Origin of the sequence: Pseudemcibacter aquimaris (genome assembly GCF_028869115.1) — a bacterium.
In the GTDB taxonomy this organism is placed as follows: Bacteria; Pseudomonadota; Alphaproteobacteria; order Sphingomonadales; family Emcibacteraceae; genus Pseudemcibacter; species Pseudemcibacter aquimaris.
This window is the reverse complement of record NZ_CP079800.1, coordinates 3,302,672-3,360,342: the sequence shown is the minus strand read 5'-3', so window position 1 is coordinate 3,360,342 and position 57,671 is coordinate 3,302,672. Positions and strand designations below refer to the sequence as shown.

Sequence of the window (57,671 nt, the reverse complement as noted above, 5' to 3'; positions counted from 1 at the left end):
ACCGGCTGGATTTTAAGATCGCTGCTTTCGTTAAAACGATATGGCGTTATTCAAAACGGCACACAAAATTTATATAAATCCGCCGATAACAGACGACAAATTGTCGTTGCCGCAGAACAAGACGTTCTTGGCACCATAAACCAATGCGCAGAAAACTGGTGCGAAATGGAAGTTGGCGGCTTTACCGGATGGATCAATACTGAAAATATCTGGGGCGCATTAAGTCAGGAAAATTTTGATTAATACTGTGTTATCAGTATTACTGATCTTCCACATGTACGACGACATTAACGGCTGATATTTTCTTGCCCGATGGAATATTCGGCAATTTCGAAATAATCAATTCATCAGACGATAAATCATGCAAATGTTCATCTTGCGCGAAATAAAGATGGTGATGATCTGACGTATTTGTATCAAAATAAGTACAATTACTATCAACAATCACCTCTTTCAAAAGGCCTGCTTCTGTGAATTGATGTAATGTGTTGTAAATCGTCGCCAGTGAAACTTTGGCCCCGGTACCATTTACCTCGTTATGCAGTACTTCCGCCGTAACATGGCGATTGTCCCCATCGAAAAGTAACTTCGCAAGTGCCAGACGTTGACGCGTTGGTCTTAAGCCTGCCCCCTGTAAACACTTTAACGCTTTTGAATAAGGTCTATCCATTTTTTACCCATATATTTTATAATTTTGACCTTATGCTACACCGATGTTTTTTCATATTCAAGTATATGAAAAATATTAATCCCCCGTAGCAATTCTTTCCATTAATTCCTTTACTGTTGGAATATATCCATTGCTATAGAACGGATCAGTAGCAAAATTAAATGCTGCATGTCCCGCAAACATTAGATTGTCTTCAAGCGAACCACCATGAGCAATATTCATCAGTGATTTCTGAATACAGAAACTTCTTGGATCTGCACCGCGGCCTGTCGAATAATTTGTATCCGGATTTTGTGACCAATTGGAAAACTTACATTGGCTTAAGCAACCCATGCAGTCTTTTTGATCCTTACGGATTTCTGCGGCTTCCGGTTCTGTCACAAGAATTAATGTATCATCCGGCGTACGCATGGATGTATCAAATCCTTTTTCCACCCACTCAAGAACGCTCGCTTTATCATCTTCTTTAACGAAATATTTCTTTTTGCCGATGGCAACTTCAGTATTGAACGCTTCATCAACGCCCGCTTTGCGGCGGAACTCTACCTGACGTTCACTTCTAGCTTCAAGATCACGAAGAAGCTTGTTACGCACAGCAGAGGAATAAAAACCTGTCGGGCTAAAGCGGTGAAGAAGCACATCGCCTTCACCCAATGATAGTAATCTATCTTTCCATCCTTGTGGAATTGGGCTTTCTTTCGTTAAGAGCGGACGCGTACCATATTGGAAAGCTACCAAGCCAACTTCCGGATTATCAAACCAATGTTCCCAGTCACGCAGATACCAAACACCACCCGCCATAAGAATAGGAACATGTTCCAAACCAAATTTATTCATCATTTTACGAAGGGCGACGACACGTGGATATGGGTCTTGTGGCTCAAACGGATCTTCCGCGTTTGAAAGTCCATTATGACCACCCGCAAGCCACGGATCTTCATACACAACGCCACCAAGCCATTCGCCATAATTCTTATATGCACGCTTCCAAAGAATGCCAAAGGCACGCGCTGATGAAATAATCGGATGGAAATAGACTTTATGATTTGCCGCAATTTCAGCAAGTTTATAAGGCATACCCGCGCCACAGGTAATCCCATGAACGAGGCCTTTTGCACCATCAAGAACCCCTTCAAGGACAGGCTCAGCGCCGCCCATTTCCCAAAGTACGTTAATATGGATACGGCCTTTGCCGCCCGCGATATCATGGGCGTCTTTTACCTGACGAACACCGCCATCAATACCATATTGAATAAGCTCTGCATGGCGTTCAATTCGGGTTTTACCGTGGTAAATTTGTGGGATTACTTCGCCATTTTCATCAAAGTTATCAGCATTCACACAAGATACTGTACCGACACCACCCGCAGCGGCCCATGCCCCTGCACTTGCACCATTGGTCGCTGAGATGCCCTTGCCCCCCTCCACTAGTGGAAGTACCTCGCTACCTGAAATATTCAATGAATTTAAAGCTTTCATATTATCCCTTTACCGTAAACCCCTGTTTACGGGTGCCGGACGAACTTTCGCCCGGCGAACCTCTATATTTTTTACTCGTCAGCGCCTTCTTCGGCTGCTTCCTTTTCCTTGGCTTCGTCATTGATGACGGCCTTCATGCTTAGACGCACTTTACCGCGATCATCAATACCAAGTACTTTCACTTTTACAACGTCGCCTTCATTAACAACGTCAGTGACTTGTTTAACACGCTCATTGGCCATTTCACTGATGTGAACAAGACCGTCACGGCTACCAAGGAAGTTCACGAATGCACCGAAGTCAACAGTTTTGACCACTTTACCTTCGTAAGTAACGCCAACTTCTGGCTCTGCAACGATACCATTGATCCAATCCATGGCCGCTTTAATCGCTGCTGCATCCGGTGATGAAACATTAACAACACCGTCATCATCAATATCAACTTTGGCGCCTGTTACTTCGCAAATCTCACGAATAACTTTACCGCCAGTACCGATGATTTCACGGATCTTGTCTTTCTTCACCTGAATGGTTTCAATGCGTGGTGCATAGTCGCTCATTTCTTCGCGAGCACCATCAAGTGCTTCATTCATCGCTTCAAGAATTGTTGCACGGCCACCTTTGGCTTGCTCAAGAGCATCGCTCATAATGTCTTTGGTAATACCGGTAATTTTGATATCCATCTGTAGTGATGTGATACCTTCTGTTGTACCGGCTACTTTAAAGTCCATATCACCAAGGTGATCCTCATCACCAAGAATATCTGAAAGAACGGCATAATCATCGCCTTCTTTAATCAGGCCCATGGCAATACCGGAAACCGGACGTTTGATCGGAACACCTGCATCCATTAAAGATAGTGATGTACCACAAACAGTTGCCATTGATGATGAACCGTTTGATTCAGTAATTTCAGAAACAACACGGATAGTATACGGGAAATCTTCCTTACTTGGAAGAACCGCATTCACCGCACGCCATGCAAGCTTACCGTGACCAATTTCGCGGCGACCAGTAAAGCCCATACGACCAACTTCACCAACAGAATAAGGCGGGAAGTTGTAATGAAGCATAAAGCTGCGTTTTGTTGTGCCTGTAAGCGCGTCAATAAATTGTTCATCATCCGCTGTACCAAGTGTCGCCACACAAATTGATTGTGTTTCACCGCGCGTGAATAGCGCAGAACCGTGTGTACGAGGTAGGATGTTTACTTCACCAATTACCTGACGAACCGTATCAAGGTCACGACCATCAATACGCTTCTTGGTTTTGATGATGTCGCCACGAACGATATCTTTTTCAAGATCTTTTAGGATGCCACCAACAAGAATTTCTTGTGCTTCATCACCCTCTTCAACAAACTTTTCTTTAACGGCGTCTTTTACTTCGGAAATTTTTCCAACGCGTGCTTGCTTGTCTGTTTCAGCGTATGCATCACGAAGACCAGCTTCTGCCATTGCTTTAATGTCAGCGATCAATGCACTGTGGTCTTCTTCTTCAGGAAGCTCCCATGGATCATTTGCTGCAACTTCAGCAAGCTCGATAATGGCTTCGATAACCACTTGCATTTGCTCGTGACCGAACATCACAGCACCAAGCATAATTTCTTCAGAAAGCTCGTTTGCTTCTGATTCAACCATAAGAACCGCATCGCGTGTACCCGCGACAACAAGATCAAGATCTGAATTTTCAAGCTCTTCTTCGGTTGGATTAAGAACATATTCGCCGTCGATATAACCAACGCGGGCACCAGCAATTGGCCCCATGAACGGCAGACCGGATAATGTTAGGGCAGCGGATGTACCAACAATTGCTGCGATATCCGGGTTATTTTCCATATCGTGGCTCATTACAGTAGCAGCCACCTGTGTTTCATTTTTAAATGAAGGCACAAAAAGCGGACGGATCGGACGATCGATTAAGCGACAGATCAGTGTTTCGTCTTCGCTTGGGCGTCCTTCACGTTTAAAAAAACCGCCTGGTATTTTACCGGCGGAGTACGCTTTTTCTTGATAATTAACTGTTAGTGGGAAGAAATCGATACCCGCTTTTGCTTTTTTCGCGGCTGTAACAGCTGTAAATACTGATGTCTCTCCGTATGTGACCATAACGGCACCAGCAGCCTGGCGAGCAATTTGTCCTGTTTCGATTTTAAGCGGGCGACCGCCCCATGTGATTTCTACTTTGTTTTTATTAAACATATATCTCTCTACTTTCTTACGGCTTTAATTTTTGATATGCGGGTTCGGGCCCATCCCAAACCCACAAAATCAAAAAGCCTTACATAACCCCTATGGTCATGCTTATTTTTATTTGCGAAGACCCAGTCTCTTAATAAGATCTTGGTAACGTGCTTCGTCTTTGCCTTTTAGATAATCAAGCAGCTTGCGGCGCTTGTTAACAAGCATAAGAAGACCGCGGCGTGAGTGGTTATCTTTTTTGTGTGTTTTAAAATGTTCTGTAAGGTGTACAATTCTGTGTGTAAGAATAGCAACTTGAACTTCTGGGGAACCTGTATCGCCTTCTTTTGTGGCGTACTCTTTGATTAGTTCCTGTTTTTTTTCTGCAGTAATCGACATCGGTAACTCCTTTAAAAAATCATAAATTAAAAACCCGAACCGGTTTCAAAAAATCATCCTTAAATTCACATAAGGCTATTATTTTTTCACCTAACATGGCTTTATAAAGCCCTGCTGTTCGGTTTGAAGCTGCAACCTCCCCTGATGGAATAAATCCACCGTTTTTTAGGTAAGCTGCTTGATCCTCGGTTACGGCCAGTGCCAAGATGTCGTCTAGCACGGTCACAACATTAAGAATCCACCCTTCAAGCGGCGCACTATGTACTAATTCTTCAAGCTTTTCCAGTGAAATCGTATCACTTTCCCCAAATGGGCCAACTTTGGTACGTCTCAACATGGAAATATAGCCAAATGCCCCCATTTTCCTTGCCATATCACGCCCAAGTGACCGTACATACGTCCCTTTTGAGCATTCAACCTCGAATGTGGCATCAGTTTCATTTGATTCTATTAGTTTCAAATCAAAAATTTCTACTTCACGTTCTTTAATTTCTACTTCTATTCCCTCTCGGGCAAGGTCATAAGCCCGCTTACCATCAATTTTAATGGCACTGAATGCAGGCGGCCTTTGACGGATTATACCCGTGAAAGATGGCAGTATTATTTCAATATCTTTTTCAGTGGGTCTGACATCATTTTTTTCTGTGATGTCGCCTTCAAGATCATCTGTTGTGCGTTCCTCACCCCATGTCACAGTAAAACGATACTGTTTCCGTGCATCCATTAAAAAAGGGATTGTCTTTGTGGCTTCACCAAAAGCAATGGGAAGTACCCCAGTTGCCAGCGGGTCAAGGGTTCCGGCATGCCCGGCTTTTTGAGCTTTGGTTAGATAACGGCATTTCCCCACAACCTTGGTTGAACCCATTTCATAGGGCTTATCAATGACGACCCAACCATCAATTTTTTCGCCTTTGCGTTTTCTAGCCATTAATCATCTTTTGCCAGATCGCGGGCCACATGATCACTATTCAAGAGAGCTTCGATATGATCCGCTTCACCAAAACTATGGTCAGATGTGAATTTCAAGTTTGGCAGATATTTCATACGTACCATTTTGGAAAGCTGGCCGCGGATATATTTGCTATTGCTATTCAGTGCCGCAACCACTTCCGTTTCATTGATGCCACCAAGTGGCATAACAAATATGGTCGCGTTCCTAAGATCAGGGCTACAGCGTACTTCAGTCACCGTAACAGAAACATCGCTTAATGCTTCATCACGAATTTCACCGCGTGATAAAATATCGGATAGCGCATGGCGAATATTTTCACCAACACGTAACACACGTGTGCTTGGCCCTTCGCTGTTGTTAAATCGTGATCTGGACATTTTCTGGAATCCTTAAATAAAAAACGGCTTCCCCACAATTTTTAAAGGGAAGCCGAATTAACCTTAAAAGAACGACTTAAAGGCTACGCTCGATTTCCTCGACTGTGTAACATTCAATAACGTCGCCGACCTTCATATCATTGTAACTGGCGAAGTTCATTCCGCACTCTACGCCACTTTCAACTTCCTTAACGGCATCTTTAAAGCGGCGAAGTGAACCAAGGTCACCTTCGTATACAACCACATCATCACGCAACAAGCGCGCCTTTGCACCTTGTCTAACAACACCACTGGTGACAAGACAACCGGCCGCTTTACCCTTACCAGCGTTAAAGATATCAAGCACTTCAGCCGTACCGATGATTGTTTCCTTAACATCCGGCGCAAGCATGCCAGACATCACAGCCTTAATGTCATCAATCAGGTCATAAATGATTGAATAATAACGAATTTCGACGCCTTCGTGATGGGCTTGATCGGCAGCATTACGGCTCGCACGAACGTTAAAGCCGATAACCGGTGCACCCGTTGCAATCGCAAGACCAATATCAGTTTCACTGATGCCGCCTACGCCGCTATGAACGATTTTACAGCGCACTTCGTCAGTATTTAATTGCTCAAGTGAACTTTCAATAGCACCAAGTGAACCTTGTACATCAGCTTTAAGTAGCACTGGAACTGTTGAGATTTCAGCTTCTTTAAGCTTATCAAACATGTTTTCAAGGCTTGCTTGTGGTGTTTTATTCTTGTCGTCTTTGATTTTCTTCAGACGGAAATCAACAACACTACGTGCTTTTGCTTCGTCATCAACAACAACAAAATCATCACCCGCACCCGGCGCGCTATCAAGACCCAGCAGCTCAACCGGTGTTGATGGGCCAGCTTCTTTTAATTGTGAACCACGGTCATCAACAAGAGCACGTACACGGCCCCATGCTGTTCCGGCGACAAGCACATCACCCACTTTAAGCGTACCGCGCTGAATAATCACTGTTGCAACCGCACCACGGCCCTTATCAAGCTTGGCTTCAACCACTGCACCATTTGCTGTACGGTTCGGGTTAGCTTTAAGATCATTAAGTTCTGCTTGCAGAAGAATTGCTTCTTCAAGTTTATCAAGACCGGTACCTTGCTTGGCGGAAACCTCGATATCAAGAATTTCACCGCCCATGCTTTCCACGAAAACTTCGTGTTGCAATAGGTCCTGACGCACTTTCATCGGGTTCGCACCCGGCGCATCCATTTTATTGATCGCAACAACAATTGGAACTTCCGCTGCTTTTGCATGTGAAATTGCCTCGATCGTCTGTGGCATAATGCCGTCATCCGCGGCAACCACAAGCACCACAATATCAGTGACTTGTGCACCGCGTGCACGCATCGCCGTAAAGGCGGCATGGCCAGGTGTATCAAGGAATGTAATCTTATCGCCTGATGCAAGTTTAATCTGATAGGCGCCGATATGCTGCGTGATACCGCCTGCTTCGCCCTCGGTTACACTTGTTTTACGAAGCGCATCAAGGATCGATGTTTTACCATGATCAACGTGCCCCATTACGGTCACAACTGGTGCGCGTGGCTCTAGATCTGTATCTGCATCTTCAGGGCCGCCAAGATCGGTTTCAACGTCAGAGGCACTAATGCGTTTTAATTTATGGCCAAATTCTTCAACGATCAGCTCTGCCACATCATGATCAACCTGATCATTTGGACCTAACATTTCACCCATTTTCATCAATGCACGTGTCACATCAACGGTTTTTTCCGTCATACGGTTTGCAAGTTCCGCCACAGTAATATGATCAGGCACAACCACTTCACGGTAAACTTTTTTCGCAGGCTCCACGAGGCCGCTTTGGCGTCTTTCTTTCGCGCGTTTACGCTTTAATGACGCAAGACTGCGTTGACGTTCCATATTACCAGAAAGCGCCTGTGTCACCGTTAGTTTACCACCGCGACGGCGATTATCATCCATGCGGCTTTTCTTAACTTCTGGACGTTTTGGCACTTCTTTTGCAACTGGCTTCGGTGCAGGCGCAGGCTTAGCGGGCGCCTTTGCTGCAACTTTTGCCGCTTGTGCTTTCGCTTCTGCCTCTGCAATTTTCTTAGCTTCAGCTTCGGCTTTTTTCTTCATTTCAAGGTCAGCTTTACGCTTTGCTTCGTCCACTTCAGGCTTTGGCTTGGCTGGCGGTTCTGCCTTGGCTTTTTTCTTATTTTCTTCAGCCTCTTTCGCAAGACGTTCTGCTTTTGCGGCGTCCTCTACGGCTTTACGCTTTGCTTCCTCGGCTGCCTTTTTCGCTTTCGCGTCAGCATCTTTTTGTGCTTGTTCTAAAACTTTCGCGCGTTTTTCACGCTCACTATCAGAAAGACCGCCTGTGTTCTTTTCTTCAACCGGTGCCGGTGCTGGTTTCTTTTCCGCATCAAATGGTGTTTTGATAATGGATTTTGGCTTTGCAGATTGTGTTTCAGGCGCAGCTTTTTGGCCAGGCATAATCAATTTCTTTTTGCGCTGAACCACAACACCACTTGCACCGCCACCAGCACTTAAGGTGCCAGAAGGCTTCATCTGAAGCGTTTTACGCCCAGATGTTGATAGTGGTGTTTTTTTCTTTTTATCGTCACTCATTCTTTTTTCGCCTTAAAAACCGTTCTAACCTTTTAACATAAAAAAACTTTTTACATAATAAGAAAAGAACAGCGTCTTAAATAACCTAGTTCCTGCAACGTCCATACCGGGAAACCTCCCGTAACAAACTATCACTTATGCCACCGGGCAAGAGCGCAATATGCACTGCATTTTCAAGTCCGGTTGCCTGACTTAAATCATCGCGGGCAAAGATATCAATTACCTGCAAATTATCAAGCCCCTGACACATTTTACTGCGTCCGTTCTCGGCAGCGTCGCTGGCTGTTATCAAAACTTTCGTTTTGCCGCCTTTAAGCGCTGCCCTTACTTTTTCAAAACCGGTAATAATATTCCCGGCTCTGTTCGCAAGCCCTACATAATCGAGAACCCTTTTATGTAGTAGCACTTCAACCTGATCCGCCAGAGTTTCACTTACCTTGACGGTTTCTTTTTTAAGAGCCTTTTCACCTTCTACATTTTCAACATCACCCTTGATGTTTTTCAGAAGATCTCTTCCAACCCTTAAAAAGGTTTTTTTCTTTATTGCCTCTTCAATAATCTTTCTGTCAGCGGTTAACCAACACCCCCTGCCAGGGAGTTTTGCTGCAACATCAGGAACAATTGTTCCATCTGGTCCTGCAACAAAACGGATCATTTCAGACGCGTGAAGAACATCGCCAGTGACCAAACATTTTCGTTCTCTCGTCTTGCCGGTCACTTTACGTCCTGTTCTTATTCTTCTGCCGCTTCTGATGTCTCTTCTTCGTCATCAAACCAATGGGCGCGTGCCGCCATAATCATTTCATTGGCCTGATCAAGAGAAAGATCATATCCACGAAGAATACCATCTTCCTGACTTGTAAGCTCATCACCAGCCAGATCACCAAGATCATCAAGCGTTTTAATATCCGCTTCACCAAGGGTAACAAGCATCGGTGCTGTTAAGCCCTCAATCGCGGCAAGTTCATCTGTTACACCAAGCTCAACACGTTTGCTTTCAGCAACTTCAACAATATTTGCGATGGCTTCGCGGGCGCGATTTTGCAGCTCTTCCACAAGGGCCATGTCAAAACCTTCGATGCCGGCAAATTCATCCGGTGCCACATAAGCAACCTCTTCAAGGTTACGGAAACCTTCACCAACAAGTAGAAGCGCCAATGTTTCATCAACATCAAGCTGGTTCATGAATAGTTCACTGCGCTCTTTATATTCTGCCTGACGACGTTCACTTTCATCCGCTTCAGTCATAATGTCCACTTGCCATTCAGTCAGCTGTGATGCAAGACGCACGTTTTGACCACGACGACCGATCGCAAGGCTTAACTGATCTTCACCAACAACCACATCCATACGACCGGCATCTTCGTCAATAACCACTTTGGTCACATTCGCTGGCGCAAGCGCACGGATGATATATGTGGCAGGATCCGGCGACCATTGAATGATGTCAATTTTCTCGCCCTGAAGCTCTTCCACAACCGCTTGAACGCGGCTACCGCGCATACCGACACAAGCACCAACAGGATCAATGCTTGGATCGTTGCTTGTCACCGCGATTTTCGCACGGCTACCCGGGTCACGGCTTACACCAACAACGCCAATTACACCGTCATAAATTTCCGGTACTTCACCAGCAAATAATTTCGCCATGAAATCAGGGTGCGAACGAGATAAGAAAATCTGTGGGCCGCGTGGCTCTTCACGCACGTCCTGAATAATTGCACGAACACGTTCACCGTTACGGATATGTTCACGTGGGATAAGCTGGTCACGACGGATAATCGCTTCAGCAGCACCAAGGTCAACAATCACATTGCCGTATTCAACACGCTTTACAACGCCGTTGATCATTTCACCGATCTTGTCTTTATATTCGTTATACTGACGGGCACGTTCGGCTTCGCGTACTTTTTGCACGATAACTTGTTTTGCCGTTTGTGCAGCAACACGACCAAAATCAATCGCAGGAAGTTCATCCGCAAGAATATCACCAATTTGCGGATCGTCTTTAAATTGAACCGCATCCGCAACAGTGATCTCAGTAGAATGGTTTTCTACATTTTCCACCACTTCAAGCACACGGTAAAGCTTGATATCGCCAGTCTTGCGATCAATATGAGCTTTAATTTCGTTTTCCATACCATAGCGAGAGCGGGCCGCTTTCTGGATCGCCTCTTCCATGGCACCAAGGACGATTTCCTTGTCGATATTTTTCTCACGCGCTACCGCATCAGAAATCTGTAAAAGCTCCAATCTATTTGCACTTACTGCAGTCATAATTTTTGGCTCCGTTTTATCTGGTACCCTATACCAGTTTTAATCAAATTTCATTTTAGACGATATTTATGACGGTTTTGCTGTCGCCAGCTTAATCAAATCGTCTGTCATTACCAGTTTTGCTTTTAAAATGTCATCAAAATCGAGAGCATACCTCTCGCCATCAACATTTATTAAAATCTTTTCTTCTTCCACACCAAGAAGCTTACCTCTATAGCGTTTTCTATTATCTACTGCTTTGATCAGCTCAACCTTGGCTTCGTAACCCGCGTAATTGACAAAATCTTTCATTCTTGTCAGCGGACGGTCTAGACCAGGTGAGCTTACTTCCAGTACATATTCACTATCAATTGGATCTTCCACATCAAGCAGAGTTGAAATTTCACGGCTGATCTTGGCACAAGCTTCAACATTCATGGTACCATCTTCTGCTTCGGCCATAACCTGAAGCGTTGAGGCTTCACCCTTAGGTGAGCTAAACATTTGCACTCGTACAAGCTCGTACCCCATTTCTTCAATGGTCGGTTCGATAAGCTCTGCGATCTTTTTCGTCAATGATGACGACATAATTAATTCCAGTACTTTGCTGCCAAAACAAAAAAGCAGGCCAGTGAAACACTTGCCCGCACTAAAAAATTTCAATTTTCAAGTGATTCGGTTCCCTCTATATATAGAGGAATTTACCGGAACTTCAAGTTCTTTATTGATAGGCACGTTTAGCGCGCAATGTTATTTCCTGATATAGGACATATAGGCGCTCAATCTGCCGACCTCAAGTGCCTTTAATTCGTATCTTGTTGCCGGCCAATCATCCGGTCTTATATGCCAATCTTCAGGGCCATTTGATTGCCAGTTAAAATCCGGATTTTCAAGCATTCTTGCTAGTATCCAGCGGCAGTAATCATGATGGTCTGTACCGATACGAAGCTCGGCCCCTGATTTTAAAAGACGCGATAAAACAGCCACATTACCAGGGCTGACCACCCGGCGTTTATAATGACGCTTTTTACGCCATGGATCAGGAAATAATATAAAGGCGCGCGAAATAAAATTATCTGGCATCTTGTCCATCAAAAGACGGGCATCATCCATGAAAAAACGGATATTGGTAACCCCTTCGCGGTCCATATGATCAATCAACCCGGATACGCCATTGATAAAGGGTTCACAGCCAATAAAACCCACATCCGGATTTGCTTTTGCTTGCGCAACCAGATGCTCGCCTTTACCAAAACCTATCTCAAGCCAATATTCTTTTGGGTTATGGTCAAAAAGCGCAGCGAAATCCACATCCGCATTATCAAGCGAAATGGAATATTTCGGGAAATATTCTTCAAGGCGGGCAGCGCTGGCTTTTTTTAATGGCTTGCCATGACGGCGTCCATAAATCCGGCTGCCCTGAATATTTTCAAGATCTTTCATTTATCAGCATCTCTTTATCAGTGATAAATGAAGGGTATATTAGAATTCTGCTTTCAGTGCATCAACTAAATCAAGTTTTTCCCATGAAAAGCCGCCATCAGCATCAGGCGTACGTCCAAAATGACCATAAGCCGCCGTACGTTCATAAATCGGCTTATTTAGACCAAGATGTTCACGAATGCCGCGCGGGCTTAAATCCATGACATCAGACAGAACCTGTTCAAGCTTCGCCGGATCAACATTACCCGTTTGATGGAAATCTACATAAAGCGATAATGGCTTTGATACACCAATCGCGTAAGCAAGCTGGATCGTACAGCGATCTGATAATCCTGCCGCTACAACATTTTTCGCCAAATAACGTGTTACATATGCCGCTGAACGGTCTACTTTTGTTGGATCCTTACCGGAAAATGCGCCGCCCCCATGCTGTGCAGCACCGCCATATGTATCCACAATAATTTTACGGCCCGTAAGACCAGCATCACCATCAGGACCACCAATGATAAACTGCCCCGTTGGATTAATGTAAATCTCATCGTCTGTCGGAAGCCAGCCTTCTGGTAATATTTTTTCAATATGAGGCATAACAATTTCACGAACGCGTTCTTGTGACGTTTCCGCTGAATGCTGCGTTGATACCACAATCGATGTCGCACGCGCTGGTCTGCCGTTTTCGTACCGGAGTGTGACCTGACTTTTTGAATCAGGGCCAAGCTCTTTAACATCGCTTGCATGACGTTCTTCAGCCATTGATTTCAAAATTTTATGTGAAAAATCAAGAGTTGCTGGCATATAGTCTTCTGTTTCATTGGTAGCGTAACCAAACATAATGCCTTGGTCACCAGCGCCCTCGTCCTTATTACCGGATGCATCAACACCCATGGCAATATCAGATGATTGTTCATGCACATGAACAGAAACATCCATATTTTTCCAGTGAAAACCGTCTTGCTCATAACCGATTTTTCTAACAGATTCACGGGCGCACTCTTCCATCACTTCTTTCGTGATGCTGGCTGGTCCGCGCACTTCACCGGCAAGAACAACACGGTTCGTTGTTGTTAGCGTTTCCACCGCTACGCGCGCCTCTGGTTCCTGGCTAAGGAATTTGTCTACAATGCTATCGGAAATACGGTCAGCAACTTTGTCCGGATGACCTTCTGATACGGATTCACTTGTGAATAAATAATTTTGTCTGCTCAATTTTCTGCTCCTGGCCAGAACCTGTTTAGTGGAATCAAAACAACATATGCACCAAACTTTATATAAAGAAACCTTTATATATAATTAACAGAACTGTGAATACAGTGAAAAATGACCAATTTCAATCTTTTTCGTGATTATTTACCGATAAAATCGATAATGGCTTTTGAGGCAGTATTTAAATTCTCTTCTTCTGTAAATCCGGATTTTTTGCGTGGCTTCAATCCATGATCACCATCGGATAACCAATTGATCTGAATTTTATCGGATAAGGTATAATCACTGACCACCTCTTTTGACCCCATGGAATCTCGTTCGCCTTGCAAAATTATTGTAGTTGTTCCAAGGCCGGCCAAATGCTCAATACGCGGTTTATCGGATTTGCCGGGCGCATAAAAAGGATACCCAAGACAAATTAATCCATCTACTGCGCATTCATCTGCGATCATGGATGCCATGCGTCCACCCATTGATTTACCGCCAATATAAACATTTCCTTGGAATGGTTTGCGCACCTCTTCAATGATCTTTTTCCACGATTCCAGAAGAACCTTCTGCGTGTTTGGTGGCCTTTTACTGCCGCCGTCACGTCTTAACGCCATATAGGGAAACTCGAACCTTAAAACCCTTATTCCCGCATCCGAAAGCGCCCTCGCAAAATGATCCATAAAATATGTATCCATCGGCGCGCCCGCGCCATGGGCAAGAATAAATAAATTTTCGGCGTTTTCTGGTCCATCCCAAATGACCGGCATGTCCGCTATCTTAGCAAGCAATGATATTATTCCCTTCGCATTTAATATCCACCGGACGCAGCGATGCACCATTACACGGCCCTGCAACACAAAAGCCGTCTTCCAATTGAAAGAGCGCCCCGTGGGTGTGACACATCAAATATTTACCGGTTTTTTCCATAAATTTGCCGTCATCCATATTCAGCGGTGTTCCGGCATGTGGACAAATATTAACATATGCATAAATATCATTCCCCACACGCTGAATAAATATGTCATGAATATCGCTGCCGCTTCTGTAAGAAAGCTCTTTGGCCCCGCCATCATCAATATCAGTGAGTGAGCAAAGAATTTCGCCTTCGCTCACACCGATATCAAGATCGCTTAATTTTAATGGATTACTCACCGCTTGGAAGCCATGGGCCTAATGCACCCATCCAACGACGGATGGTTACTTTATCAAAAAGACCCGCTTTATTATAAGGGTCGTTCGCTGCGAAATCTTCTGCTTCTGCGCGTGAATTCACATCAACAATTAACATACTACCGCGTGGTTTTGGATCATCCCCTTCTGTTAACAGTGGCCCCGCCAAAACTACAATGCCTTTTTCCTGTGCATAGGCAAGATGATCCGCACGATTTGCCATGCGTACTTCCAGACTGTTTTCCTTATCAAACGCGGTAATAATGTAATGCATTTTATTTCCTTTTAATTTTTATTTTCAATTTCATCAACGAATGGGCGGTTCAGAAGATCCATGATCGCTGTATCAATATCTTTTCCTTCGTGTAAGATGGCATTCACCGCCATAATAATCGGAAGATCGAGTTCCTCATCTTTACAAATTTTGGCTAAAATTGATGAAGTATGGAACCCTTCCGCAACGGTCCTGCGGCCAGACATTATTTCTTCACCGGTTTTTCCTTCGCCGATCGCGATCCCTAATGACATATTACGGGATTGCGGCGATGAACACGTAAGGATCAAATCTCCAAGTCCGCAAAGCCCCATCATTGTCGCCCGTTCAGCACCATACCGTTCACCAAAACGCACCATTTCAGATAGACTTCTTGTTATAAGCGCCGCCCTCGCATTTTCACCCATTTTGCGGCCAGTGGTAATACCACAAGCAATGGCAAAAACATTCTTTAATGCGCCGCCAATTTCCGCACCAACCACATCCCGTGATGCATAAGGTCTAAAAGTCGGAAGCCCAATGGCATCAGAAAGCCTTCTGGCAACGCGTTGATATTTTGATGCAACCGTTACGGCCGATGGTAATCCTTTCGCCACTTCATGGGCAAAGGTCGGGCCGGATAAAACCACAAGGGGCGATTTAGGAAGAATTTCAGCGACCACCTCTGTCATTAACTTGCCTGTTGATTGTTCAATCCCTTTGGCACACAGAACAATCACAGCATTTTCAGAAATATACTGTTTTAAATCAGATAATACATTGCGCACAAACTGCGCTGGCACCACCATAAAGATGAAATCCATACTGCCCATCGCCGCAAGATCATTTGTTGCTTTAATTTGCTTTGCAAGCGGCACGCCCTGCAAGAAAAGTTCATTTTCATGACGCTCATTAATTGACGTCACGACTTCATCTTCACGGGCCCAAAGGGTTACATCACAGCCGGCATTCGCCGATTGTTGCGCCAGTGCTGTTCCCCACGCCCCTGCGCCGACAACACCAATTTTTGTAATTTCAGCTTTTTCTTCTTCAGACAAAATAACTTCCTTTTTTATCCTTTTATCGCTTTTTAAGCTTTAACACCAGCACCAACTGCGGGTGGCGCATCAGGATCAAGCGGCCAACGTGCCACCGCACCAATATCAAAATCGGCAAATTCATTTCTTTTAAATTTTTCGACGCCCGCCCAGGCAATCATCGCCCCGTTGTCCGTGCATAATTTCATCGGCGGCGCTTTTACTGTAAGGTTATATTCCTTACAAAGTTCCGCCAATTTTTCCTTAATCGCACTATTGGCCGCAACCCCACCAGCCACCACAAACACCGGTTCCGCATCAGGATATGTATCCAGATATTCCTTTATGCCGTTTTGAACACGGTTAAGTATGGTTTCTGTTAACGCCTGCTGAAAACTGGCCGCAAGATCGCTCACGTCTTGTTTGGTTAAATGCCCACCGTTTTCTTCAACGACCTCGTCACGTGCCCTTAGTACCGCCGTTTTTAAACCGGAAAATGAAAAATTACTGCCGGGCTTTCCTTTTAGGGGACGTGGGAATTTAAATCTTTTCGGATCTCCATTAAGCGCCGCTTTTTCAACCGCTGGCCCACCCGGGTATCCAAGCCCTAGAATCTTCGCCGTTTTATCAAATGCTTCACCCGCCGCATCGTCAATTGTTGTACCAAGACGTTGATAATCCCCAACACCCTTTACGACCAAAAGCTGACAATGCCCGCCAGACACCAATAATAATAGATAAGGAAATTTTACATCCTCTGTTAATCGAATGGATAAGGCATGTCCCTCAAGATGGTTCACACTGATTAGCGGTATTTTTCTTGCAAATGCGATTGATTTCGCTGTCATCAAACCCACCATAACACCACCGATCAGGCCTGGGCCTGATGTTACGGCGATAGCCGATAAATCATCAAAGCCAACCTTTGCTTCATTCATGGCTTCACGGATCAGTCCGTTTAAATGATCAATATGGGATCTGGCGGCAATTTCAGGAACAACGCCACCATATGGTTTATGTTCATCTAGCTGGGTCAAGATCACATTGGATAAGATATCACCCGCATCAGACACAATAGCAACAGCCGTTTCATCGCAGCTGCTTTCAATACCCATAATCAGATTTTTTTCAATTTTTGTCATCTTTGCTGGCTTCACCACAAGAATTCTATTAAACCTTATACCATAAATCATAGTGATTACTTTAAGGCTCTAACATCTGGACATAACGAGTGCAAGAAACAGTTAAAAATAATATTGTCATTGGTACCCGCGGCAGCAAGCTCGCGCTCGCACAAGCATATGAGGTTAAAGGACTGCTGATAGAGGCACACGACCACCTTAATGAAGATAATATCGACATCAAGGTTATGTCCACCCGCGGTGACCGAGTGCAAGACCGCAATTTAAGTGAAATTGGCGGCAAGGGCCTTTTCACAGAGGAAATCGAAGACGCCCTTTATAAAGGTGATGTTGATATTGCCGTCCATTCCTTAAAAGACATGCCAACCAGATTACCAACGGGACTAGAGCTCGTTTGTTATTTGGAGCGCGAGGACGTAAGAGACGCTTTTCTAAGCTCAAAAGCCAAATCCTTGAAAGATTTGCCTGAGGGCGCCGTTCTTGGCACGTCATCCCTAAGAAGGAAAGCACAGGCCTTAGCACTGCGCCCAGACCTTGAAGTTGTGAATTTCCGCGGAAATGTACAAACACGCCTTAAAAAACTGGATGATAATGTTGCTGATGCAACTTTTCTGGCAATGGCAGGGTTAAACAGACTGGATATCGATGATCCACGAGTGAACGCTGTTGAAACAGAAGACCTGTTACCCGCAGTGGCCCAAGGCGCGATTACTATTGAAATTGCATCAAGTAACGATGCCATGCGCGAAATCCTCGCGCCATTAAACCATAAAGAAACTGAACTACGTGTACGAGCCGAACGCCGTATGTTGGATATTCTGGACGGGTCATGCCGCACACCAATTGCGGGACTTGCGGTTATAGAGGGTGAGACCATGACCTTAACTGGCCGCGTTTTAGATGAAGATGGCACAAATCTGCGTCATGATGTAGTCAGTGGTGATAAAAATGATCCAGAAGCCCTTGGGGACCGATTAGGACAGCTGTTAAAATGCGCTTCCTCCTGACACGTACAGAACGAGACAGCAATGCTTTAAAAAACAAGCTCGCAAAATATGGTCATGACGCTGTCATCAGCCCGCTTATGGAAATTAAACCTTTAGACCACCCAAAAATTCATCTGGATGGATATCAAGCGCTTATCTTTACAAGCCGAAATGCTGTTAAAATATTTACGGAACAATATGGCGCACCCAATATTCTGGTTTTAACAGTTGGTGATAAAACTGCTGAATGTGCAAAACAGGCTGGATTTAATGCCGTAAAAAGTGCAAATGGTGACGTTGAAAAGTTGGCTTCAGATATTATAATGCTCCTCAATCCTAAAAATGGACCGTTATTGTATCTTTCTGCACAGCATGTTTCAAAAGACCTTGGACAATTGCTTGAAAAAGACAACTTTTATGTCAACGAGATCAAAGTTTATGAAGCCGTCTCTAAAAACACCCTATCGGATAAGGCCTTAAATGACATAAAAAGTGGTGCGATTGATTATATCCCCTTTTATTCATCAAGAAGCGCGCTTATATTTATAGAAACAATAAAAAAAGCTGGTTTGACGGATAATTTAAACGGCATTTCTGCATTATGTATGAGCAGTGATATTGCCAAATCCATTTCAAGTGTAAGCTGGAATGATATTTTAATCGCAGATCAACCTGATGAAGAAGCCTTACTAAGACTGATTTAGGTATGATATTAAGGGGCGACCATGACAGACAATAAAGAAAAACAAGAAAAAACATCTGCCATAAAGAAAGTAGATATCAAGCAGGATAATTCCCCGTTAAATAAAAAAGAGGAAAAGAAAAATCCTAATATTGCATTGCGCATATTAATGCTGCTGATCCTGTTTTTAGCCGGAAGCGCAACAGCAATATATTTTCTGCCCACTATTGCTGAACGCGTGCCATATGTTGCAGGTTGGCTTGGTCAAAATAACAGTGTTGATGTTGCCACAATTCAGCAACAACTTGATGAACAGCAACAAACCATCAATGATTTAACAAGAAAATCAAATGAACAGCAAAGTCGTCTTGACGGACTTTCCGCTATTGATGTTTCCATACTTGAAAACAGAATGGATGCCCTTGAAGCACAAATCAGCCCTGCTGCATCAGAAACAATCGAAACAAATACAGCAGCACCAGTTGATACATCACAGGCCGCCCGCATTGATATGCTGCTGAGCCGCATGAGCCAGCTTGAAGCATCATTTGTTCCGTTAAGCAAAAACATGCTTGATGCCGCAGAAGCAGAAAAAGAAAGAGCAACATTACAAAGTGAAACAGCTGCACTTTCTGAAAAAATTACCATACTTGAAAGTCGTCTTGTATCACTTGAAACTGAAAGCGCACGTGATAATAGCGGTCTTTTGTTAAATATGAAAATCGCAGAGCTTAAAAGAAAGGTGATTTCCGGTGAAAGTTTTGCTGTTGAACTTGCTACGGTCAAAAGATTGACCGAAAGCAGCACCCTTGCCATGAATGATGCAGTGAACGGTGCACTTGATCAGTTATCTAACCATGCCTCAACTGGCCTTCCGACCCCTGCTGATCTAAAAGGCAGATTTACGGAATTGATCCCTGAAATTATGGCGACACCAACAGACGCGCAAAACGCATCATGGTGGCAATCAACAATGACACGTTTGCAAAATATGATTACCGTGCGACGCACTGGTGAATTAACTGAAAATGACGGTTCTGTTGAAAGCTTGATTGCACAAATAGAAGCCTGGATAGACGGACAGGATTTTAATGCCGTGCTCGAAGCTTTAAGCGCCATGCCATCAACCGTTCAAAATCTGCTATCAACCTGGAAAGAAGATCTTGAAATCTGGTTATATGGTGAAGAAGCGATAGAAACTTTAGAATCAATTGCCGCTGAAAGCTATCTGGCCATGAATAGTTATGAAGCCGTTGGGGTAACCGCATGATACGCTTAACTATTTTCACTGTTATTGGTATTTCTCTTGCGCTTGTAGCAGCATGGATTGCGGCTAACCCGGGTGATGTGCTTATTTCTTGGCAAGGATGGGAAATCCGTTTTTCTGTTGCGGTATCTGTGATGTTGTTGGTTCTTTATACCGCCGCATTGTTATTCACTTTAAAAATACTTAAATGGATGAATATATCTGCACTTCTTGGAAGCCCAAAAAGAATGGTCGCAAAACGCGCAAAAGCAGACAAAATGATGGATCAGGCCTGGGGTGCTTATGCGCTTGATGATTATGATAACGCCATAAAACATGCCCTACGCGCAAAAGGTGCTATTGGCGAAAACACCGAAATTTTAAGATTTCTTGCCAGTGCCACAGAAAAGCTCGGAAAAGATAAAAACCCATATTTTGAAAAACTCGCCTTATCAGAAGAAAACCAAATCTGGACCGGAAAAATAAAACTTGAGAAATTGATTAAGAATAAAAACTGGCCCGCCGCGACATCCTTAATTACCACGTTACGTGAGCAAGCCCCAAAAAACGCCTGGCTTCTCGAACAATATATCTATGCATCCGCTAGAACAGGAAATTGGCAAGAGACACTAGACGCCATAAAAGTGGCAGAAAAACAAAAAGGCGTAATCAGTCCCGCAACTCTTAAAAATATCAAGGCCGCAACAGAATATGCACTGGCGCTTGAGAAAAAAGCAGGCGGTAAAAAGCAAGAGTGTGCTTCACTGTTAAAATCTGCCTTAAAACTAGACCCTGCATTTTCACCTGCTGCACTCGCATTAGCGAAATTACACCTTGAACAAAATGATCCAAATGCTGCTGAAAAGGTAATACGGAATATTTGGAAAAAAGCACCAAATGATGAGCTGGCTGAAATGTTGCTAGAATTATACCCGCAGGAAAGTAACAGTGAAGCATATAGACGAATCAAAAAAATCGCAGACAGTGCACCCGAATTCGTTGAAAGTGCACATATCATGGCAGAAGCGGCCATCAATGCTGAACAGTGGCCTGATGCAAAAACAGCATTAAATAAAATTATCGGTGGCCCCGATGAAGCACCCAAAACATATTTATTACTTGCAAAATTAGAAGAAAAACAAAAAGGCCCGGGCGAAGCCGCAGAAAATTATAAAAATAAATCCGCAAAATTATCCCATAAAAATCAATGGGTTTGCACACATTGCGATACTAAACACAATCATTATACACCCCTATGCACATCATGTGGTGAATTTAATAATATCATATGGCAACGGGCATAATATTTTTAACATTGCCAAAAACAATCGACTTTTAATTCGTCAATTTTTTGACCTCTATCAAGTTTATATTTCTTCATCGGCGTATGCCTGAATAGAAATATAACTGCACCTGAGGACAAAAAAATGAAAACTCTCGCAACCCTAAGTAAGGTAATTTTACTTGCTTCTACACCCCTTGCGCTTTCCATGGCACCTGCTGCCAATGCTCAAAATTCAGAAACCCTCGCAGACGCACTCACGAACGGCGATGCCTACCTCGATATCAGATATAGATTGGCCGCTGTGTCACAAGACGACCTTGCTGAAAATGCGCTTGGCAATATTGTTCGTACAAAACTTGGATATAAAACCGGGGTCTGGAACGGCCTATCCGGTACGCTAGAATTTGAACATTCTGGCAATTTGGGTGGTGACCATAATAATACAATAAATGGAATGACAACACACCCTGTCATTGCCGATGCAAACCATACAGAAGTCAATCAAGCCTTCCTTGCCTATACTGGCATTGAAAAAACAACGATTGCTGCGGGCCGCCAAGGTATCAATCTTGGTAATCAACGCTTTGTTGGCACAGTTGGATGGCGCCAAAACGATCAAACATATGACGCGGTTGCCGTCATTAATAATTCCGTTGAAAACCTAACAGCCGTTTACGGGTACGTATGGAACGTAAACCGCGTGTTCGGTAACGATCATCCCTTTGGTGATCTTGAAACAAAAACACATGTGCTAGACGTGACATATAAAGGCATCAAAGGATTAACATTGCAAGGTTACCCGCGTGACTGGGAAAACCAGAAACGCTGGAACGGTGGCTGGGTCCGTCTTGCAAATGGTAAAATTAAACCAAAGCTTGGCGGCAAATTCAGAATTCTTTCCAAAATTTTCGCCAACCCCGACCTTCCGGAAATTGACGATTATTATGAACCGTTCACATTTGAATATGACCGTCTTCAAAAATCACCAGAGGTAAAAACACCGCCAACCGCGCGGATGCATTCTATGATCACTGGTGAAAAAATGGAAAAGGCCGATTGGGGCCCGAACTGGGAAGAAATTCTTGGCGGTGAATTTGAAAAACGCGGTAAGGATTATAACTTTAAAGACGTCGAAAAAGAAATGTACGGAAAGTTCGACAATACATTCATGATGTATTTGCCGCGCCTTTGTGAACATTGCTTAAACCCAACTTGCGTTGCATCCTGCCCAAGTGGCGCGATTTATAAACGCGAAGAAGACGGCGTCGTGCTAATCGATCAGGATAAATGTCGCGGCTGGCGCATGTGCGTGAGCGGCTGTCCTTATAAGAAAATCTATTTCAACTGGAACAGCGGTAAATCTGAAAAATGTACTCTTTGTTATCCGCGTCTTGAGGCCGGTGACCCAACAGTATGTTCAGAAACCTGCGTGGGTCGCATTCGTTACCTTGGTGTTCTTCTTTATGATGCTGATAAAATTGAGGCCGGCGCCTCAACAGAAAATGAAGAAGATCTTTACGAAGCACAGCTTGATGTGTTCTTAGATCCAAATGATCCTGACGTCATTAAAGAAGCCAAAAAGGCTGGCATTCCGGATAGCTGGATGCAAGCCGCACAAAATAGTCCGGTTTATAAAATGGCGATGGATTGGAAAATCGCATTCCCGCTTCATCCTGAATATCGCACCTTGCCAATGGTTTGGTATATTCCACCGCTTTCACCGGTTCAAAGCGCAATGGAAGAAGGCAAACTTTCAAGAAGCGGCGTTATTCCAAATACTGAAGACCTTCGTATTCCGGTTAAATATCTTGCCAATATGCTTACTGGCGGTAAAGAACAGCCGGTCGAATTTGCGCTGCAACGCATGATGGCCATGCGCGAATATATGCGTGAAAAATCAGTAGGTGGCATTGAAAATCAAGCAATCCTTGATGCCGTTGATATGGACAGCGCAACCATGGATGACATGTACCGCATTATGGCACTTGCCAATTATGAAGACAGGTTTGTTATTCCAACCAACCACCGCGAATATGCAGGTGAGACACCATTTGATAACGAGATCGCCTTTGAAACTCGTTCATCATGCGGTTTCAGTTTTGGTAATGGGTGTTCCGGCGGTGAAAGCCGTACAAATCTGTTCGGTTCACCAACCCATGAAAACACAATGAACGGCCAGGTAAGGAGATAAATCATGAGAACATTTAAAATCATAGGATTGCTTCTTTCCTATCCGAAACAGGAACTGATTGATCACCTTGATGAGGTGGAAGACGTGCTTAAGGCAGAAGAATTTCTGCCTAAACGCACCATGAAAAAAGTTCTGAACTTTATCAGTTATATGAAACAGACGGATCTTTATGAACTTCAGGAAGAATATGTTGATCTGTTTGACCGGGGACGTGCGCATTGCCTGCATATGTTTGAACATATTCACGGCGAAAGCCGTGACCGTGGACAGGCAATGGTCAATTTGATCGAAAGTTATGCGGACCGTGGTTTTTATATGCAGGAAGGGGAGCTTCCGGATTATTTACCACTGTTTCTTGAATATCTATCCACATGTCCTGCGGATGAAGCGGTTGATTTGGTCGGTGATCCGATCAATGTCATCGCCACCATCGGCATTAGACTTAAAAAGCGCGACAGCCTTTATTACATCCTGTTCGAGGCATTAGAGGCACTTGCCAAAGTAAAACCGGATGACGCGATCATTGCAGAAGCAAAAGCAGAAGAAATTCGTGAACAAACTTTGGATGAGCTGGACGAAGAATGGCAGGAAGCCGAAGCTTTCGACAATTCAAAAGATTGCGGCACATGCGACATGACCAGTTATCACGCAAATAACACTCACCTTAATCAACCACTAGGAGGAGCAAACTAATGGCCGACTATCTCCACCAATTTATATTCGGGATTTATCCCTATATCGCCATCATGATTATGGTCGGCGTTACCATTGCCCGCTATGACCGCGATCAATACACTTGGAAAGCGGACAGTAGCCAGCTCTTAAGATCAAAAGGAATGCGTGTAGGCAGTAATCTGTTCCACATCGGAATTATATTCCTGTTCTTTGGACATCTTGTTGGACTTCTAACTCCGGAATCCGTTTATCATGTGGTCATGACAGCGGGCGCAAAACAAATACTAGCGATGGTATCAGGCGGTTTCTTCGGCGTGCTGTGTTTTATTGGCTTAAGCATGCTATTATACCGCAGGCTTTTTGATCCACGTATTCGTGCGACAAGCCGTTTTTCCGATATTGCGTTGCTGTTTATCCTTTATATCCAATTGATATTAGGACTGGTAACAATTCCTTATTCAGCACAGCATCTTGATGGGTCATCCATGATTGCGCTTGCGAACTGGGCACAGCATATTGTGACATTCCAACCAGGGGCCGCTGATTTCATCGTGAATGAAGCATGGGTTTTTAAGGCACATTTATTCCTCGGGCTTACCATATTCCTGATATTCCCGTTCACAAGACTTGTGCATATGTTAAGCGCACCCGTTAAATATCTGTTCCGTACCGGTTATCAAATCGTTAGAGGCAGAGGGAGAGCACAATAATGCCCGTCTTTGTCAACAATTATGAAATCACCGATGACCAAGTTCATTCGGAAATGAAAAACCATCCCGCCGCCTCTTTAAATGAGGCGCGCGGCGAAGCGGCCAGAGCGCTCATCATTCGCAAATTATTACTCGATGAAGCGGTAGAACGTGAAATCATCAGTAAAGATGAACTTGAAGAACTTGATAATGAAAAAGAAGAAAACGTCATTGAAACCCTTCTTGAGGATGTCATTCAGCTTCCGGATGCCGATGAGATTGTTTGTCGCAGATATTATGAAATGCATCAATCCCGCTTCAAAGATCATAAAACGGGTGATGTGCTTCCGTTCAATATGGTGCGCGAACATATCCGCGTCTTTATTGAGGACAAAAGCCATCAGGCGGCCTTTACTGCCTATATGGACAGTCTGATGGATAAGGCAAAAATCGTAGGCATCTAATCATATTTTTAAGGAAATAGAGCGCTCTATTTCCTTAACCCCCTCATTTTAAAAAGTCAGATTTTTACATTTGATGATTGATTTCATTTAAAAACACAAATAGAGAATATGTAAGTAAAGCATAACTTGCGAATATTGGAGATACTAATGCCAGCACCGGAAAATAGCGAAGACTTCCCCCTACAAGAAGCCCGCGCTTTGGTTGCGCATTTGATGAAACGTAACCCGCTTATTTATTGGGCAGATTTGCTGCTTAATCTTGTGTTGGGTTGGGGTTCATTTTATCTGGTGATGGAAACGGAACCTTTTTCCATAGCCAATATTCTGTTTTTCATCGTTTCTTCTTTTTCTTTATATCGTGTGGCCATTTTTGTGCATGAAATTGTTCATTTTAAAAAGGGCACTTTTAAAAGTTTCGTCGCCTTTTGGAATATCACAGCAGGCTTCCCGCTTCTGATCCCGTCATTCACATATTACGGTGTTCATAATGATCACCACAGAAGGGACACATACGGCACGACAGAAGACGGTGAATATCTGCCTTTCGGCGCGGAAGAAGGCTGGAAAATCATTGCCTATGTTTTCTTGTCCCTGATCCTTCCGTTTCTTTTCCTCGCGCGGTTCTTAATCCTGACGCCACTGTCATGGGTTATTCCACCGCTTGGAAGATACGCATGGGAACGCGCGTCATCGCTCACGATTGACCTTGCCTATAGACGCCCGCCACCAACAAGACTTGATGGCGAGTATTGGCGTATTCAAGAAGTATGCGCCACTCTTTATGCGTGGGCCGGGGCCATTATGATTTATCAGGGCGTATTGCCATTTAAATTCATTGTCGTTTGGTATCTTGTGACGCTCACGATATTCTTTATGAATAGCTTCAGAACACTTGGGGCCCATGCCTATAGAAACCCGGGTGACGTCAAGATGTCAGTACCGGATCAGTTTCTGGATAGCGTCGATGTCACGGGCGGTATGCTTTCGCCGTTTTGGGCACCGGTTGGATTGCGTTATCACGCAACACACCATTTATTCCCGCAAATGCCGTATCATTCACTGGGTGAAGCCCATGATATTCTGGTGCGTGACTTATCGGATAATTCATTATATCTGGCGGCGACCCGCCGCAGTTTATGGCATGCGTTAACAACGCTGTGGGAAGACTCTAAACTTAGTCAGCAGAAAAATTAATCAAGCGGCTTAACCATAAACATGGTGTCATTCTGAAAGCCTTGCGCCTCGTAAAAAGCGCGTGCGTTCTTGTTATTGGCAAAAACCTCTAATGATATCAGACGGAAGCCTTTTTCCTTTGCCCAACGAACGGCCCTATTCATCAAGGCGCTGCCGACGCCTTTGCCTTGCGCCTCTTTCGTCACCGCAAGCAATTGAATTTTCGCGCATGTCTCAAGTGAAACTTCATCTTCGCTTTCTTCGACTTGGATAAAGCCGAGCCTTTCCCCATTATCCTCTGCAATCAGGATTTGCTGGATGACATCCTTATTGTCAAGAACCTCTTCAATGAAACGGTCCTGAAATTCACGTTCAACCTGATCAGAATGCCAAGCAAGGCTTGCATTTTCAATCAGTGTTGGCGAAAGCCCTAAAATAAAATCGCGGTCATTATCAGTTGCATCACGGATATTCATTTTAACCTACCGTGCTTGTATTATGAATTTTTACACCGCCGATTTTATTCATCATATAAAGACTGACGCCCAGTAACACCATACCCGGAATAAAGACAAGATTGCTTTCGGTCAGCCCCGCCATGATATAGGAAACAACGCAAATGGTGCCATTTAATAGCTCATAAGGAAGCTGTGTTCTAACATGATCAAACTGGCTACATCCCGCGCCGGAAGCGGAAAGAATGGTTGTATCAGAAATTGGCGAACAATGATCCCCGAACATTCCACCGGAAAGAACCGCCCCAATACAAACATGCATCGGCGCACCAAGTGCGTGTGCTACCGCAATGATAAGCGGCATCATAATCGCATATGTGCCCCATGATGATCCGGTCGCAAATGACATGATCGCGCCAAATAAAAACGCCACCACCGGCACAAGAAACGGCGCAAAGTTTCCTTCGGCCATTGAGATGATAAATTGCGCAGTACCAAGATTTTTACCCACGGAACTGAGTGACCACGCCAGCACAAGAATGATCAGCACGCTTGTCATTTTACTTACGCCACCAAGGTAAATGGTGATGCTTTCCTTGAAACTTTTAACGCCATAAATAAGCAGCAACACAATCAGTGTCATCGCAGAAAAGAAATATGCGCTTGAAAGCGCGCCCCGAAATGCCAGTGACGGAACGCTATTAAGCGGAAACCCAAGCGGTGCTAGCAAGAAGAATAAAACACTCACCATCACCAAAAGCGGCAACCAAACAAAAATCGCCTTGGCATTGGGATGAGAAATGGTATCGGATATTTCCATACCGCTATCATCGATGAGGCCCTTACCTTCCTGCGCGCGTTTTTCAGCGCGGGCCATGGGACCAAATTCATATCCCGAAAGCGCCACAAGCGGCACCATGATGATGGCAAATAACGAATAAAACTGAAACGGGATCGCTGCAACATAGGCATCGAAACTATTTTCCACACGGCCAATTTCCAGATATTCCTTTTCAATAAGGCCCATTGAATATACGCCCCAACCAATAAACGGAATAAGCACCGCCACCGGTGATGCGGTGGTATCAACAATCCACGCTAGTTTCACACGGGAAATTTTAAGCTTGTCTGTAATCGGCCTATAAATAGGTCCGACAATAAGCGGGGTACCAAGATCAGAAAAGAAAATCATGATCCCTGTCGCCCAGGTGGCGATTTGCGCTTTAAAGCGGCTGGTGATCACGTGGGTCATGGTGGTCGCGAACGCCACCGCCCCACCCGAACGTTCCATAAGCGCCACTAGACCGCCAATAAAACACATGAGCACAAGAATACCCGCCTGACTGGGTGATAACATTTGCGGTACAAAATAATCGGACACCATCAGACTTAATGTCATAACAGGATTAAAACCGTTTAAAATAATGACCCCCGAAAATACACCAATAAATAAACCAATGATCACATTTTGTGTCCATACAGCAATCCCAAGTGTCAATATAATGGGAATAATAGAGATTATTCCATAATCTGAGGCTTCCAACGCTTTACTCCTTTGAAATTTTGCTTATAGTAACCATAATTCACTTTTAAGAAACAATAATATTTTACGGGAGCGGAAATGATGAATGCTTTATCCAAAATTTTTGCGCTATTTTCTATATTAGCGCTTACGGCATGTTCGGCAGAAAATCAGCAAACTGAAAATACATCAAGTGGGCCAGATTATAGCCTGACTTATGATCTTCATATTTCCGGGGGAACCATCGTTGACGGCACGGGGGATGCGTCATACATGGGTGATATATTGGTGAGCGGTGACAAAATTGCCTATATCGGTGATGTTGACGGAAATGCTGTTAAGGCGGCCAACACAATTGATGCCACAGGCCGCATCGTTACCCCGGGCTTTATTGATGCCCATTCACATGGTGACCCGCTTCAGGAAGATAACGACCACTTAAGAAACTTCCTGCGTCAGGGGATTACAACCGTGTTACTTGGTCAGGATGGCACCAACCCCGGTTATTTCCCAAGTGGCGGCCCTGCCCGTGATGCTTCATCCTTTAGAAACTGGATTGATCAGGTCAATGAAAAAGGAAGCGGCCCCAATGTGGCGACCCTCGTTGGGCATGGCACCATCAGGCAGCTTTCTGGTGGCGGTGAAAAGGACAAAATCACGCCCGAAGAACAAGCAAAAATGGAAGAATTATTCGTCGATGGCATGATGGCTGGCGCATATGGGTTAAATACCGGACTTGAATATGTGCCGGGCCGATATGCCGATAAGGAAGAAATGTTCGGTCTTGCCAAACTTGTTGGTAAGCATGATGGCGTAATTTCAAGCCACATCAGAAACGAAGATGATGACAAAGTTCACGCGTCCATCGCGGAACTGATTGAACAAGGCCAATTCGCCCGCGTTAATGCATCACATATCAAGGTCGTCTATGGCAAAACCCGTGACCAGGGTGACGCCGTTCTTAATCAAATCCGCGAAGCACGCGCAAATGGCATTGAAATAACCGCTGATGTTTATCCATATCTCGCGAGCTTTGGTAACATGACGTACCTATACCCGGAATGGGCAAAGCGTGAATTTGAATTTAATGATGCCGTAGCAAACCGCCGCGCTGAATTTAAGGAATTCCTAACCGCAAAAATTAAACGCCGTAACGGCCCGGGTGCCATACTTGTGTCATCCGGTGAATATTCCGGTAAAACGGTCGCCGATATTTCTGAAATCACCGGAAAAGACCCGGAAGACGTGATTATGGATTATGGTCATGGCGGACCGGCAACGGCCCATTTCATTATGACCAAAGAAACACAAGACGCGTTTATCACCGCACCTGATGTTTCCATTTCAACGGACGGAAGCCCAACCATGCGCCACCCGCGTTCATTTGGCTCTTTCCCGAAAGTGCTTCATGAATATGTGGTACGTGATAAATTAATGTCACTGGAACTGGCCATTAATAAAATGACCGGGCAAACGGCAGATATTTTTGATATTCAGACACGCGGCCGCCTTAAACAAGGAATGGGCGCGGATATTCTTGTCATTGATTTGGAAAATGTACGTGCCGGCACAACATGGACAGATATATTTGCTGAGCCAACCGGATTTGACGCAGTGATCGTCAACGGCAAGGCCACTGATATTTCAGCTGGATCAGATAGCCCGATTTATGGCCGCGTTCTGTTAAAAACGAAAGGGGATTAAAATGAATAAGTTTTTTAAATATATAGGGTTAATGGCATTTGCTATCATGACGTCAACGTCATTTGCTACAGCCGATGAAACGGATGATCTTAAGGAACAAATTGCTGATCTTAAAAAACAAATCAGCGACATGCGTCATTCCTTTAGCCGTGTGAACAAAGGGATCACCGATATTCAAATGCATCACATCATGGGCGATGTCGCCCACATTGAACGGGTGCGTATGACGGGTCCTGCCCTTGGTAAGGATCATGACTTTTCCGGCGACGGAGAACAAAACCCACTTACCTTAACCAACCCGTTTACATTTACGTCTTATGTGTTTTTCCCAAAGGATCTCGACCCAAATAAAAAATACCCACTTTTGGTATTCCCGCATCAAGGGGTCCACGCCAACTTTAATGTGGAAAACGGCCAGCTTTACCGTGAACTGATCGCCCAGCAATATATCATCATTGCGCCGGATTACCGCGGCAGCACAGGATACGGCAAAAGATTTTATGAAAGCATTGATTACGGTGGTAAGGAAATTGCAGACGCCAAAGCCGCCCGTGATTATATGGTTGAAAATTACGCCATCGTCGACGAGGATCGCGTTGGAATCATGGGCCACAGCCATGGTGGGCTGATCACGCTTATGAATTTATTTGAATATCCGGATGCCTATAAAGTTGGCTTTGCTGATGTTCCGGTAAGCGATCTTATTGCACGTATGGGATACAAAACCCAAGGATACCGTGAATTATATGAAACCGAATATCATATCGGCGAAAGCGCATTTGAAAATCATGATGAATATATCAAACGGTCCCCCGCTTGGAATACCCACAAATTGGAAACGCCATTAATGGTTTACGGCAATACCAATGATGATGATGTCAATATTTTAGAAATTCGCCATCTTGTTAAATCATTAAAAGCAGACGGCAAAGATTTCATCTATAAGGAATTTGAAGACATCCCGGGCGCACATAATTTTGCCCGTATGGATCATAAAGTGGCACGCCAGGCCCGATATGACATTTACAAATTCCTGGAAGATCATCTTTCACCGGAAAGACCGTTTAATAACATCAAAGAAATGGAAAAGGCGTCATACATGTTTGTATCACGCTAATTTCATTTTCTGATTATCTGTTAAGGCGCCATTCTTTATAGGCGTCCCGCAGTTGAAAAAGCCAGTAAGCCGTTTGTGCCACAATGGGGCCAAACGGCTTTCCTGCATAATCAAGGCCAAATGGTTCAAACAGCTTATACCGTTCGTCACCGTTCACAATCGCATCGGCGACCACCTCACCACCCGCAACAGTCGCGGTCATACCGGAACCGCCAAAACCCTGCGCATACCAGAAACCGGGCTCAAGTTCGCCGATTTGTGGCATTTTATGAACTGGGTATCCCATGAAACCACCCCACGCCACATTGGCTTTAATGCCTTTAAGCTGTGGATAAACAACCAGCAAGTCATCCATCATGATTTTCTCAAGCTTTTTGCCTTGCGGATTAAACATACTGACACGGCCGCCCCAGAACAGGCTGGTGTCTTCGAATGTACGGTAATAATTAGATGAAAAGCGATTGTCACTGACGCCCCAACGCCCTTCGATGGCGCTTTTTAATCTGTCACCAAGCGGTTCCGTTAAAAGAACATATGTCGCCACCGGTAAAGTCGCGTTAGACAACCTGAAATTCAAATTCCCGATATAGGCACTGCAACACATGACAATACGGTCTGCGGTAACCGAACCCTTTTCCGTTGTTACTTTCCAGCCATTTTCAGTTTTCTTAATATCCACTGCCGGTGATTTTTCATAAATGCCCGCGCCACCATTTTCAGCAACCCTTGCTGAATGACGGGTATAGTTTAATGAATGAAGCTGTAATGCCTGCGGTTTTAAATAGGCATCATGATAATGATTGGATTTATAATAATCGCGGAATTTTTCCTTTGGCCAATATTCATAATTCACATCCATCAGATCATTGATAAATTCAACGTAATTTTCAACGACACCCGGTTCATTAAACCATGACACTTCGAAATGGCCATAATTATTGGCTTTAAGATTATCTGCCTGATCACCCATGCGGCGATTTATGGTATCAAGTGCATCATTGGTCAGTTTATAAAGTTCTCTTGCGTGACTTTTTCCAACCATTTTAACAATGTCACCTGCCCCCTTTGAATAACCGGAACTGACAAAACCACCATTCCTGCCTGATGCGCCCCAGCCAATTCGGTTTGCCTCGATAAGGACTGGTTTTTCACCCTTTTCCACAAGACTGGATGCGGTGGCAACCCCGGCCATGCCGCCGCCAATCACACAAACTGATGTCGTGACGTCACCTTCTAATTGTGGGAATCCGCCCTTATCATCAAGGGTTCTTGAATAATAACTATCAATATATTCGTACTTTTCCCCGGCGTGTGCGTATGGTTTATCCATTTTTTCCTCATTTACTTGTCAAAAAAGACCAGATTACAACCTTTTCATACTATCAATTTGCGCAAAATATATTATATTCTTCAGCGAGTAAAACAATATTCAATAATGAATTAAACGGGAGAGAATAATGAAATTATCGAAGAGATTCGGTACGCTTAGTGTTGCCGCCGCTGCTATGTTACTTAGCGCATGTGGTGAACAGGCAGCAGAAGCACCAGAAATGGCAGTAAACGCCAATGCGGCGGATGTCGTTTTTATGGGCGGTGACGTCTATACAGTTGAAGAAAGCCAACCTTGGGCCAAGGGTGTAGCAGTTTCCGGCAACAAAATTGTCGCAATTTTTGAAAATGATGCAGATGCTGATGCCTATATCGGCTATGGTACACGCGTGATTGACCTTAAGGGTCGTATGTTGATGCCTGGTTTCATTGATGGTCATACACATTTTGACCGCGCGGGCGCACAAATCAATGATGTTAACTTACTTAAAATTCACGAAACAGAAGCCCTAAGAGTTGAGCTTCAACGCGTAATGAGCAATATTCCTGAAGGGGAATGGATCACACGTGGTGCATGGGGTGCTTATGAAGCATGGGGTGCCGGTGAAGCAGCCGTTGAAGAAGGAAAAGGCGCAGGCTTCACTGATCGCTGGAAACCAACAGCGGCTGAAATTGATGATATCACACCAAATACACCAGTATTTGTTCAAAGTTTCGAACGTCCGGCAGAACTTTATCTTGCCAATACCGCAGCCCTTAAAGCAGCCGGTCTTGAAAATGAAGCACTAGACGGCATGGATGTGGATGAAAACGGCAAACCAACAGGTTTGATTTATAAAGATTCACCAGCCATCGAACGTATCAATGCAGTTGTTCAGGAAAAATCACATGAACGCCTATTAAACGAAGCACGTGCTGGTCTTCAACGCATGCGTGAAGGCGGTATCGTCGAAATTCACGATATCACCCACGAAGGTCGCGATGAAATTTTTGCAGAACTTCAGGAAAAAGGTGAACTGACAGCCCGTGTATGGATGCGTGCTGACCTTTCCCGTGCAAAAGAATTTAACGATAAAGGTATCAAAATGGGTAGCCATCCACGTACTGGCGAAGAAGATCATTATCTTCGTTGGGGTGCCTATAAAGGATATATCGATGGCATCATGGGAAGCCACGGTGCGTTATTCTTTGAACCATATAATGACCGTCCTGGTTACTATGGCCGTTACCGTCACCACACTAGTGACGATCCGGAAATGTTAGAAGAAAATATGGAAAAAATGTATGCTTACTTGCTCGAAGCCAATAAAGGCGGCTTTAAAGCAAACGTGCATGCGATCGGCACAAAGGGTGTCGCGCTGATGCTTGATACATATGAGCGCTTACAAAAAGATGTGGGTGGTTCACTTGAAGGTTTCCGCGTCATTCATAACCAGGTTGTTCGTCCTGTTGATTTCCCACGCTTTAACCAGCTGGGCGTGATTGCGGAAATTAACCCATACCATCTTTCTGACGATATGCGCTGGATGGAAGAACGTATCGGGTTTGAACGTTCAAAAGGGGCATATGCCTTTAATTCACTGCTTAAAAACGGCTCAACATTGATTTTTGCATCTGACTGGCCGGGTACAAATGCCGCAGAATATTACAACCATCCGAAATATCTGCTGAATGCTGCTGTAAACCGCACAACACTTCAAGGAACACCAGAAGGTGGTTGGTTCCCAGAAGAGAAAATCAGCCTTGAAGAAAGTATTAAAGCATACACAATCAATGGTGCAGAGGGTACATTTGAAGGTCACGTTCGTGGTTCGATCAAAGAAGGTAAATATGCCGATCTTGTGATTATTGACCGTAACCTGTTCAATATTCCGCCTGCTGACCTTATCAATATGGAAATTGATATGACCATGGTTAACGGTAATATCGTTTATGAACGTGTTGCCAACTAAGGTAATTTAAATAACCGATTATTTAAGGGCGGGCCATCCCGCCCTTTTTTTATATCCTGTTTATATCTTGCATTTATCACGCAACATTCGCATACTCTTCAAAAATTAATCGATATGAGGGAATTTCAATGGGTTGGCTTACCATCTTGCCACAAGTCGTGGCAATCGGGGTTGTAATATGGCGTAAAGAAGTAATTTTGGCATTGCTCGCCGGGATATTCACAGCAGAATTTCTTTTGTTATTTGACGCCGCGAACACAACGGCCGCCCTCGCCCCCATTGAAACCATTGAACGTATCGTTAGCGTTTTTGAAAGCCCCGGCAACACCAAGGTATTGATGTTTTCCCTCATCATTGGTTGCTTGATCGCCTATATGCGCCATTCTGGTGGCGTGACAGCACTGGTTGAATTTATGATCAACCGCGGTGTGACCAAAACCAAAAAACAAGCGGGTCTTCTGACATTTTTCACAGGGATCGTATTATTCGTGGAAAGTAACTTAAGCGTTATTACAGCGGGAATCCTATCCCGTGGGATTTTCGATAAATTTGGTATGAGCCGCGAACGACTGGCCTACGTCATCGATAGTACCAGTGCGCCTGTTTGTATATTGCTGCTTCTAAATGGGTGGGGCGCTGTGGCACTTGCCAACATGCAGCAATCCGGCCTTGAAAATGCGGAAAGCGCACTTGTCGGTTCCATATTTTATAACTTTTATGCCTGGATCGCATTGATCATTGTACTGTTCACAATTTTGACCGATAAAATCCATGGCCCGCTAAAAGAATATGAAAAAGCCATGCAGAAAAAGATCGAAGATCAACAAGCCCCAGAATTTGAAGGCACAAAAGCGCGTTTCATGGTGGTACCTCTCATTTCATTAATCAGTTTGATATTTGTTTTCATGTATTGGACTGGCGACGGCGTCATCCGTGAGGGGGATGGATCCAGTTCAATACTCTATGCAACCATTATTTCCTGTATGGTTGCCTATATCATGATGTTATCCAGCAAAATGTTCAGCCATGTCAAACTTGTTGATATTGGTTTTAAAGGAATGAATGAATTGCTGCCACTGGTCACCATCGTACTATTATCGCTCGCGCTTGGAGCTAGTTTGCGCGATCTTGGTACTGGCGCCTTTGTCGCAGGACTTGCCAGTGATACATTGCCGCTGATCTTAATTGTACCGATGCTGTTTCTTGCATCCAGTCTGATGGCATTTTCAACAGGAACATCATGGGGCACATTCGCCCTGATGATTCCAATTGCTGTTCCGCTTATTCAAATGCTGGGCTTGCCGCCTGCTTTTGTCATTTCCGCTGTTCTTGGCGGCGGTGTGTTTGGTGATCATTGCTCACCGATTTCCGATACCACGGTAATTTCATCGGTGGCATCCGGTTGTGACCTTCTTGATCATGTAAAAACGCAGCTTCCGTACGCCCTAATTGGTGGTGTGCTGGCCTTTATTACATATTTCCTAGTTGGATTGGTTATCATTTAACAACGAGTCGCAACATATTGATTTATATTCATAATTCTGATTTTATAAAGTTGTCTATTATGAATATGATCTAATCCATTGATTTTCTTTCTTAATTTTAGTTAAGAAAAGATATTATTGTTTTATTAATATAGTAAATGATAAAGTTGTGCCATTATTGTTTATAGGGTTTTATTCCTTTGAAACAATGTGTTATCTAAAATCCTTAAAATGGGGCATAAAATGAATACTGCTGGCGAAAATCAAGTTGAACGCAGGATCACATTCCGACTTTATGAAAGCTGGGAAAAAATCGCGGGTGAGAGTGGCCTGCCTGCCCTAAAGGATTTACACCGAAATGATATTGAACCATTTCGTCGCAATCTTGTTTTAATTGACCTTAGAAATGGCCAGGAAAACGCATCCTTTCAAGTGCTTGGCAATGACCTTGTTCTTGACCAAGATGAAAATCTAATTGGCAAAAACATTTCACTTGTACCCAGAAAAACAATGTTAAGCCGTGTAACCGATCATTACCTTGAAGTGATCGCCAACCGTGTTCCCATCGCCTTCGAAGCAGAATTTATAAACCGAGATGATGAAAAGGCTTTATACCGTGGTATCTTATTGCCATTCAGTGATGATGGCCAAAACATCAATTTCATTATGGGGGGTGTACGCTGGATCTTAGCCAAGGATGTAAAGCTGGATGAAGACAAGCCAACCATTGAAGAATTGATGCAATCAATTGCAGCAGGCCGAGAAGACGAAAAAGAAAAGCAAGAGCCTTCAGAAGTTGTCTCAGATAACGATAATGAAGACCCGGATGAAACGGAAATAACCGAAAGCAATCCTGAAGAGATGTTTTTCGAAATAGAGCCGGAAGAAGATCCGGAAGAAGAATATATCGAAATTGATGAAACAACATCATTCGAAGATGAGGTCATAAATGAGATCACGGCAGATCTTTCAATTACTGAATATGAAGAGTTAGTCGAAGAAGAGCCAGTAGTAGAAGAACCCGTCACAACAGAAGTTGATGAAACCGAATTAGAGAGCGAAGCCGTTTCACAAAGTGATTCTTACTATAAAAGACCGGAATACTCAGACATTAAAGCAGCCCTGACAGCAACAAAAAAATATATCAATAAACAAGATACTTCCCACAGCAGAAGCCGTGACGCACTCTATAATATTCTAACCGCTATATATAAATTCCATGATATTGCTTCAGATAACCATACTGCATATGAGCAACTTATTTCTGAAAATAAATTAAAAATTCAGGCGCGTGCACCCTTTACACCAGCCCTTAAAATGTGTCTGGGTAAGGATTATGATAAAACGCGGCTTACGGAATATGCGGCTGCGCTTGGTATTGCACAGCATCTTGGCGTCTCAGTTGATGACTTTCATGATTTTATTAAAAATTTCCCCGGCGGCATCAAAGGATGCGTTCAGGAAATGCGCGCCTTAAGAAAAGGAATGCAAACGGGAAATGCTGTAAGAAAGCAAAATTCCCTTAACGAAGCGCGTGCTATTTTAAAAGATATTCATGCATTAGATACGCTTGATGATAACGGTCAATACAACCTTACCGATGATTATTGTTTGCTGCTTGCCAGACGCGATGGTGAAAAACTCGAAATCATCAAAAAACTGGATGAAAGTCACGCAAAAATTGACCCGATTTTGAAACGAGCAGCTTTTATCAAAGGAAATTTGAAAAAAAATAATTAAACAATAGGAAGTTTTAAATTTTTTTGACGATTTTGCTTACTAACTCCTTTTTTTCTATGATAGAATCCGTTCCGAGAGAGGTAATAACAAAAAAAGGAAAAAGTTGTGAGCAGCTTGACCCAAAAAGAGATCCGATTAGACACAATTATCGATTATGCCAAAGAAAATAAAAAGCCTTCCCTAGGGGAAGGTTTTCTCAATTTTATAGGCGCTTTTTACAAAAACGCATCGCCAGAAGATTTAAGTCTTCGTGTTGATGAATTATATGCCATTGCCATTAGTAACTGGAAATTCATGTCTGACTTTTCAGAATCCGGCAAAGAGTCAAAAATAAGAATTTTCAACCCAACCTTAGAAGAGCATGGATGGGTATCATCCCATACCGTTATTCAGATCCTGACTAAGGATATGCCCTTCTTAATTGATTCCATCACATCAAACTTGCTTGAAGAAGGATATGCCTTGCATATGCTGGTTCATCCACTGCTTGATAATGGCCGCGATAAAAAAGGTGCGTTTGAACAGAATAGCAAGACCACGGTTACAGAATCCCTGATGCATATTGAAATTACTGCCATCAGTGATCAGGATGAAATTAAAAACCTTTACGCTAAGCTAAAACAGGTCACTGATTTTGTTCATGCATCCGTTGGCGACTGGAAGAAAATCCTCGGTAAAGCCGAAGAAACAATGAAAAACCTCGAAGCGGCGCCAAAAGCAGTTGCAAAAGAGGAAATCACCGAAGCTCAGAATTTCCTAAAATGGATGATGGATAATAATTTCACCTTCTTAGGATACCGTGAATATGATCACTCAAACGCGAAAAAGCCCGCTTCTGGTGATGGACTGGGTATTTTAAGAGATTCTGATGTTCAGGTATTAAGAAGCCCAGAAGGGCTGGTTGCCATTTCCCCTGAAATTTCTGATTTCATGAATAACGATCCGATTATGATGGTCACTAAAGCGAATGTGAAGTCGCTTGTTCACCGCGTCGTTCACCTTGATTATATCGGTTTCAAAAAATACGACAGCAAAGGAAAAGTTGTTCGTGAAACTCGTTTCGTCGGCCTTTTCACATCTGACAGTTATAACCAACGCGCTCAAAATATTCCTTATCTTGAACGTAAGGTACGTACCGTTGTGGATAAATCAGGCTTTTCATATAACAGTCATGACGGAAAAGCGCTCTTTCATATTCTGGAAGCACTTCCGCGCGATGAGTTGTTCCAGATCGACATTGATACACTATATAAAACATCAATTGGCATTCTGCATCTAAACCTGAGACCACAGTGCAAGGCTTTTGTCAGAAAAGACAAATTTGAACGCTTTGTTTCCGTACTCGTGTTTGTGCCAAGGGATTTATATAATTCAAACCTACGTTCAAAAATCGAAGACATCCTGTGTGAAGAATTTAACGGCGAATTGTCATCCCGTTACGCACAAATGAGCAATGAACGCATCGCCCGTTGGCATTTCATCATCAGAACAAAGCCTGGTGAAGTAAGAGATGCCAAAACGGATGTCATAAACAACCGTATCGCCAAGGTCGCACAAAGCTGGACCGATTATTTCCATGAAGTTCTTATCGACCGATATGGCGAAGAAACAGCGATCGAGCTTTACAAAAAATTCAGCAAAGCATTCAAACCTGCCTATCAGGAACATTTTGATCCTCGTTTTGCGGTTACTGATGTTGATAAAATGGAAATCCTTCCGGAAAAAGACAACATCGCCTTTAATTTCTACCGCGAGCCGGAAGACCCAGAACATGTAGTTCGCTTAAAAATTTATACTAGTCAAAACACCATTGCGCTAAGTGATTGTTTACCGATGCTTGAAAACATGGGTTTACGGGTCATAGAGGAATTTTGCTATGATGTTTACACTGGGTCTGATGATGATCAAATTCATTACAGCATCCATGATTTCTATCTGGAAGATCCGGAAAAAAATCCTTTCGACCTTACGGCTCTAAAAGTTCCAATGGAACATGCATTAAGAGTGATCTGGCTTGGTAAAATTGACAATGACGGGTTTAACAAATTGGTTCGCAAATGTGCCATGACATACCCGCAAGCATTAATTTTAAGGGTTTATGGTAAATATTTAAAACAGCTCGGCAGTTCATACAGTGAATTTTATATGCAAGATACACTGACCGAATTTTCAGATGTTGCAAAACTACTAGCGAGCTTGTTTGAAGTTAAGTTTTCAACTCATTTGGAAAAAGGCGTTGATCGCGATAAGGAAGCTGCGAAGATTGTCGCACAGATTAAAGAGCTTCTTAAAAACGTAAATATCCTTGATCAGGACCGCATCCTTAGAAGTTATCTTAATGTGATTGAATGTTCATTAAGAACAAACTTTTACCAAAAAGATGAAAGCGGAAACAATAAAACCTATATTTCCATAAAAATTAAAAGTGAAGGTGTACAAGAAGCACCTAAACCAAGACCATATGCTGAAATTTTTGTTTATTCCGCACGTTTCGAAGGTGTGCATTTAAGATTTGGCCCTGTTGCCCGTGGCGGCTTACGCTGGTCAGACCGCCGCGAAGATTACCGTACGGAAATTCTTGGCCTTGTAAAAGCGCAACAAGTTAAAAACACTGTGATTGTGCCAGTTGGTGCCAAAGGTGGCTTTGTTCCAAAACAAATGCCAATTCACCCAACACGTGAACAATTCATGGATGAAGGCATTGCCTGCTATAAACAATTTATTTCAGGGCTTCTTGATATTACAGATAACCTGAAAAATGGTGATGTTATACCACCACGCGATGTGATCAGACAGGATGGCGACGATCCGTATCTTGTTGTCGCTGCCGATAAGGGTACAGCAACATTTTCCGATATCGCGAACGGGCTAGCACAAGATTATGATTTCTGGCTTGATGATGCATTTGCATCCGGTGGTTCCGTTGGTTATGACCATAAGAAAATGGGAATCACTGCACGCGGCGCATGGGTTAGTGTTCAACGTCACTTCCGTGAACAGGGAATTGATGTACAAAAAGACAGCATCCTTGTTGCTGGTATTGGTGACATGTCAGGTGACGTATTCGGTAACGGACTTCTTTGTTCCGAGGCCGTGAAGCTAGTTGCCGCATTTGACCACCGTGATATCTTCATCGATCCGGATCCGGATCCTGCCAAATCATATAAAGAACGTAAACGTATGTTTGATCTGCCACGTTCTAGCTGGGAAGATTATAATAAGAAATTGATTAGTAAAGGTGGCGGTATCTTTAGTAGATCTCTAAAATCAATTGATCTAACCCCTGAGATTAAAGCGCTACTAGATTTCGATGATGACGTCACGACAGCAACACCGAATGAATTGATGCGCGCGATCCTTAAATCACAAGTTGATTTATTATGGTTCGGCGGTATCGGCACATACGTGAAATCAGAAGATGAAAGCCACGGCGAAGCAGGCGATAGAGCCAACGACCCAATCCGTGTAAACGGTAAGGAGCTTCGCTGTAAAGTTATTGGTGAAGGCGGAAACCTTGGTTGTACTCAACTGGGCCGTATTGAATACTCGCTTAATGGCGGTATGCTGAATACGGATGCTGTTGATAACTCAGCCGGTGTTGACTGCTCTGATAACGAAGTAAACATCAAAATTCTTCTAAATAGTGCAGTTTCCGAAGGTAAAATGACCGGCAAGCAACGTGATACTATTCTCGAAGAAATGACAGATGATGTTGCAGAACTGGTGCTGCGTGATAATTATCTTCAGTCACAGGCAATCAGCATCGCAAAATCAAGCAGCATCAAACAGCTTGATAGTTTTGAACGTTATCTTGATGAGCTTGAAAAATCCGCGAATCTTGACCGTGAACTAGAATTTCTTCCGAATGATGAAACCATGGAAGAGCGCACAGAAAAATCACTGGGTCTTACAAGACCAGAAATTTCAGTGTTGATTGCTTATGCGAAAATGTCACTGTTTGATAGCCTGATGGAAAGTGATTTTCTTGATGATCCTTATCTGGTGAAATTCCTGGAAAAATCATTCCCGGATCGTTTAAGCAAAAATTACAAAAATGAAATGCTTAATCACCAACTTAGAAAGCCAATTATTGCTAAGGTTATTTGTAATGATATTGTAAACCGTGGCGGTATTCAGGCGATCAAGGAAGAAACCGGTGCTAGTGGTGCTGAAATTGCACGTGCAGCCATCATCACAAGCGAGGTATTTAATCTTGATAACCTATGGGAACGCATTGAAGGTCTTGATTATAAATCACCATCGACCATTCAACTGTTAATGTTGATGGATGTTGAAGAATTTGCCCGTCGTCAGACCATTTGGTTCTTAAACAATACGGACAGCAAGAAATCATTAAAAGAAATTATCGACACATATAAACCGGGAATTGAAGCCATTAACAAAATGGATACCGGTTCATCGAACGATGAAGGTATTCTTGTCAAAAAGAATATGTATTCCGAACAAAATGTTGATAAAGATCTTGCTGAATATATTGCGAGCCTTGATGTTAAAACGGCATCTTGTGATTTGGTTCAGGTTGCACAAGAACTTGGCGTTGATGTGAAAAGCGTGGCCAGCGCATACTTTATCTTTGGCCATGAGCTTGGTTTTGACTGGCTTAGATCACAGGCAGAGCTTGTTGAAACCAGTGACCATTGGGACCGTTTGGCGGTGAACAGTATTCTTGGTGATCTTCAGGATCAGCAAAAAATTCTGACCCGCACGGCCCTTAATGGATCAAAAGGCAAAGAATGCAAGAAAGCGGCAGAAAAATGGATTTCCGATAACAAGCTTTCCACTGAACGTGTGAAAAAGCTGCTTCAGGATTTCCAACATGCCGGCACAATCAATGTCACAAAAATGGGCTTTGCTGCCCGTCAAATCCGTAACGTAGTTGTGGATTAATAAATATATTTAATATATCCTTGCGGAAGTATTTAAACCCTTCCGCAAGGACCACCATGTCTTTTAAATTCAACAATCATTATGCTGATCTTGGCAGCGCATTTTATACTGCGCTTGACCCCACACCATTACCAAACCCTGAAAAAGTTATCTTTAATGATGACGAAATTAAAAACAGCGGCCTTGATGTATTTAATAAAAATGAGCTGATTTCCTTTTTTAGCGGCAATGCCTATCCAGAAGGGGCACACCCCCTTGCCATGAAATATACTGGCCATCAGTTTGGCTATTATAATCCGGACCTTGGCGATGGCCGTGGTTTATTAATGGGACAATTTGATTATAACGGCAGTCTTTATGATCTTCATTTAAAAGGTGCAGGCAGAACCCCTTATTCGAGAATGGGGGACGGAAGAGCGGTTTTAAGATCAAGCATTCGTGAATTTCTAGCAAGTGAAGCACTACACCACCTAGGTATTCCAACAACCCGTGCATTGGGTATTACAACAAGTGATGAACCCGTAAGACGCGAAAGCATTGAACGAGCCACCATGTTAATGCGATTAAGTGATAGTCATATTCGATTTGGGTCATTTGAATATCTTTATTATACGGATCAGCATGATGAACTTGAAAAGTTGTGCGAATACACCATTAAGCATCACTTTCGAGAGTGTATTAATGATAACAAACCCATTGATTCCTTTGCTTTATCAGCAGCAAACAAAACGGCACAACTTATTGCAAAATGGCAAGCGTTCGGTTTTGCCCATGGTGTACTTAACACCGATAACATGTCAATCACGGGGCATACTTTCGACTATGGTCCATATGGGTTTATGGAACAATACGACCCTTATTATATCTGCAATCATTCTGATGATCATGGTCGTTATGCCTTTAACAAGCAACCCGCTATTGGCTATTGGAATTTGCAGGCACTAATTCAAGCGTTAAGCCCGCTGATTAATAAAGAAACTCAGCTTGAAGCACTCGAAACCTATCAGGAAACATTTTTAAAATCCTATCACAATTTAATGTCTGCAAAAATAGGATTGCCTAATTTGAATGTGGATGACAAAAACCTCTACCAGGATTTGCTTGACTATATAGAAGGCTACAAAATCGATTACACGTGTTTTTTCCGCGATTTAAGCCATTATAAAATGGGCGATGGTGCGGGCTCGATAGATAATCTTAAACCTAATGCCCGCGAATTTGAACCATGGTTTAAACAGTATGATGGGCATTTGAGCAATTCAGGCGTTTTAGAAAGTGCTCGCCATCAACAAATGCAACAGATCAACCCAAAATATATTTTAAGAAATTATCTTGCCCAGATTGCCATCCAGAATGCGGAACAAGGCGATTATGAAGAACTTCACACATTATATGAAATATTGAAAAAACCATATGCTGAACAGGAAGAGCATCAATCATATGCGAAGGAAAGTCCGGATTGGGGTAAAAACCTGCAGATCAGTTGTTCATCATAAAAAAGGCCCTGAAATAAATTCAGAGCCTTTAAGAATTAAAAATTTTAATCCAGCTTAATGACGGAAATGGCGCATGCCTGTAAGAACCATAGCAAGGCCCTGTTCATCAGCCGCTGCGATAATTTCATCATCGCGAATTGATCCGCCTGGCTGAATAACTGCTGTAACCCCCGCTTCTGCGGCACTTAATAATCCATCCGCAAATGGGAAGAATGCGTCAGACGCAACAACAGAACCTTCTGTCATTGGTGTTGAAAGTCCGGCAACCTCACTTGCGTCAATCGCTTTACGAGCTGCTGTTCTCGCGCTATCAACTCGGCTCATTTGACCAGCACCAATGCCCACTGTTGCACCGTCTTTAACATAAATAATCGCATTTGATTTCACATGTTTACACACTGTGAATGCAAATAGCATATCATTCAGTTCTTGTTCGGATGGCTTACGTTTGGTCACAACTTTCAAGTCGTCTAATGTAACTTTACCATGGTCGCGATTTTGAACCAGATAACCGCCCGCAACAGTGCGGATTGTTTGACCAAGTTCACGTGGATCAGCCACACCACCTGTTAATAAAAGCCTTAAGTTTTTCTTCGCGGCCATAATTTCTTTTGCTTTTTCATCAGCATCCGTTGCAATCACAACTTCTGTGAAAATCTTTGAAATTTCTTCAGCCGTTTCACCGTCAAGTGTACCGTTTAGCGCAATAATACCGCCGAATGCACTTGTTTGATCGCAGACAAGCGCTTTGTTATAAGCTTCAACGAATGTTTCGCCTCTTGCCACGCCACATGGGTTCGCGTGCTTAATGATTGCCACCGCCGGGCCGTCTTTTGGATCAAATTCACTAACCAGTTCAAATGCAGCATCGGTATCATTCAAGTTATTATAACTAAGCTCTTTACCCTGAAGCTGCGTTGCTGTGGCAATACCAAAACGTGGGTTTGCGCTGCGGGTCGTGTAAAATGCTGCATTTTGGTGTGGGTTTTCACCGTATCTTAATTCCTGCTGTTTATTCGCCGTAATATTAAGACGGTCAGGATATGTTTCACCAAGCTGATCCGCGAACCATGCTGAAATTGCCGCATCATATGAACCGGTACGCGCAAAAGCCTTGGCAGCCAATTTAGTACGTAAGTCCGCTGATGTTGCACCATCATTTTCTTTCATTGACGTCATGACGGCTTCATAATCACTGGCTTCAACAACCACCGTTACAAACGCATGATTTTTTGATGCGCTACGGATCATCGCCGGGCCACCAATATCAATATTTTCGATACATGTGGCAAAATCAGCGCCCTTTTCAACTGTTTCTTCAAACGGATAAAGGTTCACACACAACAGATCAATTGAACCAATATTATGTTCTTCCATTGAACCGACATGATTTTCATTATCACGAAGGGCAAGCAAGCCGCCGTGAATTTTTGGGTGAAGTGTTTTCACACGTCCGTCCATCATTTCCGGAAAACCTGTGTGATCGGCCACTTCCTTAACAGGAACGCCCGCATCCGCTAATGCCTTTGCGGAACCGCCAGTGGATAAAATTTCAACACCCTGATCCGCAAGAAACTTGCCAAATTCAATCAGACCTGTTTTATCAGAAACAGATAGTAATGCTCTTTTGATTGGTGTGTTTGTCATCAAAAATCTCTTTTATGTTGATACATATGTTTAAAGGGGCGTGGTACTTGATTTTAGGCCCCAACGCAAGGGTTATTCCTGATCATTGCCCTGTAATTTTAGTGACCAGAGCGTTGTTGTTTTTTCCCCGTCCGTTTTACCGGATAATCTTATTTGCTGCGACGGTGATACTTTACCGGCTTCACCGAAATAAATACTTTCTGTAATCGCCACATCCGCCCCTCTTGCAAAAAAGGCCCATTTTTTGCCAGATGGTGTTTCAAGAATAATCTGATCATCAGTTTTCAATACAGAAATATTCGGATGCAGATAAAAACAAATATTAAACGGAACCGGGTTTTTATCGCCTTTATAGGATAACCTCAATTCATCTTCACCGCGGATATCATCACCCTGATCATTCATATAAATGAGGCGGCGATGGATCAATCCATAATCATCCACATAACCATTATGTTCTGCATCAAGCATATAATGACCATTTTCGCTGATAAGCTTGCTTGATACTTCCGTTATACCGCGACCGATCAAGCCATCATCCAGAATATCACTGCTGTTTTGATCATTTAATACCAGTGTCGAATGCGCCGCCGTTGATCTTGAAATATATTCAAGGTCCTGACCGCCAATTTGGACGTAAGCAGCATTGCCCGAATTAACAATGATCCGGTCACGCCCCTGACTAAGTTCAAATGATAATGCCCCCGCGTGACATGTGCTGCTTAATTCCATTTCGGCCGGAGGGCCGATATCTTGAATTAAAACCGTTTTTTGATTTTCAAGTCTAGCAAATCCGCTTTGTTCCAGATCGAACTCTGCGGCATATTCTTCTTTGGCTTTTTCAATAACAGCATTTATGTCTTCTGCACGTTCAATGGTGACGCCGTTAAATAGCGGCAATTTTCCATCACCGTGGGAAAGCGCACGAATGCATGACGCCATTCTGCTTACGGCTTTGCCAAGCTCTTCCGGCGCCTCTTTACCCATGCCGGCGAAAGCATCCCGAAGCAAGACCATATGCATGAACAAATGTAATAATTCTTGTGGGTTTCGGCTTCTGATGCCACCATCAACCAATACTTCTTTACCCAGTGAAAACTTTAAATACCCCACCGCTTGTTTCAGCCAGCTATCCCCAAGCGGAATAAATAGCCCAGAAAAAGCAAGACCGATAATGGCTTTTAATCCACCCGGTCCTTCTGGAAGGTCCGTTGACATTTTCATCAAATGACGGGCACTTCTTGCCAGAATATCCAAGACACGACCGCGATAAATCACATCATCCGTGTCCATAATCAGCGGTGCATAAATAAGCCAGTTTGTGACCCGTTCCCCGACAATATCGCAGCGCCAGGAAACTTCGCCCCACTGGGTGTTTTCTTCAATCCAGCTTTCAACTAGTTCTTCCGCGCGCTCCTTGGCGCCTTTTCTGTCCACCGCCTGATTTAAATCACGCAGCCATCTAAAGCTATGAAGATATTCCTGCCATTTATCGGGTAAATTTTGCGCTCGCCATACATCCCCACCTGGCCAGATATCCTGTTCATTATTGGGATTGGACAACACATGACCCGCGGCCAGTATCTTGCCACCAACCATTTTCGTGCCTGCCGTTGCAGAACCCGGCCAAATATCCTTTGGTGTTCCAAGCAGTCTTAGTGGATTTTTACCACGTAAGCTTAAATCATGATAAAAGCTGCTATGACGTGCCCTGCTCATTGCTTTGGCAATGGGGTTTTTGCTTTTCTTCTCGGAAGAGGAAACTGGTTTACGGCGTAATTGGGCCATTTAAGGGCGTATCTCCGCTATGGACTTATTATTATTTATATGAGCTTATCATAAATACGCATGATGGCAACATACGAATATTGCCAATTCACTTTCTTTAGTTGCCTTTTAAAGCCGCAATATTTTCCGCGTATTTTTCCGGGCCGCCAACGAATGTTGCGGTACCAGCAACAAGAACATCTGCGCCCGCATCAATGGCGCTTTTTACCGTATCCATATTGATACCGCCATCCACCTGAAGATCAATATGGCGACCTTGCTTTTCAATCATCCCTCGAATGGTTTTAATTTTTTCAAGCTGTGACGGGATAAATTTTTGTCCGCCGAACCCTGGGTTTACGCTCATCACAAGAATTAGATCAACCATATCCATGACATTTTCAATCATGCTTACTGGCGTTCCTGGGTTTAATGAAACACCCGCTTTTTTACCCAGTGATTTAATCAGCTGAATGGTGCGGTGAAAATGCGGTGTGGCTTCGGCGTGTACCGTAATGATATCGGCACCCGCATTTGCGAAATCCTCAATATATGGATCAACCGGCGAAATCATCAAATGAACATCAAATGTTTTATCACTGTATGGGCGAATGGCTTTTACAACATCTGGGCCAATGGTGATATTTGGCACATAATGGCCATCCATCACGTCAACATGAATATAATCGGCACCGGCTTCTGTTATGGCGGCGACTTCTTCACCCAAACGGGCGAAATCTGCTGATAGAATAGATGGGGCAATTTTTACAGATGATGTCATGATAAATCCTTAAAGTTCATCTTATCTTTTCACAAGGCGGGATACAAAAAAGCCATCCATACCGCCTTTAATATAATGTGGTAATGTTCTTACATCACCGGTCTCTAAAACCGTGCATTCAAGTGATGGTATTTCCTGTTCCGCTATTTCTTTACGTTTTAACGAAGCGTCACGTTCCAGTAAAGCTTTTATCTGGTCTTCGCCCTCTTCTTTTTCGAGGGAACAAACGGCATAAACAAGTGTTGCGCCAGACTTCATCGAGCTTGAAATATAATCCAGCATTTCTGATTGCACTTTTGCGACTTCAACTATTTCGCTCACGCGTTTTTGATGCAATAGTTCAGGGTGCCTCCTGATGGTCCCTGTTGATGAACATGGCGCATCCAAAAGAATATAGTCAAAATCAGCAATGTTTTTATACTCAAGAACATCTGACGTCACGACGTTAACTTCCAATGCAAGACGGTTCATATTCTGTTTTAACCGCTTGATGCGTCCTTCTGATAAATCGACGGCAGTGACAAGTGCACCTCGGCTTGCGGACTGCGCCGTTTTACCACCGGGCGCCGCACATAAGTCAAGGATTTTGTCCCCCGAAGACACCCCAAGTAATATTTCAGGTATGCGGGCCGCTGCATCCTGTACCCACCATTCACCGTCACTATAACCCACAAGTTCGGTAATTTTTCCGGCTCTTTCAACACGTATACTGCCTGTTGGGCCAACTTCACCGCCAAGTTTTTCTGCCCACTCTTCTGCCATCTTTACATTTTTTAAGCTGATATCAAGTGGCGCTTCATTTAAACATTCTGCAATCATGTCCTTAACGGTTGCGGCACCATAATGCGCATCCCATCTTTTAAGGAGCCATCCCGGAAAATTAAGTCTGGTATTTCCGAACTTTTTAAGAAGCATTTCACGGTCACGGTCCACGTTTCTAAGCACTGCATTGACGGTATTTTTTAAATATTTAAGTTTTTTATCAACACGGATATCCATCAAATTAACCGTTTTATCAACGGCCGCATATGTTGCCACATCCATAAACAAAAGCTGCGTAACGCCCAATCTTAAGGTATGTCGGACCATCATTTGTGGCTTAGACAACTTTTTCGTGGTCAAATGATCAATCATCCTGTCAATCTGACCAAGTCGCCTGAGTGTCGTTGTTACAAGATTCCTGACAAAGCCCCTGTCATTTTCATGAATACGACTTGAAAAATTCTCCATCGCGCGTGATGAGGTTTGCCCCTCATCCAATATATACTTCAAGATAAGTAGTGCTGCTTCGCGGCTGTCTAAAAGCGTTGCCAATGTGTTGATTTCCTTTCCAAACGAACCATATTTGTTTAACATGCTTTTAATAGAATTTAATCATTTAATTGACCTTACGGGACTTAAAAAGTGACAGAAGAAAAAAAGACTGACCTGGAAAAAGGTGAAACGCAGCCAAAATCAGAAAAACAAGACAAAGCGCCACCAAAAGAAATTGGCGGCCGCGATGGACCAGACCCAGTTCGTTATGGGGATTGGGAAAATAATGGTATTGCATCTGATTTCTAAGGGTTTAAATGGAAAGTTTGGTTGAAAATGAGCAAAACGTAAGGCTGGGAATTTTTCTTTTCCTGCTTATATTTTTTGGTGTGCTTGAATTTATGATCCCACTCGCCAAAAGACAGGAAAAACGACTTTCACAATGGTTCACCAACATTTCCATTACCATAATTGATACCATTGCCATGCGTGTGGTGCTTCCCATTATTGCCGTTGGTGTTGCCAAATATGCCGCGGAAAATGATATTGGTTTATTTAATATTGTTGATATCGGATACTGGCCAGCATTCATCATGTCATTATTACTGCTTGATGTTTTGATATACGGTCAACATGTGATGATGCATAAAGTACCCATGTTTTGGCGTTTACACCGTATGCATCATTCAGAACTCGGCCTTGATGTCACCACCGCCGTCAGGTTTCACCCGATTGAAATTATAATATCCATGCTAATTAAAATGGCATTTGTTTATATCATGGGTATTCCCGTAGCGGCGCTTATTGTGTTTGAAATATTATTAAATGGTCTGGCGCTTTTCAATCACAGCAATATAAAGTTGGCTTCCGGTCTTGAAAATCTATTAAGAAAAATATTCGTTACACCAGAAATTCATTGGATCTATCATTCTGAAAAACCAAATGAAACCAATAGCAATTATGGCTTTAATCTGGTTATATGGGATAAGATGTTTGGCACTTATACAGATAAGCCAACTTTGGATTATCCGACATTAAGACAAGGCCTTCCTGAATTTGGTTTTGAAAAACCAGTGGGGTTACTGGAATTGATGGTGTCACCCTTTAAAGCTTATAAGGTAAAGGATGAATGAGGGAAAAGGAACTTAGACTAGCGCTGGTGTGTTTTGGTGGTGTATCCCTTGCCATCTATATGCATGGTGTCAGCAAAGAAATCCTGAAACTCGCCCGCGCATCAAAAGCCATCCACGCAAGCCCCGACCCTTTACATTCATCACGAAAAACTTACGCTTATCCCAATGACAATGTGACCGATATCCCTGATACAGAACTTGTTTATTTCGAAATATTAAAGGGTTTCGCCCCCGAACTTGATATCCGCGTCATTATCGACACCATTGCCGGTGCATCGGCCGGCGGAATGAATAGCGTTTTTCTCGCACGGGCCATTGCCCATGATTTAAATTTCGATCATTTAAGGCATCATTGGCTGATTGAGGCTGACGTCAGCAAACTGACCGAGAACAAGAAAAAAGCAGGTCGTTGGGACAGACTTGTTACCAAGCCGCTGATAAATCTATTAAGCGGAAAATTTCTTGGTAACGGCAACTTAAGCAAACAAGTGAAAGAAAAATTACCCGCGCTTCTGAACATTTGGGATTTGAAACCACCTTTTGACGGTAAACATCTGGTGGGGCTTGTTTATGGTGGATTAAAGGGCATGGGAAAAGTGAATTTCCAGTCCCTATTGCCACGCGGACATGAACTGGATCTTTTCGTCACATTAACCGACTTTTATGGCTACAAAAGGTCCATGCTTTTAAATGACCCGCCTATTATTTCAGAATTAGAACATCGTCATAATTTAAAATTCAGCTATTTAAAGACCGCCGCAGATAAAAGCCTTTCAAAATTTAAAAGTGATTTTGATGATGATGGACTTGCATCGCTTTCTTTTGCTGCACGGGCCACATCTTGTTTCCCAGGGGCATTCCCACCTGCGCAGATCAGGGAAACAGAACATTTCTTTAAAGAACAAGGCTCAAGTTGGCTAAATAAAGACGACTTTATAAAGAATAATTTCAAAGAATACCAAAGTGCGGGACTTGATCCCGAAATGACATCTTTTCTTGATGGCAGCATATTAAACAACAAACCGTTTGATCAGGCCTTAAATGCGATCCACGACAGACCAGCATTTCGCGAGGTAAGCAGACGTGTTATTTATGTTGATCCAAACCCAGAGCGGTTGAAAATTAAACCAAACGGCGCGCCGCCAACCATGCTCAACACTTTAAAAGGGGCACTGTCGGACATTCCAATGAATGAACCGATGCATGATGACTTAGAAGAAATTCACATTCATAACCAAGAAGTGTCCACCATCAAATCAGTTGTCGATAGCGTTAGGCCCAGTGTTGAAAAACTTGTGTTTGAAATTTCACCGAAGAAAATCAGTACATCAACGACCTTTAAAGATTTGGAATCATGGCGTAACATTGCCAGTGCCCGCGCCGTAACAGAAGCCGGTTATTCATATGAAGCCTATGCCCGCCTAAAAATAAGAAGCACAGTTGCTGACCTGACCAAAATTATATCGTCCCTATGCAATATTGCCCCACGCAGCAAAGAAAAAAGAATCGTGTTTTCCGCAATTCAATGTTGGGTTATGAAAAACACCCAAGGGGAAAGTCTGCTTTATGGTGCAGAAGAAAAGAAAGGTCTGTTTAACTGGACCAAATCATTCATTAAAAAAGACCAGTCTTTTGAAAATATTCCTGAATGGACCAAGTTCATTATTGATTTTGATGTTAATTACCAAAAAAGACGACTTCATTTTTTAATCCAGGAACTTAACAGTCAATATTCAATAAACCCTGATCATGTTCATGAGCTCGATGCCGCAAAAATGGCCCTTTATCATATTTTGGAAAATATTAAGCCCACGAGTATTGAAAGCCGCTTTGATGAAGACACTCTTTCAACATTAATAGAGACGGTAGAAAAAATTAAATCACTTGATATTAATGATGATCTTGATTGTGCTGAAAACATGAAACAAATAAGGTCAATTAGCCCAGATATTGAGCAATTATTAGATATTCTAAATACGAATATTAATCTTGATAACGTCAGACTTGAAACCGATCAGTTGATTTCATCGCAGTTAAACAATTCCTGGGACGACGGGTTTAAAAGAAAACTGCTAACCAATTATTTGGGTTTTGCATTTTGGGACGTGATTACATTTTCCATAAATGGTTCAAAATCCGTTGGTGAATTTAATGAAATTCTTGTAAATCGCATCAGTCCAAATGATGATCTTGTTCTAAAGTCCGATGCCCTCGAAATGCCGTTAAAAGGCACGGCCATGAAAAGTTTTGGTGCCTTTTTCAGTCGTGAAGACAGGGAAAATGACTATCTTTGGGGCAGGTTAAATGGTGCGGAACGTTTAATTGATCTGCTGTATCATCAAGCCGAACAAGAAGGTATTTCTGAAAAATTCAATATCATGAATATGAAAAAGCGAGCCTTTAGAGCCATTTTAGAGGCCGAAAAAGAACATCTTCATGAAATACCGGATTTATTTAACGAGCTGCAAAAACGCATAGATGCGCTTTAATTACATAAAGCCCATTTCAAGACGTGCTGCTTCTGACATCATTGACATATCCCATGGCGGCTCCCAAACAAGGGCCACTTTAACATCGCCGACACCTTCTACTTCGCGGACGCGGTATTCCACTTCACCCGGCATGGATTCAGCAACAGGGCAATGTGGTGATGTAAGCGTCATGGTAACAACCACATCCGCATAATTATCCACGTCAATATCGTATATAAGGCCAAGTTCATAAATATTGACCGGAATTTCAGGATCATAAATTTCACGAAGGGCATCTGCTGCCTTCATTTCCAGCGCTTTTTTCTCTTCCGCAGAAATAGGTTCACCACGATTTTCAGAAGTCGTCTTAGACTCTTCTTGTGGTGTTTTCTTTTCTTCTTCTTTGTCGCCTGGTCTTTCGTTCAAAAACCCGTCTAGAAAGCTCATTATTTATACCCTTTAAGCAAAAATCCTGTTCACCTTATGAAGCCCATCAACCAATCGGTCAATATCTTCTTTGGTGTTATATAATCCAAATGATGCACGCGCCGTTGCCGGTACATCCATAAAATCCATAATCGGCTGGGCACAGTGGTGCCCGGTTCTGATCGCGATGCCATCCTGATCAAGTATTGTACCGATATCATGTGGATGCGCGCTTTCCATTGTAAATGAAAGTATACCCGCCATATGGTCAGCCTTACCCCTAAGTTCAAGACCGTCTACTTCTTTAATTTTTTCAAGACCATATTCAAGCAAAGCTTGTTCATGGTCATGGATATTATCAAATCCAAGCACATTCATATAATCAATGGCCGCTGACATGCCGATGCCACCAACAATATTCGGGGTTCCGGCTTCAAATTTATGGGGCAGCTCGTTATAAGTGGTTTTTTCAAATGTTACTGAGCGGATCATTTCACCGCCACCTTGATATGGCGTCATGGCGTCAAGCAATTCTTCTTTACCGTAAAGTATGCCAACCCCCGTTGGACCATAAATTTTATGTCCGGAAAAGACATAAAAATCAGCATCAAGTTCTTTAACATCAACCTGCATATGCGGCATGGCCTGACAGCCATCCACAAGAACAACTGCACCAACATCATGTGCCATTTTTATGATTTCTTTTATCGGTGTAATGGTACCGAGCGCATTTGATATATGGGTTATGGCAACCAGTTTCGTTTTTTCCGATAGAAGTTTTTCATATTCTTCCATCAAGAAATTACCATTTTCATCAATTGGGCTTACTTTAATATCAAACCCTTTTTGATCGCGCAGAATTTGCCATGGAACGATATTCGAATGATGCTCCATGTGGCTTAGGATTATCTCATCACCTTCGGATAGGTTATCCCTACCCCAGCTTTGCGCGACAAGATTGATCCCTTCGGTCGCACCACGAACAAAGATTGTTTCTTCTGTGCTCGCGTTTATATGACCGGAAACATTGTCACGGGCCGCTTCATATTTGGTCGTTAGCTCAGCAGATAATTGATAAGCGCCACGATGAATATTGGCGTATTCATTTGAATAGCACCCTTTAATTACATCAATCACCGCTTGCGGTTTTTGCGCACTCGCCGCTGTATCAAGGAAAGTTAACGGCTTACCGTGAATTTCCCTTTTAAATATCGGAAAATCTTCGCGCACTGCTTCAACGTTATAATTATGTGATGTCATGATATTCATTGCCCCAATTTACCCAAGCCATCCACGCGCAAGTTCAAGATATTTTTCACGCACGGCATCAATTGAAACGTCATCATAAACTTCGGCGATGAATGCTTCGACCAGTAAACCTTTCGCCGCTTCCTGATCCATACCGCGAGAATTTAAATAAAAGAGCGCTTCTTTATCAAGTTCCCCAACCGTTGCCCCATGCGCACATTTCACATCATCCGCATAAATAAGCAGTTCCGGTTTACTGTTTGCTTCCGCATCACGGTCAAGCAGCAAATTTTTATTGGACTGTTCCGCATTTGTCAGTTGCGCGTCTTGCGCTACATATACTTTACCCTGAAAGGCTGATTTACCACCCTTATCAAGAACGCCACGGTAAATTTGATCACTTTCACATTCTGGAACCAAATGTTTCATGTGCGTGAACACATCGTGGCTAACACCATCACGACCAAGAAACGCACCACGAAGATCCACATTGCCGTGCAACCCTGTTAAAGTTGGCTTAATTTCTGTACGACTTAATTTGGCGCCAACATTCAATGAATAATGTTTGAAGTCAGCATCTTCCGCAACCTCAACATGACTTTCTGCCATGTGGATGGTTTCATTGCCCTGCGTCTGAATTTGAAAAATTTCCAAGGATGCTTTTTCAGCAACCGTTATTTTATTGATGTCCTGCGTCCAGATATCTGCATTATTATCACCGATAAATGTTTCAATAATTTGTGCTGATGAGCCATTAGACATGGAAATAAAGTTCTTATTTCTCAAAGCTTTAGCATCAGAGTTTTCTGTCGCCACATGAATAATTTGAATTGGCTTAGACAACTTAATGTTTTGCGCAACATTAATCACATAACCGTCTGTCATTAAAGCACTATTCAGGTTTGCAAGGCTGCTATCCTCATCTGATACTTTAAGTAATTCTTCCGCTTCTTTAGGTTTTGCTTTAAGAAAATCATTTAAAGGTAATAATGATAATCCCTCTTCTTCTGAAACATCTGAATATTGATCATTAAAATATCCATCAACAAAAACAACTTTTGATCCTTGAATATCTTTTAAATGTGCTTCTTGGATTTTGGCGGATAATGCGTCATTACCTGCTACAACCTGTGAAACAGCATATGATTTGGATTTAATGGATGAAAGATTGGTATATTTCCATTCTTCCACCTTTGGACCTGGTAAACCAACATCCAAAAAAGCATCCAGTGATTTATTACGTAAATCATTTAACCAATTCGGCCCCTCAAAGCCATGCTTTGAAAGCGCGTCAGCATACTGATCCACATCAAAATGATTTTTTTGCGTCATTTTAACTAATCCTATGCTGCGTTCTCATCGATACCAAGGCCGGCGTAACCTTCTTTTTCAAGCTGGTGCGCCAATGTCTTATCACCGGATTTTACGATTTTACCGTCCGCCAGCACATGAACATAATCCGGCACCACATAATCAAGCAGGCGTTGATAATGGGTAATCACTAAAATAGATTTTTCCGGACCACGCATGCGGTTAATGCCTTCGGCCACAATACGAAGCGCATCGATATCAAGACCACTATCCGTTTCGTCTAGTACGGAAAAAATTGGATCAAGAACAGCCATTTGAACCATTTCATTACGTTTTTTCTCACCACCGGAAAAACCAACATTGACGGGACGCTTTAACATTTCCGCATCCATTTCAAGTTCAGCCGCTTTCGAACGGACTAGTTTTAAGAAATCAACGGCCGCAAGTTCATCTTCGCCTTTATATTTACGAATTGAATTTACCGCGGTTTTTAAGAAATTCATGTTTGATACACCCGGAATTTCCACCGGATATTGGAAACCAAGAAACACCCCTTCCGCGGCGCGTTCATTTGCTTCTAATTCAAGAAAATCTTTTCCTTGAAATGTAATCGACCCTTCAGTGATCTCGTACCCTTCTTTACCGCAAATGGCATAAGATAGTGTGGATTTACCGGCACCATTTGGGCCCATAATCGCATGAACTTCACCCGGGTTAATATTAAGGTTCAATCCTTTAAGGATTTTTTTGCCATCAACTTCGACATGTAAATTTTTAATTTCAATCATTTTTATTCTTAGCGCCTTTTAACCGACGCTTCCTTCCAGACTAATACCTAATAATTTTTGTGCTTCTACCGCGAATTCCATCGGTAATTGCTGCATCACTTCTTTACAGAACCCATTCACAATCAGTGATACGGATTCTTCAACATCAAGTCCGCGTTGAAGACAATAGAATAATTGCTCATCACTGATCTTTGATGTTGTTGCTTCATGTTCAACCTGTGCCGTCGGGTTTTTGGTTTCGATATAAGGCACCGTATGTGCACCGCATCTATCACCGATTAGTAAGCTGTCACATTGTGTAAAGTTTCGTGTGTTTTCCGCATTGGGCATAACCTTCACAAGACCGCGGTAAATGTTCTGCGCCTTACCTGCCGATATTCCTTTTGAAATAATCGTGCTTGATGTGTTTTTACCAATATGGATCATTTTTGTGCCAGTATCGGCTTGTTGGTAATTATTGGTAATCGCCACGGAATAAAATTCACCAACCGAATTATCACCTTGTAAAATACAGCTTGGGTATTTCCATGTGACAGCTGAACCTGTTTCCACTTGCGTCCATGAAACTT

The 57,671-nt window shown here is 43.2% G+C and carries 48 protein-coding genes and 2 pseudogenes (2 of these 50 running past the window's edge); 21 read left to right on the top strand and 29 right to left on the bottom strand.

Annotated elements, in window-relative coordinates; genetic code table 11:
- On the top strand, positions 1-243 hold the 3' portion of the coding sequence (locus KW060_RS15775) for an SH3 domain-containing protein (RefSeq protein WP_249036409.1). It extends 231 nt beyond the left edge of the window; the window shows 243 of its 474 coding nt (coding positions 232-474); its start codon lies beyond the left edge, outside the window; it ends in the stop codon at positions 241-243.
- 16 nt (positions 244-259) lie between these two features.
- Here the strand turns inward: KW060_RS15775 and irrA are convergent, their stop codons facing one another.
- The 17 genes from irrA to tsaD all read right to left on the bottom strand — a co-directional run bounded on the left by irrA (position 260) and on the right by tsaD (position 17,178).
- Entirely contained in the window at positions 260-670 is a 411-nt protein-coding gene (gene irrA / locus KW060_RS15770; RefSeq protein WP_249036408.1) for an iron response transcriptional regulator IrrA, read from the bottom strand.
- Between the two features lie 75 nt (positions 671-745).
- Positions 746-2,149, bottom strand: a complete 1,404-nt coding sequence (locus KW060_RS15765; protein ID WP_249036407.1) for an NAD(P)H-dependent flavin oxidoreductase — start codon at positions 2,147-2,149, stop codon at positions 746-748.
- Positions 2,150-2,220: 71 nt separating this feature from the next.
- Complete coding sequence (gene pnp / locus KW060_RS15760) at positions 2,221-4,350, bottom strand: polyribonucleotide nucleotidyltransferase (RefSeq protein WP_249036406.1); 2,130 nt, start codon at positions 4,348-4,350, stop codon at positions 2,221-2,223.
- A gap of 108 nt (positions 4,351-4,458) precedes the next feature.
- Positions 4,459-4,728: a 30S ribosomal protein S15 gene (gene rpsO, locus KW060_RS15755; protein ID WP_249036405.1), complete on the bottom strand. Its 270-nt coding sequence runs from the start codon at positions 4,726-4,728 to the stop codon at positions 4,459-4,461.
- A gap of 19 nt (positions 4,729-4,747) precedes the next feature.
- Positions 4,748-5,656, bottom strand: a complete 909-nt coding sequence (gene truB, locus KW060_RS15750) for a tRNA pseudouridine(55) synthase TruB (RefSeq protein WP_249036404.1) — start codon at positions 5,654-5,656, stop codon at positions 4,748-4,750.
- A complete protein-coding gene (rbfA, locus tag KW060_RS15745) occupies positions 5,656-6,057 on the bottom strand; it encodes a 30S ribosome-binding factor RbfA (protein WP_249036403.1) in 402 nt (133 codons plus the stop codon). Before rbfA ends, truB begins: the two co-directional genes overlap by 1 nt.
- A gap of 76 nt (positions 6,058-6,133) precedes the next feature.
- Positions 6,134-8,683, bottom strand: coding sequence for a translation initiation factor IF-2 (gene infB / locus KW060_RS15740; protein WP_249036402.1), 2,550 nt, complete (start codon positions 8,681-8,683; stop codon positions 6,134-6,136).
- 85 nt (positions 8,684-8,768) lie between these two features.
- Positions 8,769-9,401 carry a DUF448 domain-containing protein gene (locus KW060_RS15735; RefSeq protein ID WP_249036401.1) on the bottom strand — a complete coding sequence of 211 codons (633 nt, stop codon included), beginning with the start codon at positions 9,399-9,401 and terminating at the stop codon, positions 8,769-8,771.
- A gap of 14 nt (positions 9,402-9,415) precedes the next feature.
- Positions 9,416-10,960, bottom strand: a complete 1,545-nt coding sequence (gene nusA, locus KW060_RS15730; RefSeq protein ID WP_249036400.1) for a transcription termination factor NusA — start codon at positions 10,958-10,960, stop codon at positions 9,416-9,418.
- 66 nt (positions 10,961-11,026) lie between these two features.
- A complete protein-coding gene (rimP, locus tag KW060_RS15725; protein WP_249036399.1) occupies positions 11,027-11,527 on the bottom strand; it encodes a ribosome maturation factor RimP in 501 nt (166 codons plus the stop codon).
- 162 nt (positions 11,528-11,689) lie between these two features.
- Positions 11,690-12,382: a tRNA (guanosine(46)-N7)-methyltransferase TrmB gene (trmB, locus tag KW060_RS15720; protein WP_249036398.1), complete on the bottom strand. Its 693-nt coding sequence runs from the start codon at positions 12,380-12,382 to the stop codon at positions 11,690-11,692.
- A 39-nt stretch (positions 12,383-12,421) separates the two neighbouring features.
- Positions 12,422-13,588: a methionine adenosyltransferase gene (gene metK / locus KW060_RS15715; protein ID WP_249036397.1), complete on the bottom strand. Its 1,167-nt coding sequence runs from the start codon at positions 13,586-13,588 to the stop codon at positions 12,422-12,424.
- A gap of 137 nt (positions 13,589-13,725) precedes the next feature.
- The gene (locus KW060_RS15710; RefSeq protein WP_420833134.1) at positions 13,726-14,415 is read right to left on the bottom strand and encodes an alpha/beta family hydrolase; all 690 of its coding nucleotides are present in this window, start codon (positions 14,413-14,415) and stop codon (positions 13,726-13,728) included.
- Positions 14,354-14,728, bottom strand: coding sequence for a Rieske (2Fe-2S) protein (locus KW060_RS15705; protein ID WP_249036395.1), 375 nt, complete (start codon positions 14,726-14,728; stop codon positions 14,354-14,356). The genes KW060_RS15710 and KW060_RS15705 overlap by 62 nt, the downstream gene beginning before the upstream one ends.
- Positions 14,721-15,020, bottom strand: coding sequence for a YciI family protein (locus tag KW060_RS15700; protein WP_249036394.1), 300 nt, complete (start codon positions 15,018-15,020; stop codon positions 14,721-14,723). Before KW060_RS15700 ends, KW060_RS15705 begins: the two co-directional genes overlap by 8 nt.
- A gap of 11 nt (positions 15,021-15,031) precedes the next feature.
- Positions 15,032-16,057, bottom strand: coding sequence for an NAD(P)H-dependent glycerol-3-phosphate dehydrogenase (locus tag KW060_RS15695; RefSeq protein WP_249036393.1), 1,026 nt, complete (start codon positions 16,055-16,057; stop codon positions 15,032-15,034).
- A 32-nt stretch (positions 16,058-16,089) separates the two neighbouring features.
- Positions 16,090-17,178: a tRNA (adenosine(37)-N6)-threonylcarbamoyltransferase complex transferase subunit TsaD gene (gene tsaD / locus KW060_RS15690; protein WP_249036392.1), complete on the bottom strand. Its 1,089-nt coding sequence runs from the start codon at positions 17,176-17,178 to the stop codon at positions 16,090-16,092.
- 89 nt (positions 17,179-17,267) lie between these two features.
- On the opposite strand from tsaD, the gene hemC reads away from it, so the two are divergent.
- From hemC to KW060_RS15645, 10 genes and pseudogenes are all read left to right on the top strand, one after another.
- Complete coding sequence (hemC, locus tag KW060_RS15685) at positions 17,268-18,185, top strand: hydroxymethylbilane synthase (RefSeq protein ID WP_249036391.1); 918 nt, start codon at positions 17,268-17,270, stop codon at positions 18,183-18,185.
- Positions 18,170-18,868, top strand: a complete 699-nt coding sequence (locus KW060_RS15680) for a uroporphyrinogen-III synthase (RefSeq protein WP_249036390.1) — start codon at positions 18,170-18,172, stop codon at positions 18,866-18,868. The genes hemC and KW060_RS15680 overlap by 16 nt, the downstream gene beginning before the upstream one ends.
- Positions 18,869-18,889: 21 nt before the next feature.
- The gene (locus KW060_RS15675) at positions 18,890-20,116 is read left to right on the top strand and encodes a COG4223 family protein (RefSeq protein WP_249036389.1); all 1,227 of its coding nucleotides are present in this window, start codon (positions 18,890-18,892) and stop codon (positions 20,114-20,116) included.
- Positions 20,113-21,396: a tetratricopeptide repeat protein gene (locus tag KW060_RS15670; RefSeq protein WP_249036388.1), complete on the top strand. Its 1,284-nt coding sequence runs from the start codon at positions 20,113-20,115 to the stop codon at positions 21,394-21,396. Before KW060_RS15675 ends, KW060_RS15670 begins: the two co-directional genes overlap by 4 nt.
- Before the next feature lie 123 nt (positions 21,397-21,519).
- A pseudogene (locus KW060_RS15995) lies at positions 21,520-22,005 on the top strand (hypothetical protein); the annotation flags it as partial.
- Between the two features lie 165 nt (positions 22,006-22,170).
- Positions 22,171-23,568: pseudogene (gene narH, locus KW060_RS15665) on the top strand (nitrate reductase subunit beta); the annotation flags it as partial.
- 3 nt (positions 23,569-23,571) lie between these two features.
- A complete protein-coding gene (gene narJ, locus KW060_RS15660; RefSeq protein WP_249036386.1) occupies positions 23,572-24,261 on the top strand; it encodes a nitrate reductase molybdenum cofactor assembly chaperone in 690 nt (229 codons plus the stop codon).
- A complete protein-coding gene (gene narI / locus KW060_RS15655) occupies positions 24,261-24,953 on the top strand; it encodes a respiratory nitrate reductase subunit gamma (protein ID WP_249036385.1) in 693 nt (230 codons plus the stop codon). The genes narJ and narI overlap by 1 nt, the downstream gene beginning before the upstream one ends.
- Positions 24,953-25,396, top strand: coding sequence for a hypothetical protein (locus tag KW060_RS15650; RefSeq protein WP_249036384.1), 444 nt, complete (start codon positions 24,953-24,955; stop codon positions 25,394-25,396). Before narI ends, KW060_RS15650 begins: the two co-directional genes overlap by 1 nt.
- A 147-nt stretch (positions 25,397-25,543) precedes the next feature.
- Positions 25,544-26,590 (top strand): fatty acid desaturase family protein, encoded by a 1,047-nt coding sequence (locus tag KW060_RS15645; RefSeq protein ID WP_249036383.1) that lies wholly within the window; start codon positions 25,544-25,546, stop codon positions 26,588-26,590.
- Here KW060_RS15645 and KW060_RS15640 read toward each other — a convergent pair.
- Entirely contained in the window at positions 26,587-27,045 is a 459-nt protein-coding gene (locus tag KW060_RS15640; RefSeq protein WP_249036382.1) for a GNAT family N-acetyltransferase, read from the bottom strand. The two genes, KW060_RS15645 and KW060_RS15640, sit on opposite strands and share 4 nt — an antisense overlap.
- Before the next feature lies 1 nt (position 27,046).
- Entirely contained in the window at positions 27,047-28,567 is a 1,521-nt protein-coding gene (locus tag KW060_RS15635) for a Na+/H+ antiporter NhaC family protein (RefSeq protein WP_249036381.1), read from the bottom strand.
- A gap of 78 nt (positions 28,568-28,645) precedes the next feature.
- On the opposite strand from KW060_RS15635, the gene KW060_RS15630 reads away from it, so the two are divergent.
- Positions 28,646-30,250, top strand: coding sequence for an N-acyl-D-amino-acid deacylase family protein (locus tag KW060_RS15630; RefSeq protein ID WP_249036380.1), 1,605 nt, complete (start codon positions 28,646-28,648; stop codon positions 30,248-30,250).
- A 1-nt stretch (position 30,251) separates the two neighbouring features.
- Entirely contained in the window at positions 30,252-31,367 is a 1,116-nt protein-coding gene (locus KW060_RS15625; protein WP_249036379.1) for an alpha/beta hydrolase family protein, read from the top strand.
- Positions 31,368-31,380: 13 nt separating this feature from the next.
- On the opposite strand, the gene KW060_RS15620 is transcribed toward KW060_RS15625, so the two are convergent.
- Positions 31,381-32,697, bottom strand: a complete 1,317-nt coding sequence (locus KW060_RS15620) for an NAD(P)/FAD-dependent oxidoreductase (protein WP_249036378.1) — start codon at positions 32,695-32,697, stop codon at positions 31,381-31,383.
- Between the two features lie 127 nt (positions 32,698-32,824).
- On the opposite strand from KW060_RS15620, the gene KW060_RS15615 reads away from it, so the two are divergent.
- The 5 genes from KW060_RS15615 to KW060_RS15595 all read left to right on the top strand — a co-directional run bounded on the left by KW060_RS15615 (position 32,825) and on the right by KW060_RS15595 (position 44,276).
- Positions 32,825-34,648: an amidohydrolase gene (locus tag KW060_RS15615; RefSeq protein WP_249036377.1), complete on the top strand. Its 1,824-nt coding sequence runs from the start codon at positions 32,825-32,827 to the stop codon at positions 34,646-34,648.
- A 71-nt stretch (positions 34,649-34,719) separates the two neighbouring features.
- Positions 34,720-36,153: a Na+/H+ antiporter NhaC family protein gene (locus tag KW060_RS15610; protein ID WP_274757353.1), complete on the top strand. Its 1,434-nt coding sequence runs from the start codon at positions 34,720-34,722 to the stop codon at positions 36,151-36,153.
- A gap of 222 nt (positions 36,154-36,375) precedes the next feature.
- Positions 36,376-37,872, top strand: a complete 1,497-nt coding sequence (locus KW060_RS15605) for a PAS domain-containing protein (protein WP_249036376.1) — start codon at positions 36,376-36,378, stop codon at positions 37,870-37,872.
- A 105-nt stretch (positions 37,873-37,977) separates the two neighbouring features.
- Positions 37,978-42,780 carry an NAD-glutamate dehydrogenase gene (locus KW060_RS15600; RefSeq protein ID WP_249036375.1) on the top strand — a complete coding sequence of 1,601 codons (4,803 nt, stop codon included), beginning with the start codon at positions 37,978-37,980 and terminating at the stop codon, positions 42,778-42,780.
- A 56-nt stretch (positions 42,781-42,836) separates the two neighbouring features.
- Positions 42,837-44,276 (top strand): protein adenylyltransferase SelO, encoded by a 1,440-nt coding sequence (locus KW060_RS15595; RefSeq protein WP_249036374.1) that lies wholly within the window; start codon positions 42,837-42,839, stop codon positions 44,274-44,276.
- Positions 44,277-44,330: 54 nt separating this feature from the next.
- Here the strand turns inward: KW060_RS15595 and purH are convergent, their stop codons facing one another.
- The 4 genes from purH to KW060_RS15575 form a co-directional block, all read right to left on the bottom strand.
- Positions 44,331-45,923 (bottom strand): bifunctional phosphoribosylaminoimidazolecarboxamide formyltransferase/IMP cyclohydrolase, encoded by a 1,593-nt coding sequence (purH, locus tag KW060_RS15590; protein ID WP_249036373.1) that lies wholly within the window; start codon positions 45,921-45,923, stop codon positions 44,331-44,333.
- A gap of 72 nt (positions 45,924-45,995) precedes the next feature.
- Complete coding sequence (locus tag KW060_RS15585; RefSeq protein WP_249036372.1) at positions 45,996-47,711, bottom strand: heparinase II/III family protein; 1,716 nt, start codon at positions 47,709-47,711, stop codon at positions 45,996-45,998.
- Positions 47,712-47,808: 97 nt separating this feature from the next.
- Positions 47,809-48,471: a ribulose-phosphate 3-epimerase gene (gene rpe, locus KW060_RS15580; RefSeq protein WP_249036371.1), complete on the bottom strand. Its 663-nt coding sequence runs from the start codon at positions 48,469-48,471 to the stop codon at positions 47,809-47,811.
- A 21-nt stretch (positions 48,472-48,492) separates the two neighbouring features.
- The gene (locus KW060_RS15575) at positions 48,493-49,785 is read right to left on the bottom strand and encodes an RsmB/NOP family class I SAM-dependent RNA methyltransferase (protein WP_249036370.1); all 1,293 of its coding nucleotides are present in this window, start codon (positions 49,783-49,785) and stop codon (positions 48,493-48,495) included.
- A 90-nt stretch (positions 49,786-49,875) separates the two neighbouring features.
- Here KW060_RS15575 and KW060_RS15570 point away from each other — a divergent pair, with 90 nt between their 5' ends.
- From KW060_RS15570 to KW060_RS15560, 3 genes are read left to right on the top strand one after another with little or no spacing between them, the layout of a single operon-like run.
- On the top strand, positions 49,876-50,034 hold the full coding sequence (locus tag KW060_RS15570; protein ID WP_249036369.1) for a DUF1674 domain-containing protein: 159 nt from the start codon (positions 49,876-49,878) through the stop codon (positions 50,032-50,034).
- A gap of 8 nt (positions 50,035-50,042) precedes the next feature.
- Positions 50,043-50,858, top strand: a complete 816-nt coding sequence (locus tag KW060_RS15565) for a sterol desaturase family protein (RefSeq protein ID WP_249036368.1) — start codon at positions 50,043-50,045, stop codon at positions 50,856-50,858.
- On the top strand, positions 50,855-53,347 hold the full coding sequence (locus KW060_RS15560; protein WP_249036367.1) for a patatin-like protein: 2,493 nt from the start codon (positions 50,855-50,857) through the stop codon (positions 53,345-53,347). The genes KW060_RS15565 and KW060_RS15560 overlap by 4 nt, the downstream gene beginning before the upstream one ends.
- Here KW060_RS15560 and KW060_RS15555 read toward each other — a convergent pair whose 3' ends face one another.
- The 5 genes in view from KW060_RS15555 to sufB are tightly spaced (at most 18 nt apart) and all read right to left on the bottom strand, a layout consistent with a single transcriptional unit that may run on beyond the window.
- Positions 53,348-53,776, bottom strand: coding sequence for an SUF system Fe-S cluster assembly protein (locus KW060_RS15555; RefSeq protein ID WP_249036366.1), 429 nt, complete (start codon positions 53,774-53,776; stop codon positions 53,348-53,350).
- Between the two features lie 12 nt (positions 53,777-53,788).
- A complete protein-coding gene (locus KW060_RS15550) occupies positions 53,789-55,015 on the bottom strand; it encodes a cysteine desulfurase (protein WP_249036365.1) in 1,227 nt (408 codons plus the stop codon).
- 18 nt (positions 55,016-55,033) lie between these two features.
- Positions 55,034-56,335 (bottom strand): Fe-S cluster assembly protein SufD, encoded by a 1,302-nt coding sequence (gene sufD, locus KW060_RS15545; protein ID WP_249036364.1) that lies wholly within the window; start codon positions 56,333-56,335, stop codon positions 55,034-55,036.
- An 11-nt stretch (positions 56,336-56,346) separates the two neighbouring features.
- Positions 56,347-57,102: a Fe-S cluster assembly ATPase SufC gene (gene sufC / locus KW060_RS15540; RefSeq protein WP_250646709.1), complete on the bottom strand. Its 756-nt coding sequence runs from the start codon at positions 57,100-57,102 to the stop codon at positions 56,347-56,349.
- Positions 57,103-57,120: 18 nt separating this feature from the next.
- A protein-coding gene (gene sufB, locus KW060_RS15535; protein WP_249036363.1) for a Fe-S cluster assembly protein SufB crosses the window boundary here: on the bottom strand, positions 57,121-57,671 show its 3' end. Its footprint extends 904 nt past the window's final position; only the last 551 of its 1,455 coding nucleotides appear in the window; its start codon lies off the right edge, out of view; it ends in the stop codon at positions 57,121-57,123.

Excerpts from the sequence above, each read along its gene's own strand:
- irrA (WP_249036408.1), bottom strand. The coding sequence starts at position 670 with ATGGATAGACCTTATTCAAAAGCGTTAAAGTGTTTACAGGGGGCAGGC.
- KW060_RS15765 (WP_249036407.1), bottom strand. The coding sequence starts at position 2,149 with ATGAAAGCTTTAAATTCATTGAATATTTCAGGTAGCGAGGTACTTCCA.
- pnp (WP_249036406.1), bottom strand. The coding sequence starts at position 4,350 with ATGTTTAATAAAAACAAAGTAGAAATCACATGGGGCGGTCGCCCGCTT.
- rpsO (WP_249036405.1), bottom strand. The coding sequence starts at position 4,728 with ATGTCGATTACTGCAGAAAAAAAACAGGAACTAATCAAAGAGTACGCC.
- truB (WP_249036404.1), bottom strand. The coding sequence starts at position 5,656 with ATGGCTAGAAAACGCAAAGGCGAAAAAATTGATGGTTGGGTCGTCATT.
- rbfA (WP_249036403.1), bottom strand. The coding sequence starts at position 6,057 with ATGTCCAGATCACGATTTAACAACAGCGAAGGGCCAAGCACACGTGTG.
- infB (WP_249036402.1), bottom strand. The coding sequence starts at position 8,683 with ATGAGTGACGATAAAAAGAAAAAAACACCACTATCAACATCTGGGCGT.
- nusA (WP_249036400.1), bottom strand. The coding sequence starts at position 10,960 with ATGACTGCAGTAAGTGCAAATAGATTGGAGCTTTTACAGATTTCTGAT.
- rimP (WP_249036399.1), bottom strand. The coding sequence starts at position 11,527 with ATGTCGTCATCATTGACGAAAAAGATCGCAGAGCTTATCGAACCGACC.
- trmB (WP_249036398.1), bottom strand. The coding sequence starts at position 12,382 with ATGAAAGATCTTGAAAATATTCAGGGCAGCCGGATTTATGGACGCCGT.
- KW060_RS15710 (WP_420833134.1), bottom strand. The coding sequence starts at position 14,415 with ATGGTGCATCGCTGCGTCCGGTGGATATTAAATGCGAAGGGAATAATA.
- KW060_RS15700 (WP_249036394.1), bottom strand. The coding sequence starts at position 15,020 with ATGCATTACATTATTACCGCGTTTGATAAGGAAAACAGTCTGGAAGTA.
- tsaD (WP_249036392.1), bottom strand. The coding sequence starts at position 17,178 with ATGACAAAAATTGAAAAAAATCTGATTATGGGTATTGAAAGCAGCTGC.
- KW060_RS15680 (WP_249036390.1), top strand. The coding sequence starts at position 18,170 with ATGCGCTTCCTCCTGACACGTACAGAACGAGACAGCAATGCTTTAAAA.
- KW060_RS15675 (WP_249036389.1), top strand. The coding sequence starts at position 18,890 with ATGACAGACAATAAAGAAAAACAAGAAAAAACATCTGCCATAAAGAAA.
- KW060_RS15670 (WP_249036388.1), top strand. The coding sequence starts at position 20,113 with ATGATACGCTTAACTATTTTCACTGTTATTGGTATTTCTCTTGCGCTT.
- narJ (WP_249036386.1), top strand. The coding sequence starts at position 23,572 with ATGAGAACATTTAAAATCATAGGATTGCTTCTTTCCTATCCGAAACAG.
- narI (WP_249036385.1), top strand. The coding sequence starts at position 24,261 with ATGGCCGACTATCTCCACCAATTTATATTCGGGATTTATCCCTATATC.
- KW060_RS15650 (WP_249036384.1), top strand. The coding sequence starts at position 24,953 with ATGCCCGTCTTTGTCAACAATTATGAAATCACCGATGACCAAGTTCAT.
- KW060_RS15645 (WP_249036383.1), top strand. The coding sequence starts at position 25,544 with ATGCCAGCACCGGAAAATAGCGAAGACTTCCCCCTACAAGAAGCCCGC.
- KW060_RS15640 (WP_249036382.1), bottom strand. The coding sequence starts at position 27,045 with ATGAATATCCGTGATGCAACTGATAATGACCGCGATTTTATTTTAGGG.
- KW060_RS15630 (WP_249036380.1), top strand. The coding sequence starts at position 28,646 with ATGATGAATGCTTTATCCAAAATTTTTGCGCTATTTTCTATATTAGCG.
- KW060_RS15625 (WP_249036379.1), top strand. The coding sequence starts at position 30,252 with ATGAATAAGTTTTTTAAATATATAGGGTTAATGGCATTTGCTATCATG.
- KW060_RS15620 (WP_249036378.1), bottom strand. The coding sequence starts at position 32,697 with ATGGATAAACCATACGCACACGCCGGGGAAAAGTACGAATATATTGAT.
- KW060_RS15615 (WP_249036377.1), top strand. The coding sequence starts at position 32,825 with ATGAAATTATCGAAGAGATTCGGTACGCTTAGTGTTGCCGCCGCTGCT.
- KW060_RS15605 (WP_249036376.1), top strand. The coding sequence starts at position 36,376 with ATGAATACTGCTGGCGAAAATCAAGTTGAACGCAGGATCACATTCCGA.
- KW060_RS15595 (WP_249036374.1), top strand. The coding sequence starts at position 42,837 with ATGTCTTTTAAATTCAACAATCATTATGCTGATCTTGGCAGCGCATTT.
- purH (WP_249036373.1), bottom strand. The coding sequence starts at position 45,923 with ATGACAAACACACCAATCAAAAGAGCATTACTATCTGTTTCTGATAAA.
- KW060_RS15585 (WP_249036372.1), bottom strand. The coding sequence starts at position 47,711 with ATGGCCCAATTACGCCGTAAACCAGTTTCCTCTTCCGAGAAGAAAAGC.
- rpe (WP_249036371.1), bottom strand. The coding sequence starts at position 48,471 with ATGACATCATCTGTAAAAATTGCCCCATCTATTCTATCAGCAGATTTC.
- KW060_RS15565 (WP_249036368.1), top strand. The coding sequence starts at position 50,043 with ATGGAAAGTTTGGTTGAAAATGAGCAAAACGTAAGGCTGGGAATTTTT.
- KW060_RS15560 (WP_249036367.1), top strand. The coding sequence starts at position 50,855 with ATGAGGGAAAAGGAACTTAGACTAGCGCTGGTGTGTTTTGGTGGTGTA.
- KW060_RS15555 (WP_249036366.1), bottom strand. The coding sequence starts at position 53,776 with ATGAGCTTTCTAGACGGGTTTTTGAACGAAAGACCAGGCGACAAAGAA.
- KW060_RS15550 (WP_249036365.1), bottom strand. The coding sequence starts at position 55,015 with ATGACATCACATAATTATAACGTTGAAGCAGTGCGCGAAGATTTTCCG.
- sufD (WP_249036364.1), bottom strand. The coding sequence starts at position 56,335 with ATGACGCAAAAAAATCATTTTGATGTGGATCAGTATGCTGACGCGCTT.
- sufC (WP_250646709.1), bottom strand. The coding sequence starts at position 57,102 with ATGATTGAAATTAAAAATTTACATGTCGAAGTTGATGGCAAAAAAATC.